Here is a 56,585-nt window from a genome sequence, read left to right as displayed (position 1 = left end):
ATCTCGGTTGAGCAGGGGCCGGTTGAGCGGGCAAATGTGCATGCGGGCGAGCGTGCGATCGCGCTGAGGATGTCGGACATCGCGATCACGGAGGACAAGCATGGGCCGCCGGACGCTCGTCGCTACACTCACGACCCGACCTGGCAGATGCGGGGGCTGTCCGAGTTGCACCTCGAGTTCACCCCGATTTCGTGAGTGCGGACGACATCGGCGAGTGGGATCCCGGCCTCACCGAACGCTTGGTCGCCGCGGCAGAACCACTGGCACGGCGATGGTTTCGCTTCGAAGTTCGCGGGCTTGAATCGGTGCCGACCGATGGCGGTGCCCTGATCGTCGGCAACCATTCGGGCGGGATGCTCACCCCCGACGTGCTGATCTTCGCCGCCGCCTTCTACCGCAGGTTCGGCTATCGGCGTCCGCTGTACACGCTCGGCCACGACGGGATGTTCGTCGGGCCGATGTCGGAATGGTTGGGCCGCCTCGGGGGTCATTCGCGCCACATCGAAAAACACGGCGCGAGCGCTGCGATCCGGCGGTGTGGTGCTGGTGTTTCCGGGTGGAATCTACGACGCCTACCGGCCGACGTTGGCGGAGAACGTCATTGACTTCAACGGCCGGACTGGATACGTCAGGTCAGCGATTGACGCGCAGGTGCCGATCGTGCCTGCGGTCTCCATCGGCGGGCAGGAAAGCCAACTGTTCCTCACCCGTGGTACGTGGCTGGCGAAGCGCCTGGGCCTGTCGCGGTGGCGGTCCGACATTCTGCCGATCACCGTCGGATTCCCGTTCGGGTTATCCGCGTGTGGCGGGCGAACAAATTTCTGGTTCGTTCCGATCTCGTCGGTAGCCGTGGGCTGGGCTGTGGACGCCCATGGCACCCCGGGCTTCCCCCGCCCAACCCCTTGGTTGACAATCAACGCAAGACTCCCACTCTTTTCGAAGTCCCACATGTCAAGGAGACAAGACCATGGCTGAAGCCGTCATCGTCGAGGCAGTGCGTTCACCGATCGGCAAGCGCAACGGCGGATTATCCGGGGTACACGCCGCGGATCTGTCCGCACAGGTGCTTAACGGCCTGGTCGACAAGGCGGGCGTCGACCCGGGCCTGGTCGACGACGTCATCTGGGGTTGCGTCATGCAGGCCGGTGAGCAGGCCCTCGACATCGGCCGCACGGCATTGCTGACCGCCGGCTGGCCCGAGACCGTTCCAGGCGTGACCGTGGACCGGCAGTGCGGCTCGAGCCAGCAGTCCATCCACTTCGCGGCCGCGGGCGTCATCGCCGGGCACTACGACGTCGTCGTCGCCGGTGGCGTCGAGTCGATGTCGCGGACCCCGATGGGCGCGTCGTTGGCCAACGGCGGGCGCCCGTATCCCCAGGCTTTCCTCGACCGCTACGAAGGCCAGATCCCCAATCAGGGCATCGGCGCGGAGATGATCGCCGAGCAGTGGGGGTTCGACCGCACCGCGCTCGACCAGTTCTCCCTGGATTCTCATGAAAAGGCCGCCGCCGCACAAGATGCCGGCGCCTTCGATGACCAGATCGTGGGCATCAAGGACCAGGACGGCAACGTGATTCTCAAGGACGAAGGCATCCGCCGCGGAACGCCGATGGAGAAGATGGCCTCGCTGAAGCCGGCGTTCAAGGAGGACGGGGTGATTCACGCCGGGAACTCATCGCAGATTTCCGATGGCTCGGCGGCGATCCTGTTCATGTCCGCCGAGAAGGCCAAGGAACTGGGGCTCAAGCCGATCGCCAAGGTGCACACGGCGGCCCTGGCCGGTGCGGACCCGGTGATCATGCTCACGGCGCCCATCCCGGCGACCCAAAAGGTGCTCAAGCGCTCCGGGCTGTCCATCGACGACATCGGCGCCTACGAGGTCAACGAGGCGTTCGCGCCGGTTCCGCTGGCCTGGCTCAAGGACATCGGCGCCGACGAGAAGAAGCTCAACCCCAACGGCGGCGCCATCGCGCTGGGCCACCCGCTCGGCGGGTCCGGTGCCCGGATCATGACCACTCTGCTGTACCACATGCGAGACAAGGGAATTCAGTACGGTCTGCAGACCATGTGCGAGGGTGGCGGTCAGGCCAACGCCACCATCGTGGAACTGCTGTGACGGAGGCGCCGGGGGCTCTGGTCGAGCGCCGGGGCAACGTGATGGTGGTAACCATCAACCGGCCGGAAGCCCGCAACGCGGTGAACGCCGCCGTCAGCATCGGTCTCGGCGATGCCCTCGAAGAGGCGCAGCACGACCCCGAGGTGCGCGCGGTGGTGGTCACCGGCGCGGGCGACAAGTCGTTCTGCGCCGGGGCCGATCTCAAGGCGATCGCCCGGCGGGAGAATCTCTATCACCCCGATCATCCCGAGTGGGGCTTTGCGGGATACGTCCACCACTTCATCGACAAGCCCACGATCGCGGCGGTGAACGGGACGGCATTCGGCGGTGGCACCGAGCTAGCGCTGGCCAGTGACTTGGTGGTGGCCGACGAACGCGCGCAGTTCGGCCTCCCCGAGGTGAAGCGGGGATTGATCGCCGCCGCCGGTGGCGTCTTTCGCATCGCCGAGCAGCTGCCGCGCAAGGTCGCGATGCGGCTGCTGTTGACCGGCGAGCCGCTCAGCGCGGCCGCCGCCTGCGAATGGGGGCTGATCAACGAGGTCGTGGCGCAGGGCTCGGTGCTGGACGCCGCCCTGGCGCTGGCCGCGCGGATCACCGTCAACGCGCCATTGTCGGTGCAGGCCAGCAAGCGGGTCGCCTACGGTGTCGACGACGGCGTCGTGGTGGGTGACGAACCGGGTTGGGAGCGCACCATGCGCGAGATGAAGGCCCTGCTCCACTCCGAAGACGCCAAGGAGGGACCGCGCGCGTTCGCCGAGAAGCGGGAGCCGGTCTGGAAGGCACGCTGACTGGTGACGATCGCTAGCGCGGCGTAGCCGGGCGCCGCGGGTCGTCACCGGCAGGACTGGTGACGATCGCTAGCGCGGCGTAGCCGGGCGCCGCGGGTCGTCACCGGCAGGACTGGTGACGATCGCTAGCGCGCGAGGATGTTGACGCCGCGGTCGAACACCGTGGGTAGCAACGAGCACGTCGGCACGACGGCGCGCCGGACCGCTCGCGGCGAGCTGGCCAGCACCAGCGCGCGGGTGAGCAGCCGGTAATCGCGGGTGATCCGGTGCCACGCCCGCTCGTAGGACCCCGGCGTCTCGTTGACGATGGCGTCGACGGCCGCGGCGGATTGCTTGAGCGCCAGGCTGATGCCCTCGCCGGTGAGCGCGTCCTCGTAACCGGCTGCGTCCCCGACCAGCAGTACCCGCCCCGCGACCCGGCGGGAGACCACCTGTCGCAAAGGCCCGCTGCCCCGGGGGTGTCCCGAGTCGGCGCGGCGCAGCCGGCGGGCCAGTTTCGGGAACCACGCCAGGTCGGGCCGGTTAGGCGACAGGATCGCCACCCCGACCAGGTCGGGCTCGACCGGTGTCACGTACGCCTCACCCCAACGCGACCAATGAACCTCGACGAAGTCCGACCATGCCGGAACGCGGAAGTGCCAGCGCACCCCGTAGCGCCGCGGCGTCCCCGCCGTCACCGCGATTCCAGCGGCGCGCCGGACCTGTGAATGCAACCCGTCGGCCCCCACCAACCACTTCGCTCGCACGCCGGCGGCCGAAACCCCGTGGGCGTCCTGGGCCACGCTGGTCACCCGCGTGCGGATCCAGTCGGTGTCTTGCTCTTTCGCGCGCGCGGCCAGCGCCGCATGCAATGTGGTGCGACGCACGCCACGGCCCGGGCCGCCGCGGAAGCGCGCCTGGGCTTGCTGTCGTTCACTCACGTAGGCGATTCCATGGAAAGGTATGCCGACGGGATCCACGCCCAGCGAGGTCAGTTCGGCCAGCCCGCCGGGCATCAACCCCTCGCCACACGCCTTGTCGATGGGGTTGTCCCGGGGCTCGGCCACGATCACCGAAAGTCCGAGGCGTCGAGCGTGTAACGCCGTGGCCAGCCCGCCGGGGCCGCCGCCCACGATCAATAGGTCCGCGTCGTAATCCGTCACGTGTAACCCAACGCGGAGTTCTCCACCTGCAGGCGCACCCTGAGCAGCGCGGCGTTGGCCAGCGTGAAAACCGCGGCGGTCAGCCACGCGGTATGGACCAACGGCAACGCCAACCCCTCGGCCACGACCGCAACGTAGTTCGGATGATGTAGCCAGCGGTAGGGGCCCTGACGCACCAATGGGGCCTGTGGCAGAACGATCACCCTGGTGTTCCACCGCCGTCCGAGCGTCGTGATGCACCACCACCGCAATGCCTGGCTGGCCACCACCACCGCCAGCATCGGCCAGCCCAGCCATGCGATGAACGGCCGGTGCAGCGCCCACGGCTCGACCAGGCAGCCCACCAGTAGACCGGTGTGAATGAGCACCATGACCGGATAGTGGGATCGGCCAAATTCCCTGGCGCCTTGGGTGAACGACCAGCGCGCATTGCGGGTAGAGACCACCAGCTCCGCGACGCGTTCGAGTCCGACCGCCAGCACCAGCAGGTAATACATGGCTACAGTCTTTACCAGCTCACTATCGGGCCGAAAGCGGCAGCTCGGCGCGGAGCGTCTGCCCCAACGCGATCATCGGGCTGATCGCTCCCGGCATCGGTGCATCGCCGATATCGGCCGACGCGGGGACGAGCTTCACTTTGGGTATAGCGATGGGATGGAAACTTCATCGCAACGCCAGCAACGCGCGTCAGTGTCAGCGCGGCGCCCGTCGAGCCGGCGAAATCGCCACCTCCGTCCATATCGGGGTGACGGCGCCGCCGCACCGCCGGTTCAGATGCCCGCCGCGCGGGCGGGTCGCTAGGGTCGGGGTATGCGGGCTCTGGTCACCGGTGCCACCGGTTATGTCGGATCACGCCTGGTCACCGCGCTGCTGGACGATCAGCACCAGGTGGTGGCGGCGACGCGAAACCCTGCGCGCCTCAAGCGTTTTGGCTGGTTCGACGACGTCACGCCGGTGAAGTTGGACGCGGCCGACCCCGAGACGTTGGCCTCCGCTTTCGCCAGTTGCGGGCCCGTCGACGTGGCGTATTACCTGGTGCACGCGATCGGCCAGCCGGGATTTCGCGACGCCGACAAAACCGCGGCCGCGAACTTCGCGGCGGCGGCTCGTGAGGCCGGGGTGCCACGCATCGTCTACCTGGGCGGCTTCGTGCCCGCTGACGAAGACCTGTCCGAGCACCTGACCAGCCGAGCCGAGGTGGCCGAGGCGCTCACCCTCCCGGACGGCCCGGAGCTGGTCTGGCTGGGCGCGGCGATCATCATCGGCGCCGGCTCGACGTCGTTCGAGATGATGCGCTATGTCGGTGACCGTTTCCCGCTGATCCCGATCCCGAGTTGGATGGACAACCCGATCGACCCGATCTCCATCCGCGATGTCCTGCGCTATCTCGTGGCCGCGGCCGATCGAGACTTGGTGCCCGCCGGGGCGTACGACATAGCCGGGCCGGAGACCACGTCCTACCGGCACCTGCTCAAGGCGTATGCACGCGTCTCCGGCCGCTGGCATACCGGGCTGCCCGTGGGCAGGATCGACACCACGCTGGCGTCGCTGATCACGGGTGTCGCCCTGCCGGTGCCGCCGGGACTGGCGGGCGATCTGGTGGAATCGCTGGACCACCCGATGGTGGCTTCCGCCAGCGGGCTACGCGACCACGTTCCGGACCCGCCGGGCGGCCTGCTGGGCATCGACGAGTCCATTGCCTTGGCCCTGACCGGACAGTCCACGCACCGGCCGCGTCCGGTCAACGCGCTGGCCGATCCACACCACCTGGCCAACACCGATCCCGCCTGGGCCGGCGGCGATGCGCTGCGCATCCGCCGACTCGCGCGGCGGGTCACCCCGCCGGTCGTGCGGCCTACCCTGGGGCTGGTGAACATGGTCCCCGGTCCGGTGGCCGGAGCGGTGCGCACCGGCCTCGACATCATGATCGCCCTGACCCCGAAGGTCCGTCCTGCATGACCCAGTCGACGAGTCCGTATCACACCGGCGTGTTCACCGAGTTCCGCCGTGCGGTCACCAATGTTGCTGTGCCCCATCATGAGTCGCCCCGGGTGGTGCGGCGGCGGCGGGTCGTCGTCGCCATCACCGTGGTCATCGGCGCCGGGGTGCTCGGCTTTTCGTTGCGGCGTCATCCAGGGGATGCAAGCTTCTACTGGTTGACCCTCGCACTCGCTGCGGTGTGGACCGCAGGGGCGCTGATTTCCGGCCCGCTGCACCTTGGTGGTATCTGTTGGCGGGGACGTAACCAGCGGCCGGTCATCACCGGGACGACGATCGGCCTCCTGCTCGGCGGGGCCTTCGTGATAGGCGGGCTGATCGCGCGGCAGATCACACCTGTGGCGGAGTTGATAACCCGGGTGCTGCTCTACGCCCACCACGGCTGGTATCCGGTGATCGTGGCGATCACGCTCGTCAACGCCATCGCCGAGGAAGTGTTTTTTCGCGGCGCGCTCTACACCGCCTTGGGCCGCTATCACCCGATAGTGATCTCGACTGTCCTCTATACGTGCGCGACGCTGGCCAGCGGCAACCCGATGCTCGGCTTCGCCGCGATCATCCTGGGCACGGTGTGCGCGTTCGAGCGCCGGGCCACCGGCGGCGTGTTGGCGCCGGTGCTCACCCACTTGGTATGGGGACTGATCATGGTTCTCGCGCTGCCCCCGATGTTCGGCGTCTGACCTCACCCTTGCGCGGACGCGACGACGTCGCGGGCCAGAGCGCGCATCGTGACGGAGCGGATTGGCCGAACGAAGAACCAGTACACCCGCCCCGGGATGCCCCTCGGTAGGAAGGTGGACCGCTGGATATAGCGCGTGTCGCCATCGTCTTGGCCCATGACCGCAATCTCGAGCCACTCGCATCCCGGCGCTCGCTTTGTGGAGCGCAGCCGCAACAGGGTTCCCGCCGTGCGCTCCTCGACCTTCCACCCGCTAGCGCGCGAACTCAGCACGTCCTCCGCCGCCTTCCAGACGCTCGCGGGAGCGGCAGTGGTCGCGGCGGTACGCACGGCGGTGTACACGATCTCGCCCGCCCAATCCGGGTCGGTGGGCAGCGCCTCGGCCGGTTCGGCCCGCAACGACGACCACGTCGGTTCGGGCGCACCACGCGCCGCGCCCGCAAGCGCGAGTTCTACGGACCGCCGGTAGCCGGTCGGGCCGCCGGGCGGTGGCGCGACGATGCCGTCGATGTCGGAATTGCGCATCACCGCATCGCATTCCAGCGATTCGATCAGCGGCCGCGCCAGGCCGGGCGGGATCGGCGTCACGGTCCCGACCCAGAGGCTGGCGATCGTCGGGGTCAAAAAGGGCAGCACGATCAGGTAGCGCTTGCCCAGGCCCGCCACGTCGGCGTAGACGCGCATCATGTCGCCGTATTCCAATACGTCCGGCCCGCCGATGTCCCAGGTGCGCGACTCCGGGACCGGGGCCGTCGCCGCCGCGGCCAGGTAGTACAGCACGTCGCGCACCGCGATCGGCTGGATTTTGTTGTGCACCCATTTCGGCGTGGTCATCACCGGCAGTCGGTCGGTGAGGTGCCGGATCATTTCGAACGAGGCCGATCCGGAACCGATGACCACCCCGGCCTGCAGCACCACGGTCTCGATGCCGGAGTCGATCAGCGCGTCACCGACGGCCCGGCGCGATGCGAGATGGGGTGAGAGATCGCTGTTTTCGGGATGCAGCCCACTCAGATACACCACTCGGCGCACCCCGGCGCGCTGCGCGGCCGTCACGACGTTGCGGACGGCGCGGGTTTCCTCCGCGACGAAGTCCTTCGAGGTGCCCATGGAGTGGACGAGGTAGTAGACGACATCGATGCCGTCGAACGCGGCGATCAGTGAATCGACATCACCGAGGTCGCCGCGTGCCACGTCCGCCTGTTGCCGCCACGGCACCTGCGCGAGCTTGTCGGGGTTGCGCGCCAAGGCCCGAACGCGATGGCCCTCGTCCAGCAGTCGGGGCACCAGGCGCCCACCGATGTAGCCGGTCGCTCCGGTTACCAGGCACCGCACCTGTTCGGGCATCGATCCTCCGTCGTTCGTCAGCCATTCGTCTGACGAGGAGGATTACCTCATCAACGGCTGATTAAGCGTTGCGGCCGATCACGGCAACAACGTCAGCGGTCGGTGAAGTTCGCGGCGCGCCGTTGCTGGAAGGCCGTTGCGCCCTCGACGAAGTCGGCGGATTTCAGCAGCACCGACTGTCCGTCGAATTCACGCTGCAGGGCGGGGTCCAACTCGGTCAGCGTGGCGGCGTTGATCGCCAGCTTGGTCTTGGCGAATGCCACCGCCGGGCCGCTCAACAACCGGGCGATCACCTTGTCCACCTCGGCATCGAAGTCGCCGGCCGGATAGACCGCGGTGACCAGGCCCCACGACAAGGCTTCTGCGGCGGTCAGCCGCTCCGGAAGCAGCGCCATCTGCATGGCCCGGATCCGGCCGATCGCGGCCGCCACCAACGCCGACGCGCCGCCGTCGGGCATCAACCCGATCTTGGTGAAGGCGAGCATGAAAAACGCGCTCTCCGAAGCCAATACGACATCGCACGCCAGGGCGATGGAGACGCCGACGCCGGCCGCGGGTCCCTGGACCACGGCGACCACCGGGTGCGGCAGTGAGACGATCCCGCGTACCAGGCGGTTGATCTCGAGGATGATCTCGTCCGGCGGGACGCCGCCGCCGTCGGAGACGTCGTCGGCGCTGATGCCCGCACCGGAGCTGAAGCCGCGCCCGGCGCCGCCCAGCCGCACCACCTTGACCTCGGGGTCGGTGGCCGCATACTCCATCGCATCCGCGATTCCGGTGATCACCGGGATAGTCAGCGAATTCAGGCTGCCGGGCCGGTTGATGGTCACCGACAGCACGCCGTCCGACAGCGTGACATCCAGGCCTGCGACGGGTGTCAGGGTGGCGATCGCGGATGAAGTCATGGGCTCACCATAAGTGACCGGCGTGCATGGCCTTCCGGCACGGCTGCGAAGATGTCGAACGACCGGTGGCTTGGTTGCGAACGGTCAACGGCGTCAGAGCAGACGAAAGGTCGGTGGATCGTGGCTGGACCGTTGAAGGGACTGCGTGTTGTCGAGTTGGCCGGCATCGGCCCCGGGCCACACGCCGCGATGATCCTGGGGGATCTGGGTGCCGACGTCGTGCGCATCGATCGCCCATCCTTTTTGGCCGCGGGTGGCGGCGGAGGCACAGCCAAGGACGCCATGATGCGCAACCGGCGGGTGGTGACCGTCGATCTGAAGTCCGACGAAGGGCGCGGCCTCGTCCTCAAACTGATCGCCAAGGCCGACGTGTTCATCGAGGGTTACCGCCCGGGCGTCACCGAGCGGCTCGGCCTGGGCCCCGAAGACTGCGCCAAGGTCAACGACAGGTTGGTCTACGCCCGGATGACCGGCTGGGGCCAGACCGGCCCGCGCAGCCAGCAGGCGGGCCACGACATCAACTACATCTCGCTGAACGGCATCCTGCATGCAATCGGCCGGGCGAACGAGCGGCCGGTTCCGCCGCTGAACCTGGTCGGTGACTTCGGCGGCGGCTCGATGTTCCTGCTGCTCGGGATCCTGTCCGCCCTGTGGGAGCGGCAGACCTCCGGCAAGGGGCAGGTCGTCGACGCCGCGATGGTGGACGGCTCGAGCGTCCTGATCCAGATGATGTGGCAGATGCGCGCCGCCGGGATGTGGACCGACGTGCGCGGCACCAATCTGCTCGACGGCGGTGCCCCCTACTACGACACTTACGAATGCGCCGACGGGCGCTACGTCGCGGTCGGCGCCATCGAACCGCAGTTCTACGCCGCCATGCTGGCGGGGCTCGGGCTGGACGGCGTCGACCTACCCGGGCAGAACGACGTCAGCCGCTGGCCCGAACTGCGCGCGATCCTGGTCGAAAAGTTCCGGAGTCACGACCGCGACCACTGGGCCAAGGTGTTCGCTGACTCCGACGCGTGCGTGACGCCGGTGCTGGCCTTCGGCGAGGTGCAAACCGAGCCGCACATCACCGAGCGGAACACGTTCTACGAAGTCGACGGCGGCCTGCAGCCGCTGCCGGCGCCGCGGTTCTCCCGCACCGCGCCGGAGACCCCGCGCCCCGCGTCGCAGGTGAGCGACGCCGCGGACGTGCTGAACGACTGGGTATAGTTCCCAACCAACAAGTTGGTCGGCAGTACACGAAAGGACTCAGATGGAGATCAAAGACGCTGTTGCCGTCGTTACCGGGGGAGCGTCGGGCCTGGGCCTGGCCACCACCAAGCGACTGCTCGACCGCGGTGCCCAGGTGGTGGTGGTCGACCTACGTGGCGAGGAAGCGGTACGCGAGCTGGGCGACCGCGCCCGCTTCGTCGAAGCCGACGTCACCGACGAGGGCGCCGTCGGAAAAGCGCTGGACGCGGCGGAGTCGATGGGCACGCTGCGGATCAACGTGAACTGCGCCGGCATCGGCAACGCCATCAAGACCCTGTCCAAGGACGGCCCGTTCCCGCTGGACGGCTTCAAGAAGGTAATCGGGGTCAACCTGATCGGTACTTTCAACGTGCTGCGGCTGGCCGCCGAGCGCATCGCCAAGACCGAGCCGGTCGGTGAGGAGCGGGGTGTCATCATCAACACCGCCTCGGTAGCCGCGTTCGAGGGCCAGATCGGCCAGGCCGCCTACTCGGCCTCCAAGGGCGGCGTCGTGGGTATGACCCTGCCGATCGCGCGCGACCTGTCGCGCGAGCTCATCCGCGTGGTGACCATCGCGCCGGGCCTGTTCAAAACGCCGCTGCTGGGGTCGCTGCCCGAAGAGGCGCAGGCGTCCCTGGGCAAGCAAGTCCCGCACCCGGCCCGGCTTGGTGATCCCGACGAGTACGGCGCCTTGGCCGTCCACATCGTCGAGAATCCGATGCTCAACGGCGAGGTCATCCGCCTGGATGGCGCCATACGCATGGCGCCTCGCTGAGCCGCACCCCGTCCGACAAAACGAAAGCCCCCCGCGTCGGCGGGGGGCTTTCGTGATAACCACGATCAATTGGTTACTTGCGGAACCATCGACTGACGTTCGGTTCGGCCATCAACAGCCGTGCGAGCATGCTCATGGCTTGCCTCAGCTCGCGGCTTGCAGTTCGTCGAACTGCTCCGAGGTTTCGCCTTCCACCAGCACATCGCCGTGGTAGAGGGCATCGAAGTCAACCTTGATGACGTCGGCACTTGTGTCGTCGATCCACATGACACTGAGCGTATGGGCCACCATTAAGGAATCTTTGAGTCACGATTCGGAAAATATTGGCAATTTACCGGCGAGTAGGTTGTCCGTGGCTGCCGCACGGATTTGTGCCGTGAGCTGCTTACTTGGCGGCACATTTTCTGGCCGGACTCTTATTGTCCGAGCGGTTTGAAAACGGCGTTGAACGGTTCGAGTCGGCTCTGCGTGTTAAAGGGAGTGCACTGTTCGACGTGTGCAAATTAGCGTTTGTTACGTTGGCGCGGACTAGCGAGGGGCCGGCGCAACGGAGCATCGGCAGCGGAAGGGCCGGAAATGCTGCAGAAAACCGCCCGCGTCGCGATCAGGGCGCCCCGACGCATCATCGCGATCGGTGTGCTGGTTTTCATCGCCGCCGCTGTCTTCGGCGTTCCCGTCGCCAAGAGCCTGTCGCCCGGTGGTTTTCAAGACCCGCACTCCGAGTCCGGCCGCGCCGGCAGCGTGTTGAGCGACAAGTTCGGCCAAAGTGGCCAGCAGGTGCTGATCCTGGTTACCGCGCCGGGCGGCACCACCAGCGAACCGGCCCGGACGGTGGGCACCGACCTCGTAGACCGGCTGCAAAAATCCCCGCTCGTCTACAACGTCTCCTCACCGTGGACCGCGCCACCACAAGCTTCAGCGGACCTCGTGAGCCGCGACGGCAAGTCCGGACTCATCATCGTCAACCTCAAAGGCGGCGAGGACTACGCCCAAAGCAATGCGCAGACGTTGGCGGATCAGTTCATCCATGACCGTGACGGCGTCACCGTGCGGGCCGGCGGGGCGGCTATGCAGTACGCGCAGATCAACACGCAGAACCAGGCCGACCTCCTAGTGATGGAGTTGATCGCTCTGCCGCTGAGCTTCCTGGTGCTGATCTGGGTGTTCGGCGGGCTGCTTGCGGCGGCGTTGCCGATGACGCTGGGCGCGCTGGCCGTGGTCGGTTCGATGTCGGTATTGCGCCTGATCACTTTCACTACCCAGGTATCGATCTTCGCCCTGAACCTGAGCACCGCGCTGGGGCTGGCTCTGGCGATCGACTACACGCTGTTGATCGTCAGCCGCTATCGCGACGAATTGGCCGAGGGCCACGACCGCGACGAAGCGCTCATCCGGACCATGGCAACCTCCGGCCGCACCGTGTTGTTCTCCGCGGTGACCGTGGCGTTGTCGATGTCGGCGACGGTGGCGTTCCCGATGTACTTTCTCAAGTCGTTCGCCTACGCCGGCGTGGCCACCGTTGCCTTCGTCGCGGCCGCCTCGATAGTGATCACCCCGGCCGCGATCGTGCTGCTGGGCCCGCGGTTGGACGCCCTGGACGTGCGCCGCATGGTGCGCAAGACGTTGCGGCGCCCCGAACCGGTGCATGGACCGGTCGAGCAACTGTTCTGGTATCGGTCCACGAAGTTCGTGATGCGCCGCTGGGCGCCGATCGGCCTGACCGTCGTCGCCTTGCTGTTGCTACTCGGGTATCCCTTCCTCCGTGTGGCGTGGGGCTTCCCCGACGATCGGGTGCTGCCCCGGTCGGCGTCGTCGCATCAGGTGGGCGACCGGCTGCGCAACGATTTCGCGCACGACTCGGCGACGTCGGTGCCCGTCGTCATCCCCGAAGCCACCGGCTTGAGCCCGTCGGACTTCGACACCTACGCCGCCGATCTGTCGCGGGTTGCCGACGTCTCGGCGGTGTCAGGCCCCGGCGGCACCTTCACGGCCGGCAACCGCGTCGGACCGCCGTCCGGGGCCACCGGGCTGGCCGACGGCAGCGCATTTCTGACCGTCAGCAGCACGGCGCCGCTGTTTTCTTCGGCGAACGAGACCCAGCTCGAACGGCTGCACCGGGTGCCCGGACCCGCTGGCCGATCCGTCGAGATGGGCGGGCTGGCCCAGGTCAATCGCGACAGCGTCGAGGCCGTGACGGACCGGCTTCCGCTGGTCCTCGGGTTGATGGCGGCGATCACCTTCGTGTTGCTGTTTTTGCTCACCGGCAGCGTGCTGCTGCCGGCCAAGGCGCTGGCCTGCAACGTCCTGTCGTTGACGGCTGCGTTCGGTGCGTTGGTGTGGATCTTCCAGGACGGCCATCTGGGTGCGCTCGGAACGACGCCGAGCGGAACGCTGGTGGCGAACATGCCGGTGCTGCTGTTCTGCATCGCCTTTGGGTTGTCCATGGACTATGAGGTGTTCCTGCTCTCCCGGATCCGTGAGTACTGGCTGGCTTCCGGCGCCGCGCGGCCGGCGAAGCCGACAGCGAAGCATGCCCACGCCGCCAACGACGAGAGCGTGGCGCTCGGCGTCGCCCGCACCGGCCGGGTGATCACCGCGGCCGCATTGGTGATGTCGATGTCGTTCGCGGCGCTGATCGCGGCCCACGTCTCGTTCATGAGGATGTTCGGCCTCGGGCTGACGCTTGCCGTCTTCGCCGACGCCACCCTGGTGCGGATGGTCGTCGTCCCGGCCTTCATGCATGTGATGGGCCGATGGAATTGGTGGGCGCCCAAGCCCCTGGCATGGCTGCACGACCGATTCGGCATCAGCGAGAATGCGGCCGAAGAGACCCCCGAAAAGCTAGAACCGGCCGGAAGACCCGAGCTCCCCGAGCCGGTGGCCAATATCGGCTAACGCCGCCGTGTATCCAGACCATCGTTTATTCAGACCGTCGTTTATCCAGACCATATTGTGGGGCTCATCCGAGTCGGGGAGGTTCATATGACAACTACGGTTGAAAACCCCTTCTTCGCGCGGATCTGGCCAGTCGTCGCCACCCACGAAGTCGAGGCGATCCGGGCCATGCGCCGGGAGAACCTGGCCGGGCTGCGCGGCCGGGTGCTGGAAGTCGGCGCAGGAATCGGCACGAACTTCGCCCACTACCCGGACTCCGTCGACGAGGTGGTCGCGATGGAGCCCGAACCGCGGCTGGCGGCCCGGGCCCGTGAAACCGCCGAGGCGGTGTCCACCCGCATCGTCGTGACCGGCGAGACGATCGAAACGTTCAGCGGCGCGGAGCCATTCGACGCGGTGGTGTGCTCGCTGGTGTTGTGCTCGGTGCGCGACCCGGGCGACGTGTTGCCGCGCCTGTACTCGTTGCTGCGACCGGGCGGAGAGCTGCGCTATCTCGAGCACATCGCCAGTGCCGGTGCGCGGGGGCGCCTTCAGCGCTTAGCCGATGCGACGTTGTGGCCGCGGCTCTTCGGCAATTGCCACACTCACCGGGATACCGAGCGCTCGATCGTCGAGGCGGGATTCGAAGTGCAGACGTCGCGGCGGGAGTTCACGTTGCCGTCCTGGGCGCCGATGCCGGTCTCGGAGCTCCTACTCGGCCGCGCGCGCCGGCCCTGACCGGCCGTGTCGTCAGTTCAGCAGGGCTGGTAGCCGCTGCAGCAGGCCGGGCAGAGCCTGGCTGGCCGTCTCGCGCATGCTGATCGTCGCGCTGCCCGACAACGGGGTCACCTCGGGATTGACCTCGATGACGGCCGTGCCGCGGGACAGCGCCAGCTCGGCCAGCCCGGCCGCCGGATAGACGATCGCCGAGGTCCCGACCACCACCATCACGTCGGCGGCCTCGGTCGCCTCGACGGCGCGCCGCCACGGCTCGTAGGGCAGCTGTTCACCGAACCACACGATGTCTGGCCGGATCAGGCCGCCGCAGTGACACACCGGGGGATCCACCTCCAGCGCCGGCTCGGGCATCGCGGGCAGGGCGCCCGAGTAGTGCGTACCGCAACGCGCACAACGGAATTCGAAAAGGCTGCCGTGTAGATGATGAACCGAGTGGCTGCCAGCGCGCTCGTGCAGGTCGTCGACGTTCTGGGTGATGACGCTGACCTGAGCGTCCTCCTGCCAGGCGGCGATGGCGCGATGGCCCGCATTCGGTTGGACGTCGGCGACCAGGTAGTGGCGCCACAAATACCAGCCCCAAACGCGCTGGGGGTTGTCGCGCCAGCCCTGGGTGCTGGAAAGCTCGTAAGGGTCGAAGCGTGCCCACAATCCGTTCTTGTCATCACGAAAGGTCGGCACTCCGCTTTCCGCGGAGATCCCCGCGCCGCTGAGCACCGCTACTCGCATGCCACCAACATAGCCGGGAGTGGGGGATACTGGACGGGTGGAGCTGGGTGACTGGTTGAAGGTCGACATGAAGGCGGGCAAGCCGTTGTTCGACCAGCTCAGGACGCAGGTCATCGAGGGAGTCCGGGAGGGCGCCCTACCGCCCGGCACCCGCCTGCCTACCGTTCGGGATCTGGCCGGCCAGCTCGGCGTCGCCGTCAACACGGTCGCGCGCGCCTACCGTGAGCTGGAGACCTCCGCCATCATCGAAACTCGCGGGCGTTTCGGCACTTTCATCGCCCGCTACGACCCGACCGACGCCGCGATGGCGGCCGCGGCCCGCGAGTACGTCCGGGTTGCGCGCGGGCTCGGCTTGGACAAGAACGACGCAATGCGCTACATCGAAGCGGTGCCCGACGAGTGACGGATGCCCGACGGGCATGGAAAATCCTTGGCGCGCAGACCGTTCGATAGCCGCGGCTCAGCGCAACACCTTCTCCAGCGTGCGCAGGTTGCGCGTCGTGGTCGACGACTTGTACCGCGGCTTGCCCATAGTCTTGCCGATGCTGCTGTCCAGCGTGCTGCCCTTGGGCACCTGCCAATAGAGCACGCCGTCGCCGCGGCGGATTTTCTCGTCGGAACCCGCGCCCTTGCCCAGCGCGGCAAGCTCGTCCAGCACGGGCGGGTCGGCGACGAACGTGACATAGGACTGATAGCCGTCGAGCTCACGCTCGAACGGGTACGCGTCGACCACGGCGCGCACCGTGCCCAGGTCATAGGCCAGCACCCATGCGTCGTAGCCGAACCGGGCGCGCAACGTGGCTTCGGCCGTTTTGCGCACCGACGCCACACCGGCGGTCGATTCCAGCAGCACGTTGCCGGTCGCCAGGACGGTCCGGACCTCGGTGAACCCCGCCTCGGTGAGTGCGGTCGCCACCTCGGCCATCTTGAGGTTGACGCCCCCGACGTTGACGCCACGCAGGAACGCCACGTACTTGGCCATGCCCCGATTCCACCAGGTCGACCCGACAACCTATATGCCGGGCCGCCCCGGCCACGCGCGACGTACGCTTTCGTCATGGGACGCCAAGTCTTCGACGACAAATTGCTGGCCTTGATCAGCGGACATTCTCTCGGGGTGCTGGCCACCATCAAGCGCGACGGGCGGCCGCAGCTCTCGAACGTGAGTTACCACTTCGATCCGCGCAGCATGGCGATCCAGGTTTCCATCACCGAGCCGCGCGCCAAGACCCGCAACCTGCGTCGGGACCCGCGAGCCTCGATTCTGGTCGACGCCGACGACGGATGGTCCTACGCCGTCGCAGAGGGCACCGCCGAGCTGACACCCCCGGCCGCCGCGCCCGACGACGACACCGTGGAGGCACTGATTGCGTTGTATCGCAATATCGCCGGCGAGCACCCCGACTGGGACGAATACCGGCAAGCAATGGTCACCGATCGGCGGGTACTGCTCACGCTGCCGATCTCGCACCTGTACGGCATGCCGCCGGGGAAGCGGTAGCCGCGCGGCCTACCGAACCGTTTGGGCAAACCCGGGCTAGGCTGCCCCGTATGGCTGAATCGAATGCCCGGCAGGGTTCGAAGTCGTCAGAGTCTTCGGGCGCCGCTGGATCGCCCGGGTCGGACGAGGACACCAAGCGCAAATTCCGCGAAGCCCTGGACCGCAAGATGGCGAAATCGTCGAGCGGATCCGACCATAAGGGCGGCGCCGCCAAGCAGTCGCGGGCGCACGGCGCGGTGGGAAACCGCCGGGAATTCCGCCGCAAAAGCGGCTGACGACCGCTGGCTCTTGGCAGCCGATTATGTTGCTTTCCAATGCTTTTGCAGCTGTATCCCCAGTTCAACCGGCTGCGAGCCGACGACAGCTCAAATTTCCGGCATTGTGAACAAGCCGACCGAAGGGTCCGCCTGGCCGGGTTTACCGCGCAGGCTTCCCCGGGTGCTGGGATGTTCGAAGTTCACCTGGGATGGGTCGTTTCGGTATGCCCAGTCCGCCACGATGGTGCGTTGGCTGAACTTCCAGCGGCCGTTGTGTTTGCTGTATGCGTCCAGATATCGCCCGCCGATGATGACGTCGATGTCGTGCTCGGGACCGGCGAACGTGTGGAACACCAGGCAGTAGATCTCACCGCGGGCCGTGTCGCCTTCGACCGCAAAGTTCGTTGTGGTGATGTTGTGTTGGGAGACACGCACATACGGCTCCGCGGCGACTAGTTGCGCGATGAACTGTTCGACGCCGCCGGTCGAAAACGAGCCGTGCGAATCGGTCGCCTCGGGGTGGTACAGGGTACGCAGCGTGTCGTAGTCGGCACGGTCGACGGCCCGGCAATATGCCGCGACGAGCTGATGGAGCTCGTCGCGGGCCAGCATCAGTGCCAACCTGCCCTCATCCACCACCACGCCACGATAACGCGGACATTGCTGGTGAGTAGTCTTGCGACCAACGGGTCCCCGGCCCCAGGGTGCTGCGCGGAAGGAAGATCGATGAAACTTTGCCTCGCTCAAGATTCCGAGGCCGATAAACTGCTGGACGAGAATCCATTGGCCTTGCTCATCGGGATGGTTCTGGATCAGCAGGTCCCCTTTGAGACGGCGTTCGCCGGACCGAAGAAGATCGCGGACCGGATGGGCAGCTTCGATGCCGCCGAGATTGCGGAGTACGACCCGGACAAGTTCGCCGCCCTGTGCTCGCAAAGGCCTGCGATACATCGCTTTCCGGGGTCGATGGCCAGGCGCATCCAGGCGCTGGCGCAGATCATCGTGGACCGCTACGACGGCGACGCGGCCGGGTTGTGGACTTCCGGCGATCCCGACGGACGCGAGCTGCTGCGCCGGATCAAGGGATTGCCCGGATTCGGGGACGTGAAGGCGCAGATCTTTTTGGCACTGCTGGGCAAGCAGTACGGCGTGACGCCTAAAGGTTGGCGCGCGGCAGCGGGGGACTTCGGTAAGGCCGGTGCGCACATATCCGTCGCAGACATCGTCGACGCCCAGTCGATGGGGAAAGTGCGCGCGTATAAGAAGCAGATGAAAGCGGCGGCCAAAGCGGCGAAGTAGGAAGTAGAAGGTCCACAGAAGGGAAGGGCGACAACGTGAAGACACACATAACGTGTCCGTGCGGCGAAGCCATCGTCGGCAAGGATGAGGACGAACTGGTCGAGTTGACCCAAGCTCACCTCGCCAGCGTCCATCCTGGCCTTGAGTACGACCGCGACGCCATCCTGTTCATGGCGTACTAGCGCGGCACCCGCCCGACGCGAATGCGCGTGCCCCCGCCGGGGGACACGCGCATTCGCAGGCGACGAGACGGTGGCCGCGCCGGTTTGCTACGGCACCACCGTCGAGCCGATGGTGGGCAGGAACTGGCACTGCTTTTCCTTCGTGGTGACCTGCCCGAAGATCGTCGACATGACGCTGCCAGAGCCCGTGTCGGCGATCGCGCTCAGCGTTGTCGGTCCGTCCGGGTTGATGTCCGCGCGCGGCTTGAGCGCGACGGTCCCGGACTTGCCGGTGGTCAGGTTCACCCAGGTGACGTTCAGCGGCAGCTTCTGCACCTCGGCGGGTCCGGGCGTGCCGACCGCGGTGAAGACGTAGGCGGTCTGGCCGGGCCCGGGGCCGGGGAGCGGAATTTTGGCCGGCCCCGCGACCGACAGCGCGGTGGCGATGACATTGGTGCCGTCCGCCAGGCAGTTGGTGCCGATCGAGGGGTACATGAAGTCTTGCGTGGGCGGCGTGTCAACGCCGAACCCCGGAGCCGCCGCCGCGGGAGCCGCCTCCGGTGCGGGTGCCGGAGCCGGTGCCGGGGGTGCTTCCGGTGCGGGAGGGGCGGCCGGTGGTGCCGCTGCCGGCGCCGGTGGTGCCGGGACCGGCGCGGCGACGGGGACATCGGCCGGTTGGGCGGGACCCGGTGCCGCGGGTGCCGCGGCGGGTGCCGGCCCGGCCGCGTGCACTGGGTCGATACCGGCCGGCAGGTGTGCATCGGGCGCCGGGGGCGCAGCTGGCGCTGCCGCCGGAGGCGCCGCGGACGCCGGGCCGGCCGCGTGAGCCGGGTCAATCCCGGCCGGCAGGTGGCTCTGCAAACCGGGTTCTATCCCTGTCGCGGGCACGTGCTGCGACGGCGCGCCGGGCTCGGCGACGAATTGATTGACTGCCGCCGCAACGTTTTTGGACTCACTGGGTGTGCTCGGGTTATGGGCGAAGGCCTGCGCCGCGGCCATCAGCAGCTGGGTCGCTTGCTGCGGGTCGGTGGCTGCCTGCTGGATGAGCGGGCTCAGCTGCGACAAGGCGGGCAGACCCGGCAGCCCTGGGGCCGCATTCGGTTGCGGTATCGGCTGCGGCGCCGCCGGGTCGGCTGTCGCGCTCGGGCAGAGCCCGAACGCGACAGCCGATGCCGTGACGAGCGCGGCCAAACCTTTGGACAGATTCCAAGTGGTTGCCACGGTGTCCTCCGGTTCTCAGTGGTGGTTTAGCCGTCTACAAACGGGTCAGGGCAGGGCGGCCAGTAAGGGCGCGACCGGGCTCGCTGGGCTGGCAGCCGGCGCGGGTGCGCTGGGCGCGGCCGGAGCCTGACCCGAAGCGAGCGCCGGCAGATCCTGCGGGAGCGTCACTTTCGGGGGAACACTGACCGGCAGGCCGGCCGGCATCGCCGGCATGTTGACCTGCGCCTGCGGCAGCTGCGGGGCGGGCGGGGCGGCCGGTGCCGCCGGTGCCGACAGCCCCGGGATCGCCGGCAGGCCCGGGATCGACGGAGCGGCCGGAGCGGCCGGAGCGGCGGGAGCCGCAGCCGCCGGCTGCGCACCCGTCAGGCCCTGGATCATCCCCGGAATGCCGCCGGTCGCCGTCGATGGCGCGGCGGGGGTCGCCGACTGCGCCAGCCCCGGAATGGAGGGGCTAGCCGCCGGGGCCGCGGCGGTGGCCGCCGGAACACCCGGGAAGCTGATGCCCGGGGTCACCGGAGCGGCCGGCGGCGTGGCGCCGAGTGCGGTCGCGAGGTTTTGCAGAATCTGCGGCGCGTTGGCCGCCGAACTGATCAGCTGTTGCGGGATGTTCGGCACGGCCGGGGCCGGTACGGGATCGGCGTGGGCGATACCGCCCGTCAATAGCGCTGCGGACGAGCCGACCACGACGGCGGCTGCACGCATGTAAGTCCAGATGGTTGGCATGACTCTCCCTGATTGATCGATTACAGGTCCGGCGCTGAAGTTACTTTGATGCAGATGGGACTCAAGTGACACGTGTGGCATTTATAGACTCGTTACGGAGACGAGTGAGATCGGTGACCGAACACCTGAAATAAGCGCCGCATCGGCCCTTCAAGGACCGGCGGGTGACCGATGGCGCTGCGGCGCGTGCCCCGCTCGCTAAAGTCGGGCGGATAGACACCACCTCGGCCGCTCCGGCGGCACCCAAGCCCCAGCGGTTGGCGAGCGCCCTTCAGGTGGCCGCGCCGATGCTGCTTGTCGCGAGCATCGTTGCGCGGTTGGCCTGGACGTATCTGGCTCCCAACGGCGCGAACTTCGTCGACCTGCACGTGTATCTCGGCGGGTCCGCCGCCATCGACCATCCCGGCACCTTGTACAGCTACGTCTACGCCGACCAGACGCCGGACTTCCCGCTGCCATTCACCTACCCGCCGTTCGCGGCCGTCGTCTTCTATCCGCTGCACCTCGTGCCATTCGGACTCGTCGCCTTCCTTTGGCAGATCGCGACCATGGCCGCGCTGTACGGTGCGGTCCGGCTCAGCCAGCGTTTGATGGGCGTCGCGGCCGGCGCCGAGGGACGGCGGGTCGCGATGTTGTGGACGGCGGTCGCCATCTGGATCGAGCCGCTGCGCAGCACATTCGACTACGGCCAGGTCAACGTGTTGCTGATGACCGCGGTGCTGTGGGCGGTGTACACCACGCGGTGGTGGCTGTCGGGCCTGCTGGTCGGAGTGGCGGCGGGAATCAAGTTAACCCCCGCGATCGCGGGCCTCTATTTGGTCGGAGCCCGACGATGGGGTGCGGCGGCGTTCTCGGCGGTCGTTTTCGTTGCCACGATTGGCATTTCGGTGTTGGTGGTCGGCGATCAGACGGGTTTCTACTTCACGGAGCTGCTGGGCGACGCCCACCGTGTGGGCCCCGTCGCCACCTCGTTCAATCAATCCTGGCGAGGCGGCATTTCGCGGATCCTGGGCCACGACGTCGGCTTCGGTCCACCGCTGGTGGCCGCCGTCGTCGCCAGCGCGGTGCTGGCCGTGCTGGCCTGGCGCGCCCTGCACTCCTCGGATCGGCTGGGCAGGCTGGTGGTGGTGGAGTTGTTCGGGTTGTTGCTCTCACCGATTTCCTGGACCCATCACTGGGTGTGGCTGGTGCCGCTGATGGTCTGGGCGATCCACGGCCCGGTGCGCGAGTCGCGTGGCGCGCGGATAGTCGGCTGGGGCTGGCTGGCTCTCACCCTGATCGGCGTGCCCTGGTTGCTGAGCTTCGCCCAGCCAAACATCTGGCAGATTAGCCGTCCCTGGTACCTGGCGTGGGCAGGCCTCATCTACATCGTGGCGACAATAGCGACGTTGATCTGGATCGCGGCAAAGCGCAGCCGAGAGACCGTAGCGCAGGGGCTGGCCGCGGTCTAGTTGTCGACGATGCCGTTGATGTCGCGGGCCATGTCGATGTCGTTTTTGGTGATCCCGCCCTCGGAGTGCGTGACGAGTGCGAAAGTCACTGTCCGCCAACGAATATCGATATCCGGGTGATGGTCCTTGCTCTCCGCGTGCTCGGCCACCCTGCGCACCGCATCGATGCCGGCAAGAAAACTCGGAAATTTGATCGAGCGGCGCAGGACGCCGTCGGCGCGCTCCCATCCGGTGAGATCGGGCAGTGCGGCGTCTACTTGCTCATCCGTTAACACAGCCATGCCTCGACGGTATACCGTCACTGGCCACGCCGTCGGAGATGAATTTCGCGGCTGACCAACGGATGGGGATCAACCCCGGACGTGCGGCCCTCCCAACGGAGTGGTCATTCACGAGGCAACAGCGGGACCCGGTGTCTGATTTTTCTGATCCAGCTGCACCACGACGCTTGCCTCCGGCGGGTTATTGCGTTCCTGGTATGCCGACTCGAGGATCTCCGGAACCCGTTGGAGGTCGCGGGCGACGCCCATCAGTTCTTCCAGGATCATGATTCGCTGCTGATTGGCCTCGGCCAGCGTGTTGCGGGCCTGCTCATCGGACTGACGAACTCTCTGTTTGGCGTCGGCGAGGAGTTGTTCACGCGCATGCTGGGCCTCCTGCCACGCCTCATCGATCGACGATTGGGCTTCAGCACGCATCCTGGCGAGTTCGGCGTCGAACTCTTTTCGGGTTGCCGCACACTCCGCCTCCAGCGCTTTTCGCTGCGCGGCGATGTCCGCCAGCAACTCCCGGTGCTCTCGTTGGGCGGCCTCGGTCTCGGCCTCGGCCTCGGCGATCAGCGCGTCGACCTCAGCGCGCGACTCGTTCTGCATCTGGGAAATCTCATCGAGGGCACGCCGCAGCAACTTCGCCATCCGATGCTGCATCGCGTAAGGCGACGGCGAGGTGTCCGAGAGGACGGCAACCTCGTCCTTGAGGCAGGCCACTTCAATCCGCAACGCGGCCGCTTCATCGCTGGATTCGTTTCGCTGCGCCCTGAGGTTCTGGACCTCGTCTATCAGGAACTTCTGCTTGGCGAGCAATACCTGGATGTAGGCATCGACCGCAGCTGTGTCGTAGCCCTTGAAGGTGCGGGCGAACGTCTTTGCGGGTTCTGTGTTCATTGCCAACCCCCATTTTTGGAAGTGCCGATAGAGACAGTGATCGACCAGAGCCGAGTATCCCACGGTGGCGCTCAAACCGTAAGAGAGATGCTGTGCTGCAATGGAATTCGATCCACATCGCGAGGATTTGATGTCAATCAACCGATGTTGGTCCGCGCGAGCTTTGGGCGTCGCGCCCAGCCGAGGGCCCCGACGGTATACGGTCACTGGCCATGTCGACCCAGATCGTCGTCGCGGGCGCCCTGATCTGTGACTCCAAGGTCTTGGTGGCACAGCGCGCCCGTCCGCCTGAGTTGGCCGGCCGCTGGGAACTGCCCGGGGGCAAGGTCGCGCCGGGTGAAACGGAGCGCGACGCGCTGGCTCGCGAGCTGGCCGAGGAGTTGGGCCTGGCGGTCGGCGACGTCGCGGTGGGTGACCGGCTGGGCGACGACATCGCCGTGGACGGCCGGTTCACGCTGCGGGCCTATCGGGTGCGCCTGATCCGAGGCGAGCCCGACGCCCGTGATCATCGGGCGTTGCGCTGGATTACGGCGGCTGAGCTGCACGATCTCGACTGGGTGCCGGCCGATCGTGGCTGGGTGGGGGACCTTGCCCAGGCTCTCTAGGAGCTATCTCATAACAATTCCACAGACTTCCCGCAGCTTATGTACAGCCGCGTTGCAGGTCTTCGCGGTGAACTGAATAGAACAATATGACTTGTAATAACGACGCCACACCAAGCTGCCCTGAATGTGCGTGCCGACAGCGAGCCGAATACTTTGTCAAATCTTGCCGTCGCGGCCACCGTGCCGGGCCGGGTCGCTCAAGGTGCACAAAAACCGATGCTCATGACGCCTTTTCCGCCGCGCGGCGGACCCGATTTCGCGGTCGATTCGGACCTATGCTGGTGCTATATCGCCCTCCAGCCCGCGGGCCTGAACTGCCGACCGTCAAGCCGATCCGAGCTGGTGCGCGCGGGGGATCACCGGGCTGATTGCCAATGCACAGGGAGCTGCATGAACGGCACGGCGACGAGGCGCGACACTACCGAATAGGAGGAGCACTTCTTGACTGCCACACCTCACATTGGCGGAGTGCTCGAGGAGCTCTTGGAACGCAGTGGGCGCTTCTTTACGCCTGGCGAGATCTCCGCCGACCTGCGCACGGTCACGCGGGAGGGTGGCCGTGAAGCCGACGTGTTCTACCGCGACCGTTGGAGCCATGACAAGGTGGTTCGCTCTACGCACGGGGTGAACTGCACCGGATCGTGCTCGTGGAAGATCTACGTCAAAGACGGGATCATCACCTGGGAGACCCAGCAGACCGACTACCCGTCGGTGGGCCCGGACCGGCCCGAGTATGAGCCGCGCGGCTGTCCCCGTGGGGCATCGTTTTCGTGGTACAGCTACTCGCCGACCCGCGTGCGCTACCCGTACGCCCGGGGTGTGCTGGTTGAAATGTATCGGGAGGCCAAGGCGCGGCTGGGCGATCCGGTGCTGGCATGGGCCGACATCCAGGCCGATCCCGAACGTCGTCGCCGCTATCAGCAGGCCCGTGGGAAGGGCGGCCTGATTCGGGTCACGTGGGCCGAGGCCACCGAGCTGATCGCCGCCGCGCACGTGCACACCATCAAAACCTACGGACCGGATCGCGTCGCCGGATTCTCCCCGATCCCGGCGATGTCGATGGTGTCCTACACCGCCGGTTCGCGGTTCTTCGAGCTGATCGGCGCCCCGATGACGTCGTTCTACGACTGGTATGCCGACCTTCCGGTCGCCTCACCACAGGTGTTCGGCGACCAGACGGACGTGCCCGAATCCGGGGATTGGTGGGACGCAGCGTATTTGATGATGTGGGGCTCCAACGTCCCGATCACCCGCACGCCTGACGCGCACTGGATGGCCGAGGCGCGGTACCGCGGCACCAAGGTGGTGACCGTCAGCCCCGACTACGCCGACAACACCAAGTTCGCCGATGAGTGGATGCCCTGTGCGGCCGGGACCGACGGGGCGCTGGCCATGGCGATGGGCCACGTCATCCTCTCGGAATGCTATGTGCACAAGCAGGTTCCGTTCTTCATCGACTATTCCCGTCGCTACACCGACCTGCCGTTCCTGATCAAGCTGGAAGAACGCGGCGACATGCTGGTGCCTGGAAAAAACCTGACCGCGGCGGATCTGGGGGAAGCCGTCGAGAACGCGGCGCTCAAGCCCGCGGTGCTGGACGAAACGACCGATTCGGTTGTGGTGCCGCACGGCTCGCTGGGATTCCGGTACGGCGAATCGGGCGTCGGAAAGTGGAACCTCGACCTCGGCGACCTGATGCCGGCACTCAGCGTGCGAGACGCCGGTCGCCGTAACGGTGATGACAGCAGCGCGCTGGTTCACCTGCCCAGCTTCGATACCGTCGACGGCGAGGGAACGACCGTGGCGCGCGGTGTCCCGGTACGCCGGATTGGTAAGCACCTGGTGTGCACCGTCTTCGACCTGATGCTCGCCCAATACGGTGTGGCGCGGCCCGGGCTGCCCGGCGAATGGCCCGCCGGCTACGACGATGCCGCCCAACAGAACACCCCGGCGTGGCAGGAGGCGATCACCGGAGTGTCGGCCGCACAGGCCATCCGGGTGGCAAGGGAATTCGCGCACAGCGCCGAGGAGTCCGGCGGCCGCTCCATGATCATCATGGGTGGCGGCATCTGCCACTGGTTCCACAGCGACGCGATCTACCGTGCCGTGCTGGCACTGTTGATGCTGACCGGGTCGATGGGCCGCAACGGCGGTGGCTGGGCTCACTATGTCGGCCAGGAGAAAATACGTCCGCTCACCGGATTTCAGACGATGTCGATGGCAACGGATTGGGTGCGTCCGCCACGACAGGTGCCCGGTGCCTCGTACTGGTACGCGCACACCGACCAATGGCGTTACGACGGATACGGTGCCGACAAACTGGCCAGCCCGGTGGGCCGGGGCAGGTTTGCCGGCAAGCACACCATGGATCTGCTGGCGTCTTCGGTGGCAATGGGGTGGAGCCCGTACTACCCGCAGTTCGAACGATCCAGTCTGGACATCGCTGACGAGGCGCGTGCCGCCGACCGCGATATCGCCGACTACGTCGCCGAGCAGCTGGGCCAGCGCAACCTCAAGCTCGCCGTGACCGATCCCGACAACCCCGCCAATTGGCCGCGGGTGCTTACCGTTTGGCGTGCCAATCTGATCGGCTCGTCTGGCAAGGGTGGCGAATACTTCCTGCGCCATCTGTTGGGAACCGACTCCAATGCTTCGGCGCTGCCGGCGGAGGATGGGGTGCGGCCGGTCGACGTGACATACGACGGGGACATCCCCGAGGGCAAGCTCGACCTGATGATGTCGATCGACTTCCGGATGACGTCGACGACGCTGGTGTCCGATATCGTGCTGCCCGCGGCAACCTGGTACGAAAAGGCCGACATTTCCAGTACGGACATGCACCCTTACGTGCACGCGTTCAGCGCGGCAACCGATCCGCCGTGGGAAACACGTTCGGACTTCGACGCTTTCGGCGCCATCGCTCGTGCATTCAGTGCCATGGCCAAGAACCACCTGGGCACCCGCACCGATGTGGTGCTCACCGCGCTCCAGCACGACACACCGGATGCGATGGCGTATCCCGATGGCACCGAACAGGATTGGCTACACTCCGGCGCGACGCCCGTGCCGGGGCGGACGATGGGCAAGCTCACCGTGGTAGAGCGGGACTACACCGCAATCTACGACAAGTGGCTCACCCTGGGCCCGCTCGTCGACAAATTCGGCTTGACCACCAAGGGCGTCACGGTGCATCCCTTCCGGGAGGTAGAGGAGCTCGCCGCCAAATTCGGCGTCCTGAAATCCGGTGTGGCAGCCGGACGCCCGGCTATCACCACCGCCGCACGGATGGCTGACGTGCTGCTGCTGCTGTCCGGAACGACCAACGGACGACTGGCGGTCGAGGGCTTCCACGAGCTGGAAAAGCGCACCGGTCAACGGCTGGTGCATCTGGCCGAGGGCAGCGAAGACAAGCGCATCAGCTACGCCGACACCCAGGCGCGGCCCGTTCCCGTGGTCACCAGCCCGGAATGGTCGGGCAGCGAAACGGGCGGTCGTCGCTACGCGCCGTTCACCATCAACATCGAGAATCTCAAGCCGTTCCACACCTTGACCGGACGGATGCATTTCTATTGTGCGCACGACTGGATAGAGGAGCTCGGCGAGCACCTGCCGGTGTTCCGGCCGCCGCTTGACATGGCGCGCCTGTTCGGCCAGCCGCAGCTGGGCCCAACCGAGGACGGCATCGGACTCACCGTGCGTTACCTGACGCCGCACTCGAAATGGTCGTTCCACTCCACCTATCAGGACAACCTGTACATGCTCTCGTTGTCCCGCGGCGGACCGACGATGTGGATGAGTCCGGGCGACGCAGCCAAAATACAAGTGCAGGATAACGATTGGGTCGAGGCGGTGAACGTGAACGGCATCTATGTGTGCCGGGCGATCGTCTCGCACCGGATGCCCGACGGCGTGGTCTTCGTCTACCACGTCCAAGAGCGCACCGTGGACACGCCGCGTTCCGAAACGAACAACAAGCGTGGCGGTAACCACAACGCGCTGACCCGGGTGCGCATCAAGCCCAGCCACTTGGCCGGTGGCTGCGGGCAACATGCGTTCGCGTTCAACTACCTGGGGCCGACCGGTAACCAGCGCGACGAGGTTACCGTCGTGCGCCGTCGCAGCCAGGAGGTGCAGTACTGATGCGCACCAACGCGACGCGGGCGGGGGGACCGCGATGAAGGTCATGGCGCAGTTGGCGATGGTGATGAACCTCGACAAATGCATTGGATGTCACACCTGTTCGGTCACCTGCAAGCAGGCGTGGACCAACCGGCCCGGCACCGAGTACGTCTGGTTCAATAACGTCGAAACCCGTCCGGGGCAAGGATATCCGCGTACTTACGAAGACCAGGAGAAATGGCGGGGCGGCTGGATCCGCGACAAGAAGGGCCGGTTGCGGCTGCGCGACGGCGGCCGCCTGAACAAACTGCTGCGGATCTTCGCCAATCCAAAGTTGCCCCTCATCGGCGACTACTACGAGCCTTGGACCTACGACTACGAGAACCTGACCACCGCACCCGCGGGCGACACCTTCCCGACGGCCGCACCTAAAAGCCTGATAACCGGTGAGCCGATGAAGATCTCGTGGGGACCGAACTGGGATGACAACCTGGCCGGGTCACCGGAGATCCTGGCCGAGGACCCGATCCTGAAGAAGGTCAACGAAGAGGTCAAACTCTCGCTCGAAGAAACCTTCATGTTCTACCTGCCCCGCATCTGCGAGCACTGCCTCAACCCGTCCTGCGTGGCGTCGTGCCCGTCGGGCGCGATGTACAAGCGCAGCGAGGACGGCATCGTGCTGGTCGACCAGGACCGCTGCCGCGGTTGGCGGATGTGTGTGTCCGGATGTCCTTACAAGAAGGTCTATTTCAACCACAAGACGGGCAAGGCCGAGAAGTGCACGCTGTGCTACCCGCGGATGGAGGTCGGCCTGCCGACCATCTGCTCGGAGACATGCGTGGGGCGGTTGCGCTATCTGGGCGTGGTCCTCTACGACGTCGACCGGGTGCTGGAAGCGGCGTCGGTGGAAAAGGACACCGACCTTTATCAGGCGCAGTGCGAAATCCTGCTGGATCCCAACGACCCGGCCGTCATCGCCGGTGCGCGGGCCGAGGGAATCCCTGACGAGTGGATCGAGGCCGCGCAGCGCTCCCCGATATACGCGCTGATTCACACCTACAAGGTGGCGCTGCCGCTGCATCCGGAATACCGGACCATGCCGATGGTTTGGTACATCCCGCCGCTGTCGCCGGTGGTCGATGCGGTCAGCCGCGACGGCCACGACGGGGAAGACATCGGCAACCTGTTCGGCGCGCTGGACGCGTTGCGGATCCCGATGCAGTACCTGGCCGAACTGTTCACCGCCGGCGACACAGCCGTGGTCGAAGGGGTGCTGCGACGACTGGCGGCGATGCGCTCCTACATGCGCGACATCAACCTGGGTCGCGAAACCCAGCCGCACATCCCGCATTCGGTCGGCCTGACCGAAGAGGAGATCTACGAGATGTACCGGCTGCTTGCCATCGCCAAATACGAAGAGCGCTATGTCATTCCGACGGCCTTCGCGCCGCAGGCCCGCAACCTCGAGGAGATGGGCTGCTCGTTGACGAATGACGGCGGCCCGGGCATGTACGAGTCGGATCCGGTGCCGGTGTCCGTGGAAACCTTCCACACGCTCGAGCAGCGCGGTGACGATCCCGGAAACACGCGTCCGTCGACGCGGGTGAACCTGCTCAACTGGGACGGCGGCCAGGTGCCCGCCGGAATGTTTCCCGAAGAGCGGCAGCGATGAAGCTGCTCTCGGCGCTCCGGGAGCGCTCCACCAACAGGGCGATCCAGGATCGCCTGGTGTGGCAGGCGGCGTCGCTGCTGCTCGCCTACCCGGACGACGCGTTGGCGGAGCGGCTGGATGCCGTCGACGAGCTGATCGGCCACATCAGCGGTCCGCCGGCGACGTTGCTCGGTCAGACGCTCGCGGCGCTGCGGGCTTGCGAGCCGATGGACGCCGCGATGGATTACGTCGCCACGTTCGACATGCGTCGGCGCTGCACCATGTACCTCACCTACTGGACGGCGGGGGACACCCGCAACCGAGGCCGGGAGATGCTGACGTTCGCCACCGCCTACCGGGACGCGGGTGTACAGCCGCCGGGCGGCGAGGCGCCCGATCATCTGACCGTGGTGCTCGAATTCGCCGCCACCGTCGATCCCGAGGTCGGCCGGCGACTGCTGGACCAGCACCGTGTGCCCATCGATGTGCTGCACGGCGCCCTGGCCGAAGCCGAGTCCAAATACGAGCCGACGGTAGCGGCGGTCTGCGAGACCCTGCCCGCCGCAACCGATCAGGACGTGCGTCGCGCCGAGCGGCTGGCGAAAGCCGGACCACCGGCGGAAGCCGTTGGGCTGCAACCCTTTACCCTGACCGTGCCACCACGCAAAGGACCGCCAAGTGTTTAGCAACGTCCTGTTCTGGGACATAGCGCCCTACGTCACGCTGTCGGTGCTGATCGTGGGCACGTGGTGGCGCTACCGCTACGACAAATTCGGCTGGACCTCGCGGTCCTCGCAGATCTACGAATCGCGGCTGCTGAGCGTCGCCAGCCCCATCTTTCATTTCGGCATCCTCGCGGTGTTCGCCGGACACGTGGTCGGGTTGTTCATCCCGCCGAAGGTCACTCAGATGCTGAAGATGAGCGACCACTTCTACCACATGCAGGCGGTCGTCGCCGGGTCGATCGCCGGCATCGCGACGCTGATCGGCATCGCGCTGCTGATCTACCGGCGGTTCACCCGCCCGGCGGTGACCATCGCCACCAGCCGCAGCGACAAGGTGATGTATGTGGTGCTGGTGCTCGCGATCCTGGTGGGCCTGTATTGCGATCTCATCGGGACCGGGCCGCACGGCGGCGAGTTCCACTATCGCTACACGGTGGGTTTGTGGTTCCGCCGAATCTGGATCCTGCAGCCGCACGGCGAGGTGATGGTCAACGCGCCGCTGGACTACCAGCTGCACGCCCTGATCGGCATGGTCCTGTTCACCCTGTGGCCGTTCACCCGGCTGGTGCACGCGTTCAGCGCCCCGGTCGTCTACCTGTTCCGGCCCTACATCGTGTACCGCAGCCGCGAGGCGGCGGACAAGGGCGAGCTCGTCGGTACGGCGCCGCGCCGGCGGGGCTGGTAAGCGTTCGTCCTGCTTTTTGCGGGTGCGGCTAGGGCGGCGACACGCCGAGCGCGCTCCCGACACCGTCGGCGTCCGAGGGCGCACGGTCACCCGCCGGTTCGCTATCCGGGGGCCCCGCTGCCACAATCACCGACGTGCTATTTCGCAACGTCGCCATCGTCGCCCACGTCGACCACGGAAAGACCACCCTGGTTGACGCGATGCTGCGGCAGTCGGGCGCGCTGCACCATCGGGGTGACGACACCCAGGAACGCATCCTGGACAGCGGTGATCTCGAGAAAGAAAAGGGCATCACCATCCTGGCCAAGAACACCGCGGTCCACCGTCACAACTCGGACGGCACCGTCACGGTGATCAACGTCATCGACACGCCCGGCCACGCCGACTTCGGCGGCGAGGTTGAGCGCGGGCTGTCCATGGTGGACGGGGTGCTGTTGCTGGTCGACGCGTCCGAGGGACCGCTGCCGCAGACCCGGTTCGTGCTGCGCAAGGCGCTGCAGGCGCATCTGCCGGTGATCCTTGTCGTCAACAAGACCGACCGGCCCGACGCGCGCATCAGCGAAGTCGTCGACGCCAGTCACGATCTGCTACTCGACGTCGCCTCGGACCTCGACGACGAAGCCGCCAAGGCTGCCGAGCACGCGTTGGGCCTGCCGACGCTGTACGCCTCCGGGCGCGCCGGCGTTGCGAGCACAGAACAACCGGCCGACGGCGCCGTGCCTGCCGGTGAAAACCTGGACCCGCTCTTCGACGTGTTGATGGAGCACATCCCGCCGCCGTCGGGCGATCCCGAGGCGCCGCTGCAGGCGTTGGTGACCAACCTGGACGCGTCGGCGTTCCTCGGCCGGCTCGCACTGATCCGCATCTACAACGGCAAGCTGCGCAAGGGGCAGCAGGTGGCCTGGATGCGCGAGGTCGACGGATTGCCGGTCATCACCAGCGCCAAGATCACCGAACTACTGGCGACCGAAGGGGTCGAGCGCAGCGCCACCGACGAGGCGATCGCCGGTGACATCGTGGCGGTGGCCGGGCTGCCGGAGATCATGATCGGCGACACGCTGGCTGATCCCGACCACGCGCACGCGCTGCCACGCATCACCGTCGACGAGCCGGCGATCTCGGTGACGATCGGCACCAACACGTCGCCGCTGGCGGGCAAGGTCTCCGGCCACAAGCTGACCGCCCGCATGGTCCGCAACCGCCTCGACCAGGAACTGGTCGGCAACGTGTCCATCCGGGTCGTCGACATTGGCCGGCCCGACGCCTGGGAGGTGCAGGGCCGCGGCGAGCTCGCGCTGGCGGTGCTGGTCGAGCAGATGCGCCGGGAAGGTTTCGAGCTGACGGTGGGCAAGCCGCAGGTGGTGACCCGGACGATCGACGGCAAGCTGCACGAGCCGTTCGAGGCGATGACGATCGATTGCCCCGAGGAGTTCGTCGGCGCGATCACGCAGCTGATGGCCGCTCGCAAGGGCCGCATGGAGGAGATGACCAACCACGCGGCGGGCTGGGTCCGGATGGACTTCATCGTGCCCAGCCGGGGCCTGATCGGCTTTCGCACCGACTTCCTCACCATCACGCGCGGCACCGGTATCGCCAACGCCGTGTTCGACGGCTACCGGCCGTGGGCGGGAGAGATCCGGGCCCGGCACACCGGCTCGCTGGTATCCGACCGCGCGGGCACCATCACGCCGTTCGCGCTGATTCAGCTCGCCGACCGCGGCCAGTTCTTCGTCGAGCCCGGCCAGGACACCTACGAGGGCATGGTGGTCGGAATCAACCCGCGCGCAGAGGATCTCGACATCAACGTCACCCGGGAGAAGAAGCTCACCAATATGCGGTCGTCGACCGCGGACGTCATCGAGACGTTGGCCAAGCCGCTCGAGCTCGATCTCGAGCAGGCCATGGAATTCTGCGCGCAGGACGAATGCGTCGAGGTGACCCCGGAGATCGTGCGGGTGCGCAAGGTCGAGCTGGACGCCACCTCCCGGGCCCGCAGCCGGTCGCGCGCCAAGGCCCGGGGTTAAGACCGGGTGGTCGGGCGGGCCGCTGTGCAGTTGCTCGATACCCTGAGCAGCGTGCCGAGACGAGTCCGCCGTTTGTTGATGGTGCTCGCCGGCCTGATTTCCCTGGTCGGACTCGTTCTCTCGGCGTGCACGGTCAACCCGCCGCCTGCCCCGCAGAGCACCGATACGCCGCACAACTCCGTGCCGCCGCCGCCCCGGGTCAGCGAGATCATCATGGCGATCGACTCGATCGGTGCCGGCTTTAATCCGCATCTGCTGTCCGACCTGTCCGCGGTGAACGCCGCGATCAGCGCGCTGGTGCTGCCGAGCGCATTCCGGCCGGTTCCCGATACCAGCACGCCGACCGGCTCACGCTGGGAAATGGACCCGACCCTGCTGGTGTCGGCCGAGGTGACCAGTCAGAATCCGTTCACGGTGACCTACAAGATCCGGCCCGAGGCGCAGTGGACCGACAACGCACCGATCGCCGCCGACGACTTCTGGTACCTGTGGCACCAGATGGTCAGCCAGCCCGGGGTCGTCGACCCGGCGGGGTATGACCTCATCACCGGCGTGCAGTCCCTGGAGGGCGGCAAGCAGGCGGTGGTCACCTTCGCCGAACCGTATCCGGCATGGAGAGAGTTGTTCAGCAACATCCTCCCGGCGCACATCGTCAAGGACGTGCCCGGCGGGTTCGCGGCCGGCCTGGCCCGGGCACTTCCGGTCACCGGTGGGCAGTTCCGCGTGGAGAGCATCGACCCGCAGCGCGACGAAATCCTGGTGGCACGCAACGACCGCTACTGGGGACCGCCGGCCAAACCCGCGCTCATCCTCTTCCGGCGCGCCGGAGCGCCGGCCGCGCTGGCCGATTCCGTGCGCAACGGCGACACCCAGGTGGCGCAAGTGCATGGCGGCTCGGCGGCCTTCGCGCAGCTGTCCGCGATTCCCGATGTCCGGACCGCCCGAATCGTGACGCCGCGGGTCATGCAGCTCACGCTGCGGGCCAACGAGCCCAAACTGGCTGACACACAAGTCCGTAAGGCGATCTTGGGGTTGCTCGACGTCGACCTGCTCGCCGCCGTGGGCGCGGGCAGCGACAACACCGTCACCCTGGATCAGGCCCAGATCCGCGCACCGAGCGACCCCGGGTACGAGCCGACCGCGCCGCCCGCGATGACGACGCCGGCGGCGCTGGCGCTGCTGGAGGGCGCCGGCTACAAGGTGGAACCCAACTCCTCGGCGTCGGCGGCGCCCGCCCCGCCGAACACCGGGCCACCCGAGGTCATCCGCGGCCGGATCAGCAAGGACGGCCAAGAGCTCTCGCTGGTGATAGGGGTCGCGGCGAACGACCCCACCTCGGTCGCGGTGGCCAACACGGCGGCCGACCGATTGCGCAACGTCGGCATCGCCGCAACGGTGCTGGCGCTGGACCCGGTCACCCTCTACCACGACGCGCTGAACGACAACCGCGTGGACGCGGTCGTCGGCTGGCATCAGGCGGGCGGCAACCTGGCGACCCGGCTCGCCTCCCGATACGGCTGTCGCGCACTGGAATCGACCCAGGTACCGGTTTCCAATGGGTCGGCGCCCGCGCCGTCGCCGCCCCCCGGCCCCTCGCCATCCACCGGGCCGGCCGCCACCTCGACCACACCGACGACCACGTCACCGCCCAGCCGCCCCGCCGATCCCAACGCCCTGGTGCAGGCGCCGTCGAACCTGACCGGGATCTGCGATCGCAGCATCCAGTCGAACATCGACGCCGCGCTAAACGGCACCAAGAACATCAACGACGTGATCACCGCGGTCGAACCGCGCTTGTGGAACATGTCCACCGTGCTACCGATCCTGCAGGACACCACCATCGTCGGGGCCGGCCCGAGCGTGCAGAACGTCAGCTTGTCCGGCGCGGTTCCGGTCGGCATCGTCGGCGACGCCGGCCAATGGATCAAGACCGGGCCATAACCCGCGTCGTCAGCCGGCGGACTCCGTTGCCCGCGGCGGGATCACAGTGTCGACGATCAGCGCCAGCTCGCGCCGGTTCGGCGGCGACCCGTTCAGCAGGAAGTGCTGGTTGATCAGAGCCGCCCCGATGCGAGCGGTGAGCGGCGTGACCACCGTCGGGTCGAGGTCGCCGTCTTCGATGGCGGCCTGCAGGATCGCTTCCACGATCGCCAGGCGCGGCCGCACGACCGCATCGGCGAAGATGGCCCGCATCTCGGGTTCGTGCAACAGCTGATGTATGACGTCCAGACTGGGAAAGCCGGTTTTTCCGGCCAGCAGGTCACGCTGGGCGGTGAACATCGCCAGCAGGTTCTCCCTGGCCGAACGGCCGGATCGCAGTTCGGGCAGCGGCGGCAGCGCGAAAACCAAAGCGGCGTGCACCAGCTCGCACTTGGTATCCCAGCGCCGGTACAGCGCGGCTTTGCCGGTGTGGGCGCGCGCCGCGATTCCCTCCATGGTCAAACCCCCGTAACCGACTTCGGTCAACTCGGCCAGGGTGGCCTCGTAGAGGGCGCGTTCGAGGACCTCACCTCGCCGGCGGCTCCGATTGCCGGTGTGGTCTGCGTCCGTGAGCTGGGGCATTCCTAGATAGTAGCCGTGCGCGTTCCTACCCGCTGAGATCCCGGCGACACGGCCGCCCGGCGACGAACATAAGAAACGGTGTCGATCACTAACCTGACTGCCGAGTTCGCCGCCGCTGACGGTAGGGTGCCGTCCATGCCTGAGACGCCGCGGCTGTTGTTCGTCCACGCGCACCCCGACGACGAAAGCCTCGGCACCGGCGCGACCATCGCCCACTACGCCGCTCGCGGGGCGGATGTTCAGGTCGTCACCTGCACGCTGGGCGAGGAGGGCGAGGTGATCGGCGATCGTTGGGCCGAACTCGCCGTCGACCGCGCGGACCAACTCGGCGGCTATCGGATCGGCGAATTGACCGCCGCGCTGCGGGCATTGGGCGTCAGCGAACCCCGGTATCTCGGTGGCGCCGGGCGGTGGCGCGACTCGGGCATGCGCGGCACCCCTCAGCGGCGCCAACAACGATTCGTCGATGCGGACGAGCACGAGGCAGTCGGCGCGCTGGTGGCCATCATTCGTGAGCAGCGCCCCCACGTGGTCGTGACGTACGACCCCGACGGGGGCTACGGCCATCCGGATCACGTGCACGCGCACCGGGTCACGGTCGCCGCCGTCGCGGCGGCCGGCGCGGGAGCCGGCGCCACCGACTTCCCCGGCGAACCCTGGGCCACCCCGAAGTTGTACTGGTCGGTCTTCGCGAGAGGCGCATTCGAGGCTGCCATGCAGGCGCTGACGCCCGAGGATCTGCGGCCCGAATGGTCGATCCCGCCCAGAGAAGAGTTCACCTTCGGCTATGTCGACGACGACATCGACGCCGTCGTCGAGACCGGACTACAGGCTCGGGCGGCCAAGCGCACGGCGCTGGCCGCGCATGCCACCCAGGTGCTGGTCGGACCGACCGGTCGGGCCTGCGCGCTGTCGAACAACGCGGCAATTCCGATACTGGGGGACGAGCACTACGTGCTGGCCGCGGGCGTCGCGGGCGAGCGGGACGAGCGCGGTTGGGAGACAGACCTGCTCGCAGGGCTTGGTTTCCCCGCCGCCTCGACGCGGTAAGCTGCCAATCAGGCAGCCACGGAAGGAATTCGCATGGACCCCGACCTGGACCCTAATCTGCAGCACTGGCAGGACCGGCTGGACAGCTTTCAGTGGGTTCTCGGCTCCATCTTGTCCAACATCGACAGCGTCCCGACCTGACCGAAACCAAGCCACGCGTCGCGTCCGTTGACGACAGCGGTGCCACCGACCCCGCGATCCGTTTCGTCGTGTTGGCCCTCTTGGCGGTCGACGGGGTGCTCTCCGCACTCGCCGGAGCTCTGCTGTTGCCGCTCTACATCGGGACGGTTCCCCTCCCCATCAGCGGACTGATTTCTGGACTGGTCAACGCGGCACTGGTATGGGCCGCGGGTCGCTGGACCGGCTCACCGCGCCTGGCGGCCCTGCCGTTATGGACGTGGCTGCTGACGGTGGCCGTGCTCAGCATGGGCGGCCCGGGCGACGACGTCATCCTCGGTGGCCACGGCCTGATGGCCTACGGGGCCCTATTGCTGCTGGTCCTGGGCGTTGTGCCGCCCGTGTTTGTGCTGTGGCGGCGCGGTCGGGGCTCCTGACGTTCGGCCGGGATGTCGCCCGCGTGCCCACGCGGGCGTGCGGCTACTGTTGACTGTTGCCCAGACGGCCCCGCCAGCGGGTGCCACGATTTCACATGTTGGGACGCACGGATGAAATTCGATCGTGGGGAAGTTACACGAAGGTGCTGTTGACTCCGGGCGAGGAGCCTACCGCTCTGCCCAACCCTGTGGTTCCGGCCAACGTCTCCGCTGAGGTCAGCGCCTCGGCGCTGCGGCGGGTATTGCGACGGGCTCGGGACGGCGTGGCTCTCAACGTCGACGAGGCGGCGGTCGCGATGACCGCGCGCGGGCCGGATCTCGCGGATCTGTGCGCCAGCGCGGCGCGGGTGCGCGACGCGGGTCTGGAGTCGGCTGGGCGGCGCGGCCCGGGCGGCGGGTTGCCGATCACCTACTCACGCAAGGTTTTTATCCCGGTCACCCACCTGTGTCGGGACAGCTGTCATTACTGCACCTTCGTCACCGTCCCGGGCAAGTTGCGCGCCCGAGGGGCCGGCATGTATCTCGAGCCCGACGAAATTCTCGACCTCGCCCGTCAAGGTGCCGAACTCGGTTGCAAGGAAGCACTTTTCACCCTCGGTGATCGTCCCGAGGATCGCTGGCCGGAAGCGCGCGAGTGGCTAGAGGCGCGCGGCTACGACTCGACCCTGTCCTACGTACGGGCGATGGCGATCCGGGTGCTCGAAGAGGCGGGGCTGTTGCCGCACCTCAATCCGGGCGTGATGAGTTGGTCGGAGATGGCGCGGCTCAAGCCGGTGGCGCCCTCGATGGGCATGATGCTCGAGACGACATCGCGTCGGCTATTCGAGACGAAAGGGCTTGCGCACTATGGCAGCCCGGACAAGGATCCCGCCGTCCGCCTGCGCGCGCTGACCGACGCGGGCCGATTGTCGATCCCATTCACTACCGGCCTGTTGGTGGGTATCGGCGAGACCCTCGCCGAGCGTGCCGAGACCTTGCATGCGATCCGCAAGTCGCACAAAGAGTTCGGGCATGTGCAGGAAGTGATCGTGCAGAACTTCCGGGCCAAGGAACACACCGCGATGGCCGCCGTGCCCGACGCCGGCATAGAGGACTACCTGGCGACGGTGGCGGTCGCGCGCTTGGTGCTGGGCCCCGCGATGCGCATCCAGGCGCCGCCGAACCTGGTGTCGCGCGACGAGTGCCTCGCGCTGATCGGCGCCGGAGTCGACGACTGGGGCGGGGTTTCACCACTGACGCCCGACCATGTCAACCCGGAGCGACCGTGGCCGGCCCTGGACGACCTGGCCGCGATCACCGCCGCGGCCGGTTACGAACTGGTTCAGCGGCTGACCGCACAGCCCAAATACGTGCAGGCCGGTTCGGCCTGGATCGACCCGCGCGTGCGGGGCCACGTGACCGCGCTGGCCGATCCGGCGACCGGCCTCGCTCGCGACGTCAACCCGGTGGGGATGCCGTGGCAGGAGCCCGACGACGTCGGTTCCTCGGGCCGGGTCGACCTCAACGCGGCGATCGACAGCGAGGGCCGCAACTCCGAAACCCGCAGCGACATCGACAGCGCGTTCGGCGACTGGGAATCGATCCGTGCACACGTTCACGAACTGGCCGCGCGGGCTCCCGAACGCATCGACACCGACGTGCTTGCCGCGCTGCGCTCCGCCGAGCGCGACCCCGCCGGGTGCTCCGACGGCGAGTATCTGTCGCTGGCGACCGCCGACGGTCCGGCCCTGGAAGCGGTTGCCGCCCTTGCGGATACGTTGCGACGCGAGGCTGTCGGCGATGATGTGACGTTTGTGGTGAACCGCAACATCAACTTCACCAACATCTGCTACACCGGGTGCCGGTTCTGTGCATTCGCGCAGCGCAAGGGGGACGCGGACGCGTACTCGCTGTCCACCGACGAGGTCGCCGATCGCGCATGGGAGGCGCACGTCGCGGGCGCCACCGAGGTATGCATGCAGGGCGGCATCGACCCCGAGCTGCCGGTGACCGGCTACGCCGATCTGGTCCGCGCCGTCAAAGCGCGGGTGCCGTCGATGCACGTGCACGCGTTCTCCCCGATGGAGATCGCCAACGGGGTGACCAAGAGCGGGTTGAGCATTCGTGAGTGGCTGATCAGCCTGCGCGAAGCGGGCCTGGACACCATCCCCGGTACCGCCGCAGAGATCTTGGACGACGAAGTGCGCTGGGTGCTGACCAAGGGCAAGTTGCCGACGTCGCTGTGGATCGAAATCGTCGGCACCGCACACGAGGTGGGGCTGCGGTCGTCGTCGACCATGATGTACGGCCACGTCGACAACCCGCGGCATTGGGTCGGTCACCTCAATGTGTTGCGTGACATCCAGGACCGCACCGGCGGTTTCACCGAATTCGTACCGTTGCCGTTCGTGCACCAGAGCTCACCGCTGTATCTGGCCGGCGCGTCGCGTCCCGGGCCCACCCACCGCGACAACCGGGCAGTGCATGCGCTGGCGCGAATCATGTTGCACGGCCGCATTTCCCAGATTCAAACCAGCTGGGTCAAGCTCGGTGTCGAGCGCACGCAGGTGATGCTCAACGGTGGCGCCAACGACCTGGGCGGCACCCTGATGGAGGAGACCATCTCCCGGATGGCCGGTTCGGAACACGGCTCGGCCAAGACGGTGGCGGAGCTGACCGCGATCGCCGATGGCATCGGTCGCCCGGCGCGGCAGCGCACCACCGACTACACGACTCTGGCGGCGTAGTTCGCTTTTCTGTCACAGGCCGTGGGTATACCCGAAGCCGTGAAGCGACGAATTGACGATGATCGATTTCGCGAATGGGCGCCGTTCGTGGACGCGGCGCGCAAGCACGGGCCCGACGCAGGCACCTGGTGTGAGGCCTGGACTGTGCGCGACATCGTCGTCCACCAGGCCGGAAACGCCGAAGAACTCGCGCGGGTGCTCAGCGGCCACCTGAGCGGTCAGCCCGTGGCCACTCGCGGTTTCGAGGAGCGCGAGGGCCCGTTGCGGGCCTTGAACGACGCGGACCTGTGGGACGCGCTGGGGGACCGGATGGCGAACCTCAACGACGTCGCGGCGGCGGCCGAAGCAGTGCCCCCCGACACCGATGTCGCTTGGACCGGACGCACCATGAAGGCGCCCTGGTTCGCCGAGCACATGCGCGAAGAGCTCGTCCTGCACGCCTGGGACATCACTGGAGACGAGCCGGCCGCCCGGGCCCGGCTGGCCGAGCCATGGATGACCACCCACAGCGTCGTCGCGGTCGGCAGGCCGTTGTTGGCGAAGGGGGCCAAGCTGCTGAACCGAGATGAGCGCGTGGAGGCCCGCCTGCGAGCCGACGGCACCGACGACGTGGTCCTGGCCGCCGATGCGGATCAGGTCACCATCGGTTTCGCCGAGCCGGAAGGCCCGCCCACCCTGAACACCGATGCCGCCACGCGCGTGTTGCTGCTGTGGGGCCGCAGGCCGGCCGATCCATCACGCATTCGCAGCCGCGCCGGCGCGGAAACCTTAGGACGGGTGCGCCGACTGCTCAGCGGCTACTGAACAGTCGGCGCGGGTCGACCTAGTAGTTGTTACAGACCTGGGCGACTTGCTGGATGGTTCCCATGAACGCCGCGGCTTGCGGCATGGCCTGGATCTCCTGCTCCATCTGCACGCGCTTCGCCGGCGGCGCGGCGAGGAATTTGTGCAGGTAGCTCTGCGCGACCGGCGATTGGTTGAATTGCGCGGCAGTGGCCGGGTCGGTCGCGTTAAGTGCGGCCATGACCTGCCCGTAGTTGCAGGTGGTGTCGGTGACCGGGTCGGCGGATGCAACCCCGGCCGCGGCGCTCAACGCCACCGCTGCGCTGCCAACCGCAACGCCCAATTTGCTCAACGACAGCCTCATGTTTGAACCCTTCCCCAAATAATGCACCGCCGCTACGGCGGTGACATCTGCCAAGCGGTTGCCGGCTCTCGACCGAGATTACCAGGTCCCGCGAGGGTGCTTGTGACGCAACGGTTATCGAAGGCCGCCGCTGGGCCGTTACTCTGTGCAGGTCAGCCGTTGATTGACGGCGTTCGCCCTCGGCGAAACGGCCCCGCCTCGCGGGGTCCGAGACTGATGGTCTTAAATCTCCTAAACCGACAGGCGCGCCGAATGGTTGACCTGTATCTGCGACGTCTAGTATCAGTAACCGAAAGCTTCACCGGAAGCGGTCGTACGCGCCGGTGCGAGTTGAACAGCAGCCCACGTTCGAGCCGGAGTACATGGAGGAGACGTCTGTGACGTACACGATCGCCGAACCCTGTGTCGACATCAAGGACAAAGCCTGTATCGAGGAGTGCCCGGTCGACTGCATCTATGAAGGCGCTCGAATGCTCTACATCCACCCCGACGAGTGCGTCGACTGCGGAGCGTGCGAGCCGGTCTGCCCCGTCGAAGCGATCTACTACGAAGACGATGTGCCGGACCAGTGGAGCCAGTACACGCAGATCAATGCCGACTTCTTCGCCGAGCTCGGGTCGCCCGGTGGTGCGGCCAAGGTGGGCTTGACCGAGAACGACCCGCAAGTGGTCAAGGACTTGCCACCGCAGGGCGAAGGCGACTGAGCGGCCCGGTGCCCCACCAGCTCAAAAAGCGCCGGCCGGCCGTGTCGGCGTCCTTGCCGGAGTTCCCCTGGGACACCCTGGCGGATGCGAAAGCGCAGGCCAGTGCCCATCCGGACGGGATCGTCGACCTGTCAGTCGGCACCCCGGTCGACCCGGTCGCCCCGGTCATCCAGGAAGCCCTGGCCGCCGCCGCTTCGGCCTCGGGGTATCCGGCCACCGCCGGCACCGCCCGGCTGCGCGAATCGGCGGTTGCCGCGCTCGATCGCCGGTTCGGCATCGCCGGACTGACCGAGGCTTCGGTGCTCCCGGTGATCGGCAGCAAGGAGCTGATCGCGTGGTTGCCGACGCTGCTGGGCCTGGGACCCGCGGACCTGATCGTGGTGCCCGAGCTGGCGTATCCCACCTACGACGTCGGGGCCCGGCTGGCCGGGGCGCGGGTGCTTCGCGCCGATTCGCTGACTCAGTTGGGCCCGCAATCGCCGTCGCTGTACTACCTGAACTCGCCGAGCAATCCGACCGGACGCGTCCTGGGCGTCGATCACCTGCGCAAAGTGGTCGGCTGGGCCCGCGACCGGGGTTGCCTGGTGGCCTCCGACGAGTGCTATCTGGGATTGGGCTGGGATGACCGGCCGCTGTCGATCCTGCACCCCTCGGTGTGCGACGGCGACCATACCGGCCTGATCGCGATCCACTCCCTGTCGAAGAGCTCGTCGCTGGCCGGGTATCGAGCCGGGATCGTCGCCGGGGACCCCGAGCTGGTCGCCGAGCTGCTGGCGGTGCGCAAGCACACCGGGATGATGGTGCCGACGCCGGTGCAGGCGGCCATGGTGGCCGCCCTGGACGACGACGCCCACGAGCTGGCGCAGCGGGAGCACTATGAACGCCGCCGCACGGCCCTGCTGCCCGCGCTGCGTTCGGCCGGCTTCGCCGTCGACCATTCCGAAGCGGGCCTCTATCTGTGGGCCACGCGCGGCGAGGGATGCCAGGACACCGTCGCCTGGCTGGCGCGGCGCGGCATCTTGGTGGCGCCGGGTGAGTTCTACGGGCCGCGCGGTGCGCAGCACGTGCGGATTGCGCTGACCGCCAGCGACGAGCGGATTGCCGCCGCGGTGCAGCGGCTCGCCTAGCCGACCCGCATCGCGCGGGCGCCCGAGCGTGCACAATGCATCGGAGGCGTTTCACGTTCTCGGGTAAGGACGGTGTTCGTGACCAGTTCGACCGGCAAGCTGCGCATCCCGCTCTCCCTGGGGGACATCGCCAAGCGGGTGTTCCTCGGCAAGCCGCTGATCACCGAGGATATCGCATCCGAGAAGTTGTCGAATTCGGTTGCACTAGGCGCGCTTTCGCCCGACGCAGTCTCCTCTGTCGCGTATGGCCCCGAACAGATCCTGATCGAACTGTTGCCCCATGCAGGGCTGGCCGCATTCCTGCTTTTGCTGCCCATCACCGGTGTCATCCTGCTGATCCTGGTGCTGGTGGCCGCGTCCTATCGGCAAGTGGTCATGGCCTACACCCGGGCCGGCGGCTCGTACATCGTCGCGCGGGACAATTTCGGGCCCAAGGTGGCGCAGATCGCCGCTGCGGCGCTGTTGATCGACTACGTGGTCACCGTCGCCGTGCAGTCGGCAGCCGGCACCGTCGCGGTGGCCTCGGCGATTCCCGCGCTGGGCCCGCATAGCCTCGAACTCACCGTCGGTGTGGTGCTGGTCATCTGCTACGCGAACCTGCGCGGCCTGAAGGAAGCGGGATTGCCGTTCGCGGTCGCGACCTATTCCTTCATCGTCATGGTCGGCCTGACCATCGTGGTGGGCGTCGTCCGGGCGGTGGGCGGTAACCTGCCCGTTTACGATCCTGCCCACCTGGCCGGGACCGTGCCGGTGCACCAGAGCAACGGACTGGTGCTGGGCGCCACGATCTTGGTGCTGCTGCGTGCGTTCGCCAACGGCGGTTCGTCGCTGACGGGGGTCGAGGCCATCTCCAACACTGTCGACTACTTCCGAAAACCGCAGGGCCGCAACGCGCGCCGCGTACTCACCGCGATGGCCACCATCCTGGGGTTGCTGCTCGCCGGCGTCGCCTACCTGGCGCACGTAACACACGCCACTCCGTACCTGACCGAATATCCCTCGGTCTTGTCGCAGATCGGGCGGGCCGTGTTCGGCAACGGGACCACGGGCGACGTGTTCTACGTAATGGTGCAGGCCGCCACGGCAGCCATCTTGTTCACCGGCGCGAACACCAGCTTCAACGGCTTTCCGGCCCTGGCCAGTTTCGTCGCCGAAGACCGCTTCCTGCCCAGGCAGCTCACCAAACGCGGCCACCGCCTGGTGTTTTCGAACGGGATCATCACTCTGACGGCTCTCTCGGTCGCATTGCTGGTGACCACCGGCGGCTCGGTGAATGCGCTGGTGCCCTTCTACGCGATAGGCGTGTTCACCGGCTTCTCGATGGCCGGCTACGGCATGACCAGACACCACCTCACGCATCGAGAACCGGGCTGGCGACACCGGTTGGCGATCAACCTGTCCGCGGCCATCCTGTCGACGATCGTGGTGGGTATCTTCGCGGTGGCGAAGTTCACCGAGGGCGCCTGGCTGGTGGTCGTCGTCTTCCCGCTGTTGGTGTTCGTGCTGACCCGGCTCAACCGCGAATACCGCGCCGAGGCAGCGATTCTCGAGACGTTCCGCACCGACCGCCCGGAGCTGGTGAAGTACGCGCGGCATCGGGTGTTCGTGTTAGTCGACTCCGTCGACCTGGCCGTGATCGAGGCGTTGCGCTACGGCAGGGGATTGCGCGCCGAGGAGCTGATCGCCGTGCACTTCATGGTCGACCCAGCCCACGCGGCACTCCTGCGAAAGCGTTGGGACCATTTCGAACTCGACACTCCGCTGCGGATCGTGGACTGCCCCGACCGCCGGATCAGCCGGGCCGCCCAGCTGCTGGTCGCCAAGGCGCGTGACGAGAACGCGCGCACCAACGTGACGGTGCTGCTGCCGCGTCGGACTTTCGCGCGCCTGCTGGGCCGGCTGTTGCACGACCGCACCGCCGATAAGATCTCGCGAGCGGTCAGCCTCATCCCCGATGCCGCGGCGACGATCGTGCCCTACGACGTCGAATCGCGGATCAGGGAGGCCTACCCGGACACCTTCGAGCAGCGCATCGGGCAGGCAATCGACAAGATCGAGGCATGGGTGTCCCAAGACGAGGATGAAAAGGTCGACGCCTACGAACACCCGGAGCGGCCGCGGTCGGTGATCATGGTGGCGGGGCTGATCTCCGGACAGCGCGCCAGCGTCGAAGGGCGGGTCAGCGAGGTCGAAGACGTCACCACACGGGGCCGGACCCACCGGCGAATCGTCATCGGCGACAGCACCGGCGAAATGACCGTCACCTTCCGCCCGGGCCACGGCGGCGCCGATATCCAGCCCGGTCAGGTGCTGCGAATCACCGGGAAGGCTCGCCAGACCGGCACCCAGGCCATATCCATGCTCGATCCGGCGTATCAGATCATCGAGGATCCCGCGAAGGACGTCGATGCCGAGGACTCCGAGCAAACCAGCGACACGTAGCGTCGCGCCCGCTCGAGGGTCTGCGCCGTGCGGGAAAGGCCTGACCCGCCAGCTGAGCGAAGCGTACGCCGCCGCCATCCGCCGCTGGGAACAAAATGTTGCCCCAACGCCCGGTGATTGCAGTTGCTGGGATACCCGGAGACGGGCTTGACGCGGGACATCCCGCCGCGCGGAAAAAACCCACCTAAGTTGGCCATCTTTACTTGTGGACTGGTTCTAATCCTGATTGATTGATAAACACTATGGGGGAAGGTGTGTGGCCAGGACCGATACGGCGGGGTGCCGCGCCGAAGCTCGGCGTCGGTGTTCAGCGGGCACGGGTCCCTGTCGGGCGGAAGCGGTGCCGGCATATGCCACCAGTGATGCGAAGGATGATAAGTGGCCGTAGGGGTTTCGTCAGCGTCTGTCACTACGACGGTCGGTTGCATCTACCTGGGCACGCGTTCATGCCTGGCTGAAACGATGTGAACAGGAGCTCGATATGGCCAACAACATCACTTGGCACGAACATCAGATAAGTCGCGCCGAGCGCGAGGGCCTCAACGGACACAAAGGCTGCGTCGTCTGGTTCACCGGCTTGAGCGGTAGCGGCAAGAGCACGGTGGCCAACGTCTTGGAGCAGAAGCTCTACGAGCGGGGCATACGCAGCTTTCTGCTGGATGGAGACAACGTCCGCTATGGACTCAATGCCGGCCCGGAACTGCTCGAAGAGCGCCACGGACCCGAGTTCGCGAAGCGGTTCGGTCTGGGATTTTCCGCCCAGGATCGCGAGGAGAACATCCGCCGTATCGGCGCGGTCGCGAAGCTGTTCTGCGAATCGGGCGTCATCGCCTTGACGGCCTTCATCAGCCCTTACGTTCGCGATCGTGACGCTATTCGGGCCACCCTGAACGAGGGTGATTTCCAGGAGATCTTTATCGACACCCCGATCGAGATCTGTGAGCAGCGCGATCCGAAAGGGCTCTACAAGAAAGCGCGGGCCGGCGAGATCAAGGGATTCACCGGAATCGACGACCCCTACGAGGCGCCGGCGCAGCCCGAGCTGCGGCTCGATGGCGGCAAAAAGGACGCGGACACACTGGCCGAGCAGGTGATCGCTCATCTCGAGCAGGTGGGTGTCATCTGGGCCGCGACCCGACGAGACGCTTAGCGGGGGTCCGGCGACGGCGTCGGGAGCCGTCCACCGTGCCCGCCCTTCATCGAAAAACGAGGTCATTTGAATGAGCTACCAAGGTCATAACGGGAAGCCGATCGTGGAACGGGTGTCCACGGAGAATGCGGCGAGTCGGATCGATGGGCTGCCGCGCATCCCGATCTCGAAAGCCACCGCGCACGAGGTGATCAGCCTGTCCTACGGGTTTTTCACCCCGCTCTCGGGGTTCATGGTCCGGCGGGAAGTGGATGGCACGCTGGACGACTTCCAGCTGCCCGACGGCACGCTCTGGAGCATCCCGATCGTCTTCGATCTTTCGGCGGAAGACGTCGAGAAGTTCGGGGTGAAGGAGGGCGAGCGCGTGGTTCTCGAATATCTCGATGCGCCGATGGCGATCTTCGAGGTCTTTGAGATCTACGAATACGACTTGGAGCGGATGGCCGAAAAGACCTACGGGACGACCGATCCGCGGCACCCGGGCATCAAGAAGACGTTGGCTTACGCGGATCGATTCATCGGCGGCGACATCACGCTGATCAACGAACCGGTGTTCAACGAGCCCTTCAAAAGCTTCTGGCTGACACCCAGGCAACACAAGGATGCGCTGGCGAAAAAGAACTGGAAGCGTGCCGTCGCCCATCAAACCCGAAACGTTCCGCACACCGGCCACGAGGCGTTGATGAAGCAAGCGTGGCTGGCGGCCAATGAGGACCAGCCCGTCGACAACTTGAACACGGGTGTGCTGGTCAATGCCATCATCGGCCAAAAACGTGTCGGAGACTATATCGACGAGGCAATACTCTTGGCGCAGAACGAATTACGGGCCAGCGGGTATTTCCGCGAGGACGTCCACCTGGTGTCATTCACGCTGTGGGACATGCGCTATGCGGGACCCCGGGAGGCCATCTTCCACGCGATCTTGCGGACGAACCTCGGCTGCTCGCACCACATGTTCGGGCGGGACCACGCCGGCGTGGGAGACTTCTACCACCCGTACGACTCGCAGAACATCCTCAAGCAGTACCGGAGCGGACTGGGGATCAAACCGGTTTTCCTGCGGGAAAACTGGTACTGCCCGGTGTGCCAGGAGGTCACCAACTCGGCGCTGTGCGGCCATGACGAACAGTCACAAAGCTTCAGCGGCAGCCTGATTCGAAGCATCCTGACCGACGAGGTCAAGCCGACTCAAAAGGTGATGCGGCACGAGGTGTTCGAAGTGGTGATGGACAGCGCCGCCAAGTATGGCCAAGGTTCTCCTTTCGTCACCGAGGACTATCTGAGAGACAGACTGCCGGTCTTTACGCTGAACCAATTGGAGAACTCATGAGCACGCGCGAGAAGAAGATCAAGGTCAACGTCTGGATCAACGAGGAACGGCTGGACGCGCTGGCCAACGCCGGAATGGCGGACCTGGCGATCGAGGCGTTCGCCGGCATGAAGCTGCTCGAGATCTACGCCACCGAAGAGCAGAAAGACGTTCTGCTGCAGCGCTTTCCCGGAGCGAAATACGACTCGGCCACCACTCGCTCGATTGAACTGCTCCCGAAGCAGGTCAAGGACAGGCTGCTCGAGCTGTCCATCAAGATGCATTCCACCGGTTCCGATGTGGTGGGTCACTTTCTCGAGGATTCCCAGACGGCGAACAGCAAATAGGCAGTGTCGTCCGCGGGCGTCACTTGCTCTTCAGCGCCCGTAATCCCAGCGAAAACAGCAGCCGCACATCGGGATCGGCCAACGACGTCGACAACAACTTCTCGATCCGGCGCACCCGATAGCGAACCGTATTCGGGTGCACTCGTAACCCTTGCGCGGCCGCGGCGATGTCGCCGAAGGTATCGAGGTAGGTCCGCAGCGTTTCGGCCAGCGCGGGATCGTCGTTGCGCAGCCCCACGATCCGAGGATCGATCAGTCGCTCGTCGCTGCCAACCAGTGTCACGATTTCGTCGAGCAGCACGGTGGTGCGCGCTTCGGCCAGCGAAGTCACCTGGCCGAACGAAATCGGGTGTCGCTCAGCGCTGTCCAAAACGCGGTCGACCTCGATGCGCGCCGCGGTGGCTCCGGCAAGGCCGGCGATCGGCGCGGCGATGGCGGCCCGAAGCGGCACCCCGAGTTCGGCGCGCATGGCGGCGACGGTGCCGCGCGCCCACGAGGTGACCGCCCGGTTGTGCGTCTGCGGAAAGAGCACATACGTTCGCGCACCGGACGATGCGACCTGGGCGTCGTGACGAAAAGCGCTGGCGCTCAGCGCGATGACATCAGCGAGCCGAGCGTGCCGGGGAGAATTGTCCGCCGCGTCCCAACCGATCAGGGCCGCGTCGCCGTCGGCGGCAACACCGAGTTCGCGGGCGATGGCAGCGACGTCGACATGCGCAAGAGTCTCCGAGTCCGCAAGGCCGAGAAGTTGCTGCACCCGGCGGGCATGCGTGGATGGCCGGGCCGCCAGCCGCGACATGATGCGGGCAGCCAGCACGGCGGCACCTCGCATCATCTCCTCGCCGTCGTCGGCCAGTGGTTGCGAGCCTTGTTGTACCCAGATGGTTCCGGCGAACACCGCAGATCGCCGCGCGTCGGCCGCGGGCAAGTAGACCCCGACGGCCAGTCGCGGGCGCAGCCCCAACTCGGGCCGCTCGGCGACGCGCACGACGTCGCCTCCCGACCGTAACGCGTCGAAGATGCCCCATTGTCCGATCCACTCGAGATGCTCGGGCGGACCCGCCCTGCCCAGGATGGAGAGGCGGCGCAGTTCGTCCGCTTCGTCGTTGGAGGCCGAATACGCCAGGACGTGCGATTGGGCGTTTTCGATGCTGACCATGCCATGAATGCGGTCGGCGAGCGACTGCGCCAACCCGAAGAGGTCGGTGCCCGAGTCATCCGTCGCGTCCACGCGGTCCCCGTGGTGCTCCAGAACGTGGTTGACCAACTGATAGAGCCGCTCCCAGCGGGCCTGCGGGTCGGCCGCCACCACGGCCGAGCCCACCGCAACCGCCTTGGCCACCAAGGCATGCGACGGTCTTTTGACGAAGATGGCTACCGGCACGCGTTCACGCGCCTGCTTGTCCATCCACCGAAGCGCCTCGTCGTCGACGACCCCCAACAGAAAAAACACATCGGCGGCACCCGCCGCGGCCGCCAGACCGAGTCGCACGTCGTCGGAGTCGATCAGCGCCACCGACGCCACCGGCAGGTCCAGACCACGGGGCGCCTCAACCAAATTCACCAGGGTCGCGTCCAGCCTGAGTAGCAGCTGTCCCAGACCCACACCTGCCATGTTGTCCGATTTTACTACTGACAGCCGCTTTCCTTGTCCGATCAGCTAATTCTCTGCTAGCCCGCCACGTGGATCCTTGCAGGATGGACGCGATAACCCAGGTCCCCACCCCGGCCAACGAGCCGGTCCACGACTACGCACCGCACTCTGCGGAGCGCGCCCGACTTATCGCCGAACTGGCCGCGCTCAACGATCCGCCCATCGAGCTCCCGCATGTCATCGGTGGTACCCACCGGATGGGTGACGGGGAGCGCATCGACGTCGTCCAGCCGCATCGACACGCCGCGAAGCTGGGCACCCTGACCAACGCCGGCCACGCCGACGCGACGGCGGCGATCGAAGCGGCGATGGCCGCGAAAAGCGCGTGGGCGGCGGTGCCGTTCGACGAGCGGGCGGCGGTGTTCCTGCGGGCCGCCGACCTGCTGGCCGGACCGTGGCGGGAGAAGATCGCCGCCGCGACGATGCTCGGCCAATCCAAGTCGGTCTACCAGGCCGAGATCGACTCGCCCTGCGAGCAGATCGACTTCTGGCGATTCAACGTGGCGTTTGCGCGGCAGATCCTGGCACAGCAGCCGATCAGCGGGCCAGGGGAGTGGAACCGCAGCGAATACCGCCCGCTGGACGGCTTCGTATATGCGATCACGCCGTTCAACTTCACCTCCATTGCCGGCAATCTGCCGACCGCGCCGGCACTGATGGGCAACATCGTCGTGTGGAAGCCGTCGATCACCCAAACGTTGTCGGCCTATCTGACCATGCAATTGCTCGAGGCGGCGGGGTTGCCGCCCGGGGTGATCAACCTGGTGACCGGTGACGGCCTCGCCGTATCCGATGTGGCGCTGACCGATCCGCGGCTGGCGGGAATCCATTTCACCGGGTCGACGGCTACCTTCCAGCATCTGTGGCAGCAGGTGGGCGCCAATATCGGTCGCTACCAGAGTTATCCGCGGCTGGTCGGTGAGACCGGTGGTAAAGACTTCGTCGTCGCACATGCTTCGGCGCGCTCGGACGTGTTGTGCACAGCGCTGATCCGCGGCGCGTTCGACTACCAGGGCCAGAAGTGCTCGGCAGCGTCACGGGCCTTCATCCCGCAGTCGGTGTGGCGCCGCATGGGTGACGACTTCCTGGGCAAGACCGCGGCATTGCGCTACGGCGACGTCACCGATCTGACCAATTTCGGTGGAGCGCTGATCGACCGGCGCGCCTTTATCAAGAACGTCGACGCCATAGAGCGGGCCAAGGGGGCGCCGCACGTCACCATCGCCGTCGGTGGCGAATACGATGACAGCGAAGGCTATTTCGTGCGTCCTACGGTCTTACTGTCCGACGATCCGGCCGACGAGTCGTTTGCGACGGAATACTTCGGCCCGCTGCTGTCGGTGCACGTGTACCCCGACGACGATTACGAGCGAATCCTCGGTGTCGTCGACGCCGGGTCTCGGTACGCGCTGACCGGTGCGATCATCGCCGACGACCGCGATGCCGTGCTCACCGCTCAACACCGGCTGCGGTTCGCGGCCGGCAACTTCTACATCAACGACAAGCCGACCGGCGCTGTCGTCGGACGCCAGCCGTTCGGCGGGTCGCGTGGTTCGGGCACCAACGACAAAGCCGGATCGATGCTGAACATGTTGCGCTGGACGTCGGCTCGCACCATCAAGGAGACCTTCATCCCCGCGACCGAGCACACCTATCCGCATATGGGCGACGACTGATGGCCGGACTGTTCGCCACCACCCTGCGCCCGGCGATCATGGCCGCGAGCCGCCGCGAAGGCTTGCGCCGCACCGCCGAACGGCTGTCGGTCACCCGCAAAGTGATGCGGCGGTTCGTTCCCGGCGAGACGATCGATTCCGTGCTGAATAGTGCCGCCGCCCTGCGTGATTCGGGCCGTTTCGTCAGCATCGACTATCTGGGCGAGGACGTCGCGAGCCCCGACGACGCCGAGGCGGCCGTGCGGATCTACCTGGATTTGATCGACGCGCTGGGCCGGCTCGGTGCGGCACCCGGCCCAGTCCGGCCTCTGGAAGTGTCGGTCAAGCTCTCGGCGCTGGGGCAGTCCCTGAATCGCGACGGGCACAAGATCGCGCGGGAGAACGCGTGGTCGATCTGCGCCGCCGCCGAGCGGGCGGGTGTATGGGTGACCGTCGACGCCGAGAACCACACCACCACCGATTCGACGCTGCGCATCGTGCGCGACCTGCGGACCGAATTCCCTTGGCTGGGACTGGTTTTGCAGGCATACCTGCGGCGTACCCTGGATGACTGCGAGGAATTTGCCGCCTCGGGCGCCCGGGTCAGGCTGTGTAAGGGCGCCTACGACGAACCTGGCTCGCTGGCTTACCGCTCGCCCGCCGAAATCACTGACTCCTATCTGGCGTGCCTTCGGGTGCTGATGGCAGGGTCCGGCTACCCGATGGCAGCCACTCACGATCCGCAGATCATCAGCGTGGTGCCGTCGATGGCGCGCGAATCGGGCCGCCGTAGCGGTGATTTCGAATATCAGATGCTCTATGGCATTCGCGACGACGAGCAGCGGCGTCTCGCCGCGGCCGGCAACCAGCTGCGGGTGTACATCCCGTTCGGCACGCAGTGGTACGGCTACTTCATGCGGCGGCTGGCCGAGCGGCCGGCAAATGTGGCGTTCTTCCTGCGTGCGCTGGCGAAGCGCGGTCACCGAGTGTGAATCGTCGGCTTTGAACGTGAATACCGGGCGGCGACACGCCGATAATTCCCGCCGAGGTTTCACACAGGACGCCCCGGATTCACACCCCGAACGCGTTGCTAACCGCGACGGGGTCGTGGACGGTCGCCGGCGAAGCCGCGCACCACATGGGCGCGAACGAATTCCGCCACCACGTCGGGATCATCCATGTCCAGCGTCGAGGACGGCGTGCTGAAAAGCGAGAACAGGATGCGCGCAAACCATTCACCGCCGGCCTCGATGTCGAGGTCCTTGCGCACCTCGCCCGTGAGTCTGGCCGCGGACAGGTAGGGGGCGAAGAACTCGACGCATTCGCGCAGCAGCACCGCGGCGTCCTTGGTCAGCAGCAAGCTGATCGCATCCTCGTCGAAATACTTCTCCGTAGAGATGGCCCGGCGCGCCCGCGTGACGAATATCGCTGCCGAACAAAGCTTGTCCTCGAGCGTGCCGCCACCTTGGTCCATCGCCTTGGACATCTCGCGATAGAACTGCTGCGAGGCGTGTTCGGCGCACGCCTCGACGATGGACGCCTTGTCGGAAAAGTACTCGTAGATGGTGCTCCGGGAAACCCCGGCGTGCTTGGCGATGTCGACGATGGTTGCCTTCTGCAATCCCTGCTTGCCGAAACACGCAAACGCGGACTCCACGATCAGCTCGCGGGTGTCGGTCATCTGGCTGTGGGCCGAGCTCGGTGTCACGGGTCCCCTCAACCGGCCGGCGCGAGAATCAGACCACTGGTCGGCACGCCGGTTCCGGATGTGACCAGCACGTGCTCGACGTTGTCGACCTGGTTGTAGGAGGTGCCGCGCACCTGTCGCACCCCCTCGGTGATGCCGTTCATGCCATGGATGTAGGCCTCGCCGAGCAGGCCGCCATTGGTGTTGATGGGGAACTCTCCACCCAGCGACAACCGCTCGATCGTGGCGAAGTCCTTGGCCTCCCCGCGCCCGCAGAACCCGAGCTCCTCGAGTTGGGTGAAGACGAACGGAGTGAAATGGTCATAGATGAAGGCGGTTTGGATGTCTTGGGGTTTGAGACCCGAGTCGCGCCACAGCTGGCGGGCCACCATACCCATCTCCGGAAGACCGGTGATCTCGTCGCGGTAATAGCTGGTCATCATCTCGCCGTTGTCCGCCGCGCCCTGGGCGGCCGCCGTGATGATCGCCGGCGGCTGGCGCAGGTCGCGGGCGCGTTCGGCGCTGGTGACGACGAGAGCCACGCCGCCGTCGCTCTCTTGGCAGCAATCCAGCAGGCGCAGTACAGGTTCGATGATCCAGCGCGAATTCTGGTGGTCCTCCAGCGTGATCGGGCGCTGGTAGAACCACGCGTCGGGGTTGGCCGACGCGTGCGTGCGGTCGACGACCGCGATCCTGCCGAAGTCCTCGTTGGTCACGCCGTAGGTCGACATGTAGCGCTGGGCGTGCATGGCAACCCACGCCGCAGGGGTGAGCAACCCGAACGGAGCGTAATGCGCCATGAACAACGGTGTTTCCGCCATGCTGCGACCGCTGCCCCCGAACCGGAAGCCGGAGCGCTCGTTGAACGCGCGCCAGCACACCACGACGTCGGCGACACCGGTAGCGACGGCCATCGCCGCGTGTACGACGGTGCCGGCGGCCGCGCCGCCGCCGTGGTGCACGCGGGAGAAGAAGCTCAGGTCGCCGATGCCCACGTTGCGGGCGATGTCGATCTCGTCGCTGGAATCCATGGTGAACGTGACCATGCCGTCGACGTCAGTGGGCGCCAGGCCGGCGTCGTCGAGTGCGGCGCTGACCGCCTCGCACGCCAATTGCAGCTCGCTGCGCCCCGATTCCTTCGAAAACTCCGTCTGGCCGATCCCGACGATGGCCGCGGCGCCCGGCAGCGTCCGGCTCACGCGCCCGGTCCGTCGAGCAGACTCAGCACCGCGGTCCCGGAGACGTGGTCACCCAGGCTGTTGGTGCCGGAAAAGGTGACCTCGACGAAGTTCTCGCCGTCGGATCCCTCGGTCTTGCCGGTGACACTGCCGGTGAACCGCAGTGGGTCGTCCGGAAAGCATGGCACGCCGAGGCGAATCGACAGTTTCTTCACCATTGCCTCGGGGCCGGCCCAGTCGGTGAGGAAGCGAACGCAGTAGCCGTTGGTGGTCAGGATGTTCATGAACAAGTTGGGCGAGCCCTGCTGCTTGGCGTAGTCGCGGTCGTGGTGCACCGGCATGAAATCGCGGGTGGCGATCGCGCCCGCCACGATCATCGTTGTGGTGATGGGGATTTCGAGCGGCGTCAACTCATCACCGACCGAGATGTCCCGCCAGCGCAGGGTGGTGGTGCGGCTGGTGGTTGTCGTCATACTCGTCCTTTCGGATAGGTTGCGCAAAGGCCTGACAGCGCCGGATCGGGACGTAGGGTGAAATCGAGATCCATTGCCATGCCTAGCTTGCTGGCCGGAACTGGTGCAGCACCAGTCCATCATCAAAGCTCTGGTAGTAGACCTGTACCGGTAATCCGGGCGTCACGTCGGACGGTTCGATGCCGGTCAGGTTGGACACCAGGCGCACCCCTTCCTCTAGTTCCACCAGCACGACGACATAGGGGTACTCGAAGAACGGAAACTTAGGCTCGTGCGGCATCACGTAGCTGTAAACCGTGCCGCGGCCGGAGGACTCGATCGCCTCCCACCGCAGCGATCGGCAGTGCGGGCACATCGGGCGCGGCGGGTGACGCAGCTGCCCGCAGCCGCCGCAGCGTTGGATCAGGAGTTTGTTCTCCCGCAATCCATTCCAGAAGAATTCGGTGTCCGGCGTGATCGCCGGGGCCAGCCGGGCCGCCATCAGCCTGCCGGCCTGAAGCGCAACACCCGAAATCGCTGCCGCCCCAGCACTTCACCGTGCTGGTCGGTGTAGGTCGTCAACCAGGTCAGGAAGAAGCCGGTGCCCAGCGCCGTCTTCTTCTCGTCGGAGACGGATTCGTAGACCGTCGTCGCGCTGATCACGTCGCCCAGTCGCGGGTACCGTTCGATCTCGAACTCCGAGTTTGTCGCCACCGTGCTGGTGTAGCCGGCCTCGTCGAGGAAGGCCGTTGGGTTGCTGTGGATCTCGACAGGAGCCCCACCCCGCTCGCCGATTCCCTCCAGCTTCGGCGACGGCATGGTCCAGGTCTGGAGCATCACCGGCGGCGACACGATGCCGCCGAATCGCGACGAGGCGGCGAACTCCGGATCGAGATAGACAGGATTCATGTCGGCCATCGCGTACGCCCAGTGCCGGATCATAGGTTGGTTCACCGGGTCCGGTGCGAGCGAAGGTTTTCCGGTGCCGCCGGTCGGATGTCCGACGAGGGCACGCACCTTGGCGCTGACGGTTTCTGAGTCGGTCACGTAGCAAAGCCCCTCTCGCAGCACGCCTGATCCGACAGATCGATGCCATCTGTCCTGCGAGTTGTGTGTACTCTGCACCGTCGCGTGCTGTCAATATGACGGCAAAGTATGGGATAGCGCGGAATTCGCTCGGATGATGATTGACGGCGGCCGCTGAGGCGAGTACACCAAGTGATCAGATGACCGGAGGAAGCAGATGGCCGATTCGCCCGCTCTTGTCCAGACCTATCAGCTCTACATCGACGGCAACTGGGTCGAGCCGCAGGACGGCCGCTACGACGACCTCTCGCCGTCCAACGAGGCCGTCATCGCCACCGCGCCCGACGCGAGCGTCGCGCAGGTTGGCGACGCGATCGCGGCCGCGCGGCGCGCCTTCGACAGCGGACCGTGGGGCGTGATGTCCGCCGAGCAGCGCGCCGGGTGTCTCAATCAGCTGAGCGAGGCTTTGAGCAAGCACGCCGACGACTTCTTCGCGCTGTCGCAGGCGGAGTGGGGCTGTATCGCCAACGAGCGCATGATGCAGATCGACGCCGCCGGGTTCATGTCCATGCATGCCGCCCAGCTCGCCACCCAGCTGGTCGACCAAGAGGTCACCGGAATCAGCGCCGGAACCACGTTGCTTCGGCATGTGCCGTTGGGTGTCGTATCGGTGCTGACGCCGTGGAACTTTCCGCATTGCCTGAACGTGATGAAGCTGAATCATGCTCTGGCCGCAGGAAATACGGTCGTGCTCAAGCCGTCTCCGCTGACACCGCTGGCGGGGCTGGCGCTGGCGCGGCTCATCGACGAGTACACCGACATTCCGCCCGGTGTGGTCAACGTGGTCACACCCTCGGGAGTCGAGGCGGCCAGGCTGCTGACCACCGACCCGCGCATCGACATGGT

Annotated in this window: 55 protein-coding genes and 1 pseudogene (2 of these 56 running past the window's edge); 36 read left to right on the top strand and 20 right to left on the bottom strand. The window is 66.6% G+C overall.

The window, feature by feature from the left end; all coding sequences use genetic code 11:
* The 4 genes and pseudogenes from AC5Y4F_RS02115 to AC5Y4F_RS02100 all read left to right on the top strand — a co-directional run.
* Positions 1-195, top strand: the 3' portion of a protein-coding gene (locus AC5Y4F_RS02115) for a hypothetical protein (RefSeq protein ID WP_499994894.1). It extends 33 nt beyond the left edge of the window; the window shows 195 of its 228 coding nt (coding positions 34-228); the start codon falls outside the window, past its left edge; the stop codon is at positions 193-195.
* Positions 192-801, top strand: a pseudogene (locus AC5Y4F_RS02110) (lysophospholipid acyltransferase family protein); the annotation flags it as partial. The gene AC5Y4F_RS02115 and the pseudogene AC5Y4F_RS02110, both read left to right, overlap by 4 nt.
* Before the next feature lie 166 nt (positions 802-967).
* Positions 968-2,116, top strand: coding sequence for a thiolase family protein (locus AC5Y4F_RS02105; protein ID WP_067935174.1), 1,149 nt, complete (start codon positions 968-970; stop codon positions 2,114-2,116).
* Positions 2,113-2,904: a crotonase/enoyl-CoA hydratase family protein gene (locus AC5Y4F_RS02100; protein WP_499994891.1), complete on the top strand. Its 792-nt coding sequence runs from the start codon at positions 2,113-2,115 to the stop codon at positions 2,902-2,904. Before AC5Y4F_RS02105 ends, AC5Y4F_RS02100 begins: the two co-directional genes overlap by 4 nt.
* 125 nt (positions 2,905-3,029) lie before the next feature.
* Here AC5Y4F_RS02100 and AC5Y4F_RS02095 read toward each other — a convergent pair whose 3' ends face one another.
* Entirely contained in the window at positions 3,030-4,046 is a 1,017-nt protein-coding gene (locus AC5Y4F_RS02095) for an NAD(P)/FAD-dependent oxidoreductase (protein ID WP_499994890.1), read from the bottom strand.
* A complete protein-coding gene (locus AC5Y4F_RS02090) occupies positions 4,043-4,543 on the bottom strand; it encodes an isoprenylcysteine carboxyl methyltransferase family protein (protein WP_067935182.1) in 501 nt (166 codons plus the stop codon). Before AC5Y4F_RS02090 ends, AC5Y4F_RS02095 begins: the two co-directional genes overlap by 4 nt.
* A gap of 313 nt (positions 4,544-4,856) precedes the next feature.
* On the opposite strand from AC5Y4F_RS02090, the gene AC5Y4F_RS02085 reads away from it, so the two are divergent.
* Both AC5Y4F_RS02085 and AC5Y4F_RS02080 read left to right on the top strand, forming a co-directional pair.
* The gene (locus AC5Y4F_RS02085; protein ID WP_499994888.1) at positions 4,857-6,005 is read left to right on the top strand and encodes an NAD(P)H-binding protein; all 1,149 of its coding nucleotides are present in this window, start codon (positions 4,857-4,859) and stop codon (positions 6,003-6,005) included.
* The gene (locus tag AC5Y4F_RS02080; RefSeq protein WP_499994886.1) at positions 6,002-6,724 is read left to right on the top strand and encodes a CPBP family intramembrane glutamic endopeptidase; all 723 of its coding nucleotides are present in this window, start codon (positions 6,002-6,004) and stop codon (positions 6,722-6,724) included. The genes AC5Y4F_RS02085 and AC5Y4F_RS02080 overlap by 4 nt, the downstream gene beginning before the upstream one ends.
* 2 nt (positions 6,725-6,726) lie before the next feature.
* Here AC5Y4F_RS02080 and AC5Y4F_RS02075 read toward each other — a convergent pair whose 3' ends face one another.
* Together AC5Y4F_RS02075 and AC5Y4F_RS02070 are read right to left on the bottom strand one after the other, a co-directional pair.
* A complete protein-coding gene (locus AC5Y4F_RS02075; protein WP_499994884.1) occupies positions 6,727-8,070 on the bottom strand; it encodes a DUF2867 domain-containing protein in 1,344 nt (447 codons plus the stop codon).
* Between the two features lie 92 nt (positions 8,071-8,162).
* Entirely contained in the window at positions 8,163-8,975 is an 813-nt protein-coding gene (locus AC5Y4F_RS02070) for an enoyl-CoA hydratase (protein WP_499994883.1), read from the bottom strand.
* 120 nt (positions 8,976-9,095) lie between these two features.
* Between AC5Y4F_RS02070 and AC5Y4F_RS02065 the strand changes: the two genes are divergently transcribed.
* Both AC5Y4F_RS02065 and AC5Y4F_RS02060 read left to right on the top strand, forming a co-directional pair.
* Positions 9,096-10,190, top strand: a complete 1,095-nt coding sequence (locus AC5Y4F_RS02065) for a CaiB/BaiF CoA transferase family protein (protein ID WP_499994882.1) — start codon at positions 9,096-9,098, stop codon at positions 10,188-10,190.
* Between the two features lie 43 nt (positions 10,191-10,233).
* Positions 10,234-10,986, top strand: a complete 753-nt coding sequence (locus AC5Y4F_RS02060) for a 3-hydroxyacyl-CoA dehydrogenase (protein WP_067935195.1) — start codon at positions 10,234-10,236, stop codon at positions 10,984-10,986.
* Between the two features lie 144 nt (positions 10,987-11,130).
* Here the strand turns inward: AC5Y4F_RS02060 and AC5Y4F_RS02055 are convergent, their stop codons facing one another.
* Positions 11,131-11,253 carry a hypothetical protein gene (locus tag AC5Y4F_RS02055; RefSeq protein WP_156655929.1) on the bottom strand — a complete coding sequence of 41 codons (123 nt, stop codon included), beginning with the start codon at positions 11,251-11,253 and terminating at the stop codon, positions 11,131-11,133.
* Positions 11,254-11,562: 309 nt separating this feature from the next.
* Between AC5Y4F_RS02055 and AC5Y4F_RS02050 the strand changes: the two genes are divergently transcribed.
* Positions 11,563-13,881, top strand: a complete 2,319-nt coding sequence (locus AC5Y4F_RS02050; protein WP_067935198.1) for an MMPL family transporter — start codon at positions 11,563-11,565, stop codon at positions 13,879-13,881.
* An 87-nt stretch (positions 13,882-13,968) separates the two neighbouring features.
* Positions 13,969-14,598, top strand: coding sequence for a class I SAM-dependent methyltransferase (locus AC5Y4F_RS02045; protein WP_499994880.1), 630 nt, complete (start codon positions 13,969-13,971; stop codon positions 14,596-14,598).
* Between the two features lie 12 nt (positions 14,599-14,610).
* Here the strand turns inward: AC5Y4F_RS02045 and AC5Y4F_RS02040 are convergent, their stop codons facing one another.
* Positions 14,611-15,324, bottom strand: a complete 714-nt coding sequence (locus AC5Y4F_RS02040; RefSeq protein ID WP_499994878.1) for an SIR2 family NAD-dependent protein deacylase — start codon at positions 15,322-15,324, stop codon at positions 14,611-14,613.
* A gap of 37 nt (positions 15,325-15,361) precedes the next feature.
* Here AC5Y4F_RS02040 and AC5Y4F_RS02035 point away from each other — a divergent pair, with 37 nt between their 5' ends.
* Complete coding sequence (locus AC5Y4F_RS02035) at positions 15,362-15,727, top strand: Rv1152 family transcriptional regulator (protein WP_067935206.1); 366 nt, start codon at positions 15,362-15,364, stop codon at positions 15,725-15,727.
* 57 nt (positions 15,728-15,784) lie between these two features.
* Here AC5Y4F_RS02035 and AC5Y4F_RS02030 read toward each other — a convergent pair whose 3' ends face one another.
* The gene (locus AC5Y4F_RS02030; RefSeq protein ID WP_499994877.1) at positions 15,785-16,306 is read right to left on the bottom strand and encodes a DUF1697 domain-containing protein; all 522 of its coding nucleotides are present in this window, start codon (positions 16,304-16,306) and stop codon (positions 15,785-15,787) included.
* Positions 16,307-16,381: 75 nt separating this feature from the next.
* On the opposite strand from AC5Y4F_RS02030, the gene AC5Y4F_RS02025 reads away from it, so the two are divergent.
* Both AC5Y4F_RS02025 and AC5Y4F_RS02020 read left to right on the top strand, forming a co-directional pair.
* Complete coding sequence (locus AC5Y4F_RS02025) at positions 16,382-16,825, top strand: PPOX class F420-dependent oxidoreductase (protein WP_067935211.1); 444 nt, start codon at positions 16,382-16,384, stop codon at positions 16,823-16,825.
* A gap of 50 nt (positions 16,826-16,875) precedes the next feature.
* A complete protein-coding gene (locus tag AC5Y4F_RS02020) occupies positions 16,876-17,100 on the top strand; it encodes a DUF5302 domain-containing protein (RefSeq protein ID WP_499994875.1) in 225 nt (74 codons plus the stop codon).
* Positions 17,101-17,190: 90 nt separating this feature from the next.
* Here the strand turns inward: AC5Y4F_RS02020 and AC5Y4F_RS02015 are convergent, their stop codons facing one another.
* On the bottom strand, positions 17,191-17,724 hold the full coding sequence (locus AC5Y4F_RS02015) for a nuclear transport factor 2 family protein (RefSeq protein WP_499994874.1): 534 nt from the start codon (positions 17,722-17,724) through the stop codon (positions 17,191-17,193).
* Between the two features lie 84 nt (positions 17,725-17,808).
* On the opposite strand from AC5Y4F_RS02015, the gene AC5Y4F_RS02010 reads away from it, so the two are divergent.
* Both AC5Y4F_RS02010 and AC5Y4F_RS02005 read left to right on the top strand, forming a co-directional pair.
* Complete coding sequence (locus AC5Y4F_RS02010; RefSeq protein ID WP_067935219.1) at positions 17,809-18,381, top strand: HhH-GPD-type base excision DNA repair protein; 573 nt, start codon at positions 17,809-17,811, stop codon at positions 18,379-18,381.
* A 35-nt stretch (positions 18,382-18,416) separates the two neighbouring features.
* Positions 18,417-18,563, top strand: coding sequence for a hypothetical protein (locus tag AC5Y4F_RS02005; RefSeq protein ID WP_003875447.1), 147 nt, complete (start codon positions 18,417-18,419; stop codon positions 18,561-18,563).
* Between the two features lie 87 nt (positions 18,564-18,650).
* On the opposite strand, the gene AC5Y4F_RS02000 is transcribed toward AC5Y4F_RS02005, so the two are convergent.
* Both AC5Y4F_RS02000 and AC5Y4F_RS01995 read right to left on the bottom strand, forming a co-directional pair.
* Positions 18,651-19,763 (bottom strand): Rv1157c family protein, encoded by a 1,113-nt coding sequence (locus AC5Y4F_RS02000; protein WP_499994873.1) that lies wholly within the window; start codon positions 19,761-19,763, stop codon positions 18,651-18,653.
* Between the two features lie 45 nt (positions 19,764-19,808).
* Positions 19,809-20,486: a hypothetical protein gene (locus AC5Y4F_RS01995; RefSeq protein WP_067935225.1), complete on the bottom strand. Its 678-nt coding sequence runs from the start codon at positions 20,484-20,486 to the stop codon at positions 19,809-19,811.
* 164 nt (positions 20,487-20,650) lie between these two features.
* Between AC5Y4F_RS01995 and AC5Y4F_RS01990 the strand changes: the two genes are divergently transcribed.
* Positions 20,651-21,937 (top strand): mannosyltransferase, encoded by a 1,287-nt coding sequence (locus AC5Y4F_RS01990; RefSeq protein WP_067935228.1) that lies wholly within the window; start codon positions 20,651-20,653, stop codon positions 21,935-21,937.
* Here AC5Y4F_RS01990 and AC5Y4F_RS01985 read toward each other — a convergent pair.
* Both AC5Y4F_RS01985 and AC5Y4F_RS01980 read right to left on the bottom strand, forming a co-directional pair.
* Entirely contained in the window at positions 21,934-22,218 is a 285-nt protein-coding gene (locus AC5Y4F_RS01985; protein WP_067935231.1) for a 4a-hydroxytetrahydrobiopterin dehydratase, read from the bottom strand. The two genes, AC5Y4F_RS01990 and AC5Y4F_RS01985, sit on opposite strands and share 4 nt — an antisense overlap.
* A 108-nt stretch (positions 22,219-22,326) precedes the next feature.
* The gene (locus AC5Y4F_RS01980; protein ID WP_067935233.1) at positions 22,327-23,100 is read right to left on the bottom strand and encodes a coiled-coil domain-containing protein; all 774 of its coding nucleotides are present in this window, start codon (positions 23,098-23,100) and stop codon (positions 22,327-22,329) included.
* Positions 23,101-23,312: 212 nt separating this feature from the next.
* On the opposite strand from AC5Y4F_RS01980, the gene AC5Y4F_RS01975 reads away from it, so the two are divergent.
* From AC5Y4F_RS01975 to AC5Y4F_RS01945, 7 genes are all read left to right on the top strand, one after another.
* A complete protein-coding gene (locus AC5Y4F_RS01975) occupies positions 23,313-23,705 on the top strand; it encodes a (deoxy)nucleoside triphosphate pyrophosphohydrolase (RefSeq protein WP_067935237.1) in 393 nt (130 codons plus the stop codon).
* A 441-nt stretch (positions 23,706-24,146) separates the two neighbouring features.
* Positions 24,147-27,845: a nitrate reductase subunit alpha gene (locus AC5Y4F_RS01970; RefSeq protein ID WP_499994871.1), complete on the top strand. Its 3,699-nt coding sequence runs from the start codon at positions 24,147-24,149 to the stop codon at positions 27,843-27,845.
* A 34-nt stretch (positions 27,846-27,879) separates the two neighbouring features.
* A complete protein-coding gene (narH, locus tag AC5Y4F_RS01965; RefSeq protein WP_499994870.1) occupies positions 27,880-29,496 on the top strand; it encodes a nitrate reductase subunit beta in 1,617 nt (538 codons plus the stop codon).
* Complete coding sequence (gene narJ / locus AC5Y4F_RS01960; RefSeq protein WP_499994868.1) at positions 29,493-30,161, top strand: nitrate reductase molybdenum cofactor assembly chaperone; 669 nt, start codon at positions 29,493-29,495, stop codon at positions 30,159-30,161. Before narH ends, narJ begins: the two co-directional genes overlap by 4 nt.
* Positions 30,154-30,885 carry a respiratory nitrate reductase subunit gamma gene (narI, locus tag AC5Y4F_RS01955; RefSeq protein ID WP_067935248.1) on the top strand — a complete coding sequence of 244 codons (732 nt, stop codon included), beginning with the start codon at positions 30,154-30,156 and terminating at the stop codon, positions 30,883-30,885. Before narJ ends, narI begins: the two co-directional genes overlap by 8 nt.
* A 134-nt stretch (positions 30,886-31,019) precedes the next feature.
* Positions 31,020-32,909, top strand: a complete 1,890-nt coding sequence (typA, locus tag AC5Y4F_RS01950) for a translational GTPase TypA (RefSeq protein ID WP_067935250.1) — start codon at positions 31,020-31,022, stop codon at positions 32,907-32,909.
* 78 nt (positions 32,910-32,987) lie between these two features.
* Entirely contained in the window at positions 32,988-34,850 is a 1,863-nt protein-coding gene (locus AC5Y4F_RS01945) for an ABC transporter family substrate-binding protein (RefSeq protein WP_499995748.1), read from the top strand.
* A gap of 9 nt (positions 34,851-34,859) precedes the next feature.
* Here AC5Y4F_RS01945 and AC5Y4F_RS01940 read toward each other — a convergent pair whose 3' ends face one another.
* Positions 34,860-35,471: a TetR/AcrR family transcriptional regulator gene (locus AC5Y4F_RS01940; protein WP_067935258.1), complete on the bottom strand. Its 612-nt coding sequence runs from the start codon at positions 35,469-35,471 to the stop codon at positions 34,860-34,862.
* A 135-nt stretch (positions 35,472-35,606) separates the two neighbouring features.
* On the opposite strand from AC5Y4F_RS01940, the gene mshB reads away from it, so the two are divergent.
* The 4 genes from mshB to AC5Y4F_RS01920 all read left to right on the top strand — a co-directional run bounded on the left by mshB (position 35,607) and on the right by AC5Y4F_RS01920 (position 40,605).
* Positions 35,607-36,521 carry an N-acetyl-1-D-myo-inositol-2-amino-2-deoxy-alpha-D-glucopyranoside deacetylase gene (gene mshB, locus AC5Y4F_RS01935; RefSeq protein WP_067935410.1) on the top strand — a complete coding sequence of 305 codons (915 nt, stop codon included), beginning with the start codon at positions 35,607-35,609 and terminating at the stop codon, positions 36,519-36,521.
* A 92-nt stretch (positions 36,522-36,613) separates the two neighbouring features.
* Positions 36,614-37,075 (top strand): hypothetical protein, encoded by a 462-nt coding sequence (locus AC5Y4F_RS01930; protein WP_067935261.1) that lies wholly within the window; start codon positions 36,614-36,616, stop codon positions 37,073-37,075.
* A 95-nt stretch (positions 37,076-37,170) separates the two neighbouring features.
* Positions 37,171-39,801: a bifunctional FO biosynthesis protein CofGH gene (locus AC5Y4F_RS01925; RefSeq protein WP_499994863.1), complete on the top strand. Its 2,631-nt coding sequence runs from the start codon at positions 37,171-37,173 to the stop codon at positions 39,799-39,801.
* Between the two features lie 39 nt (positions 39,802-39,840).
* On the top strand, positions 39,841-40,605 hold the full coding sequence (locus AC5Y4F_RS01920) for a maleylpyruvate isomerase N-terminal domain-containing protein (RefSeq protein ID WP_067935267.1): 765 nt from the start codon (positions 39,841-39,843) through the stop codon (positions 40,603-40,605).
* 19 nt (positions 40,606-40,624) lie between these two features.
* On the opposite strand, the gene AC5Y4F_RS01915 is transcribed toward AC5Y4F_RS01920, so the two are convergent.
* On the bottom strand, positions 40,625-40,948 hold the full coding sequence (locus AC5Y4F_RS01915; RefSeq protein WP_067935270.1) for a hemophore-related protein: 324 nt from the start codon (positions 40,946-40,948) through the stop codon (positions 40,625-40,627).
* Between the two features lie 377 nt (positions 40,949-41,325).
* Between AC5Y4F_RS01915 and fdxA the strand changes: the two genes are divergently transcribed.
* The 6 genes from fdxA to AC5Y4F_RS01885 all read left to right on the top strand — a co-directional run bounded on the left by fdxA (position 41,326) and on the right by AC5Y4F_RS01885 (position 48,027).
* Positions 41,326-41,652: a ferredoxin gene (gene fdxA, locus AC5Y4F_RS01910; protein WP_003875467.1), complete on the top strand. Its 327-nt coding sequence runs from the start codon at positions 41,326-41,328 to the stop codon at positions 41,650-41,652.
* A 41-nt stretch (positions 41,653-41,693) separates the two neighbouring features.
* Positions 41,694-42,779, top strand: coding sequence for a succinyldiaminopimelate transaminase (gene dapC / locus AC5Y4F_RS01905; protein ID WP_499995747.1), 1,086 nt, complete (start codon positions 41,694-41,696; stop codon positions 42,777-42,779).
* Positions 42,780-42,857: 78 nt separating this feature from the next.
* Positions 42,858-45,221, top strand: a complete 2,364-nt coding sequence (locus AC5Y4F_RS01900) for an APC family permease (protein ID WP_499994858.1) — start codon at positions 42,858-42,860, stop codon at positions 45,219-45,221.
* A 481-nt stretch (positions 45,222-45,702) separates the two neighbouring features.
* The gene (cysC, locus tag AC5Y4F_RS01895; RefSeq protein WP_499994856.1) at positions 45,703-46,371 is read left to right on the top strand and encodes an adenylyl-sulfate kinase; all 669 of its coding nucleotides are present in this window, start codon (positions 45,703-45,705) and stop codon (positions 46,369-46,371) included.
* Positions 46,372-46,441: 70 nt separating this feature from the next.
* Positions 46,442-47,701, top strand: coding sequence for a sulfate adenylyltransferase (gene sat / locus AC5Y4F_RS01890; protein ID WP_499994854.1), 1,260 nt, complete (start codon positions 46,442-46,444; stop codon positions 47,699-47,701).
* Complete coding sequence (locus tag AC5Y4F_RS01885) at positions 47,698-48,027, top strand: DUF6955 family protein (RefSeq protein WP_499994852.1); 330 nt, start codon at positions 47,698-47,700, stop codon at positions 48,025-48,027. Before sat ends, AC5Y4F_RS01885 begins: the two co-directional genes overlap by 4 nt.
* 19 nt (positions 48,028-48,046) lie before the next feature.
* Here AC5Y4F_RS01885 and AC5Y4F_RS01880 read toward each other — a convergent pair whose 3' ends face one another.
* Positions 48,047-49,642, bottom strand: coding sequence for a PucR family transcriptional regulator (locus AC5Y4F_RS01880; RefSeq protein WP_499994850.1), 1,596 nt, complete (start codon positions 49,640-49,642; stop codon positions 48,047-48,049).
* A gap of 83 nt (positions 49,643-49,725) precedes the next feature.
* Here AC5Y4F_RS01880 and pruA point away from each other — a divergent pair, with 83 nt between their 5' ends.
* Entirely contained in the window at positions 49,726-51,357 is a 1,632-nt protein-coding gene (pruA, locus tag AC5Y4F_RS01875) for an L-glutamate gamma-semialdehyde dehydrogenase (RefSeq protein ID WP_499994847.1), read from the top strand.
* Positions 51,357-52,328 carry a proline dehydrogenase family protein gene (locus AC5Y4F_RS01870; RefSeq protein ID WP_499994845.1) on the top strand — a complete coding sequence of 324 codons (972 nt, stop codon included), beginning with the start codon at positions 51,357-51,359 and terminating at the stop codon, positions 52,326-52,328. Before pruA ends, AC5Y4F_RS01870 begins: the two co-directional genes overlap by 1 nt.
* A gap of 98 nt (positions 52,329-52,426) precedes the next feature.
* On the opposite strand, the gene AC5Y4F_RS01865 is transcribed toward AC5Y4F_RS01870, so the two are convergent.
* The 5 genes from AC5Y4F_RS01865 to AC5Y4F_RS01845 form a co-directional block, all read right to left on the bottom strand.
* Complete coding sequence (locus AC5Y4F_RS01865) at positions 52,427-53,017, bottom strand: TetR/AcrR family transcriptional regulator (RefSeq protein ID WP_067935293.1); 591 nt, start codon at positions 53,015-53,017, stop codon at positions 52,427-52,429.
* 35 nt (positions 53,018-53,052) lie between these two features.
* Positions 53,053-54,222 carry a lipid-transfer protein gene (locus AC5Y4F_RS01860; RefSeq protein ID WP_067935296.1) on the bottom strand — a complete coding sequence of 390 codons (1,170 nt, stop codon included), beginning with the start codon at positions 54,220-54,222 and terminating at the stop codon, positions 53,053-53,055.
* Entirely contained in the window at positions 54,219-54,674 is a 456-nt protein-coding gene (locus AC5Y4F_RS01855; RefSeq protein WP_067935299.1) for a MaoC family dehydratase, read from the bottom strand. The genes AC5Y4F_RS01860 and AC5Y4F_RS01855 overlap by 4 nt, the downstream gene beginning before the upstream one ends.
* Positions 54,675-54,756: 82 nt before the next feature.
* A complete protein-coding gene (locus AC5Y4F_RS01850; RefSeq protein ID WP_067935302.1) occupies positions 54,757-55,155 on the bottom strand; it encodes a Zn-ribbon domain-containing OB-fold protein in 399 nt (132 codons plus the stop codon).
* Positions 55,155-55,700: an FAS1-like dehydratase domain-containing protein gene (locus AC5Y4F_RS01845; protein WP_067935414.1), complete on the bottom strand. Its 546-nt coding sequence runs from the start codon at positions 55,698-55,700 to the stop codon at positions 55,155-55,157. Before AC5Y4F_RS01845 ends, AC5Y4F_RS01850 begins: the two co-directional genes overlap by 1 nt.
* Positions 55,701-55,896: 196 nt before the next feature.
* On the opposite strand from AC5Y4F_RS01845, the gene AC5Y4F_RS01840 reads away from it, so the two are divergent.
* Positions 55,897-56,585 carry the start of an aldehyde dehydrogenase family protein gene (locus tag AC5Y4F_RS01840; protein ID WP_499994842.1) on the top strand. The gene runs 772 nt beyond the window's last position, so 689 of the gene's 1,461 nt are visible here — the first part of the coding sequence; it begins with the start codon at positions 55,897-55,899; its stop codon lies off the right edge, out of view.

It is taken from the genome of Mycobacterium sp. NGS56, from assembly GCF_059812425.1.
The sequence above is the reverse complement of the archived record's forward strand: the minus strand, read 5'-3'. Positions and strand labels throughout refer to the sequence as shown.

Bases quoted from the DNA above. Each gene is read 5' to 3' on its own strand.
- AC5Y4F_RS02105 (WP_067935174.1), top strand. From the start codon at position 968: ATGGCTGAAGCCGTCATCGTCGAGGCAGTGCGTTCACCGATCGGCAAG.
- AC5Y4F_RS02090 (WP_067935182.1), bottom strand. From the start codon at position 4,543: ATGTATTACCTGCTGGTGCTGGCGGTCGGACTCGAACGCGTCGCGGAG.
- AC5Y4F_RS02085 (WP_499994888.1), top strand. From the start codon at position 4,857: ATGCGGGCTCTGGTCACCGGTGCCACCGGTTATGTCGGATCACGCCTG.
- AC5Y4F_RS02080 (WP_499994886.1), top strand. From the start codon at position 6,002: ATGACCCAGTCGACGAGTCCGTATCACACCGGCGTGTTCACCGAGTTC.
- AC5Y4F_RS02075 (WP_499994884.1), bottom strand. From the start codon at position 8,070: ATGCCCGAACAGGTGCGGTGCCTGGTAACCGGAGCGACCGGCTACATC.
- AC5Y4F_RS02070 (WP_499994883.1), bottom strand. From the start codon at position 8,975: ATGACTTCATCCGCGATCGCCACCCTGACACCCGTCGCAGGCCTGGAT.
- AC5Y4F_RS02060 (WP_067935195.1), top strand. From the start codon at position 10,234: ATGGAGATCAAAGACGCTGTTGCCGTCGTTACCGGGGGAGCGTCGGGC.
- AC5Y4F_RS02055 (WP_156655929.1), bottom strand. From the start codon at position 11,253: ATGTGGATCGACGACACAAGTGCCGACGTCATCAAGGTTGACTTCGAT.
- AC5Y4F_RS02050 (WP_067935198.1), top strand. From the start codon at position 11,563: ATGCTGCAGAAAACCGCCCGCGTCGCGATCAGGGCGCCCCGACGCATC.
- AC5Y4F_RS02045 (WP_499994880.1), top strand. From the start codon at position 13,969: ATGACAACTACGGTTGAAAACCCCTTCTTCGCGCGGATCTGGCCAGTC.
- AC5Y4F_RS02040 (WP_499994878.1), bottom strand. From the start codon at position 15,324: ATGCGAGTAGCGGTGCTCAGCGGCGCGGGGATCTCCGCGGAAAGCGGA.
- AC5Y4F_RS02030 (WP_499994877.1), bottom strand. From the start codon at position 16,306: ATGGCCAAGTACGTGGCGTTCCTGCGTGGCGTCAACGTCGGGGGCGTC.
- AC5Y4F_RS02025 (WP_067935211.1), top strand. From the start codon at position 16,382: ATGGGACGCCAAGTCTTCGACGACAAATTGCTGGCCTTGATCAGCGGA.
- AC5Y4F_RS02020 (WP_499994875.1), top strand. From the start codon at position 16,876: ATGGCTGAATCGAATGCCCGGCAGGGTTCGAAGTCGTCAGAGTCTTCG.
- AC5Y4F_RS02010 (WP_067935219.1), top strand. From the start codon at position 17,809: ATGAAACTTTGCCTCGCTCAAGATTCCGAGGCCGATAAACTGCTGGAC.
- AC5Y4F_RS01995 (WP_067935225.1), bottom strand. From the start codon at position 20,486: ATGCCAACCATCTGGACTTACATGCGTGCAGCCGCCGTCGTGGTCGGC.
- AC5Y4F_RS01985 (WP_067935231.1), bottom strand. From the start codon at position 22,218: ATGGCTGTGTTAACGGATGAGCAAGTAGACGCCGCACTGCCCGATCTC.
- AC5Y4F_RS01980 (WP_067935233.1), bottom strand. From the start codon at position 23,100: ATGAACACAGAACCCGCAAAGACGTTCGCCCGCACCTTCAAGGGCTAC.
- AC5Y4F_RS01975 (WP_067935237.1), top strand. From the start codon at position 23,313: ATGTCGACCCAGATCGTCGTCGCGGGCGCCCTGATCTGTGACTCCAAG.
- narH (WP_499994870.1), top strand. From the start codon at position 27,880: ATGAAGGTCATGGCGCAGTTGGCGATGGTGATGAACCTCGACAAATGC.
- narJ (WP_499994868.1), top strand. From the start codon at position 29,493: ATGAAGCTGCTCTCGGCGCTCCGGGAGCGCTCCACCAACAGGGCGATC.
- AC5Y4F_RS01945 (WP_499995748.1), top strand. From the start codon at position 32,988: ATGGTGCTCGCCGGCCTGATTTCCCTGGTCGGACTCGTTCTCTCGGCG.
- AC5Y4F_RS01940 (WP_067935258.1), bottom strand. From the start codon at position 35,471: ATGCCCCAGCTCACGGACGCAGACCACACCGGCAATCGGAGCCGCCGG.
- mshB (WP_067935410.1), top strand. From the start codon at position 35,607: ATGCCTGAGACGCCGCGGCTGTTGTTCGTCCACGCGCACCCCGACGAC.
- AC5Y4F_RS01925 (WP_499994863.1), top strand. From the start codon at position 37,171: ATGTTGGGACGCACGGATGAAATTCGATCGTGGGGAAGTTACACGAAG.
- AC5Y4F_RS01915 (WP_067935270.1), bottom strand. From the start codon at position 40,948: ATGAGGCTGTCGTTGAGCAAATTGGGCGTTGCGGTTGGCAGCGCAGCG.
- cysC (WP_499994856.1), top strand. From the start codon at position 45,703: ATGGCCAACAACATCACTTGGCACGAACATCAGATAAGTCGCGCCGAG.
- sat (WP_499994854.1), top strand. From the start codon at position 46,442: ATGAGCTACCAAGGTCATAACGGGAAGCCGATCGTGGAACGGGTGTCC.
- AC5Y4F_RS01885 (WP_499994852.1), top strand. From the start codon at position 47,698: ATGAGCACGCGCGAGAAGAAGATCAAGGTCAACGTCTGGATCAACGAG.
- AC5Y4F_RS01880 (WP_499994850.1), bottom strand. From the start codon at position 49,642: ATGGCAGGTGTGGGTCTGGGACAGCTGCTACTCAGGCTGGACGCGACC.
- pruA (WP_499994847.1), top strand. From the start codon at position 49,726: ATGGACGCGATAACCCAGGTCCCCACCCCGGCCAACGAGCCGGTCCAC.
- AC5Y4F_RS01870 (WP_499994845.1), top strand. From the start codon at position 51,357: ATGGCCGGACTGTTCGCCACCACCCTGCGCCCGGCGATCATGGCCGCG.
- AC5Y4F_RS01865 (WP_067935293.1), bottom strand. From the start codon at position 53,017: ATGACCGACACCCGCGAGCTGATCGTGGAGTCCGCGTTTGCGTGTTTC.
- AC5Y4F_RS01855 (WP_067935299.1), bottom strand. From the start codon at position 54,674: ATGACGACAACCACCAGCCGCACCACCACCCTGCGCTGGCGGGACATC.
- AC5Y4F_RS01850 (WP_067935302.1), bottom strand. From the start codon at position 55,155: ATGGCGGCCCGGCTGGCCCCGGCGATCACGCCGGACACCGAATTCTTC.